General features: G+C 31.4%; 28 protein-coding genes and 1 pseudogene. 11 read left to right on the top strand and 18 right to left on the bottom strand.

All coding sequences use genetic code 11. The features are described 5' to 3' along the window. Positions 1 to 203: hypothetical protein (locus HN894_05345; protein MBT7142743.1), on the bottom strand; the 203-nt coding region annotated here is incomplete at its 3' end. 181 nt (positions 204 to 384) lie between these two features. Next, positions 385 to 3,381 carry a T9SS type A sorting domain-containing protein gene (locus tag HN894_05340; protein ID MBT7142742.1) on the bottom strand — a complete coding sequence of 999 codons (2,997 nt, stop codon included), beginning with the start codon at positions 3,379 to 3,381 and terminating at the stop codon, positions 385 to 387. Positions 3,382 to 4,350: 969 nt separating this feature from the next. Here HN894_05340 and HN894_05335 point away from each other — a divergent pair. Genes HN894_05335 through HN894_05325 form a run of 3 tightly spaced genes read left to right on the top strand, consistent with a single transcriptional unit; the run spans position 4,351 to position 12,555 of the window. Beyond that, positions 4,351 to 9,519 (top strand): T9SS type B sorting domain-containing protein, encoded by a 5,169-nt coding sequence (locus tag HN894_05335; GenBank protein MBT7142741.1) that lies wholly within the window; start codon positions 4,351 to 4,353, stop codon positions 9,517 to 9,519. A 2-nt stretch (positions 9,520 to 9,521) separates the two neighbouring features. Continuing rightward, positions 9,522 to 10,484 carry a type IX secretion system membrane protein PorP/SprF gene (locus HN894_05330; GenBank protein ID MBT7142740.1) on the top strand — a complete coding sequence of 321 codons (963 nt, stop codon included), beginning with the start codon at positions 9,522 to 9,524 and terminating at the stop codon, positions 10,482 to 10,484. Between the two features lie 52 nt (positions 10,485 to 10,536). Continuing rightward, positions 10,537 to 12,555 carry an OmpA family protein gene (locus tag HN894_05325; protein ID MBT7142739.1) on the top strand — a complete coding sequence of 673 codons (2,019 nt, stop codon included), beginning with the start codon at positions 10,537 to 10,539 and terminating at the stop codon, positions 12,553 to 12,555. A gap of 268 nt (positions 12,556 to 12,823) precedes the next feature. Here HN894_05325 and HN894_05320 read toward each other — a convergent pair whose 3' ends face one another. The 6 genes from HN894_05320 to HN894_05295 all read right to left on the bottom strand — a co-directional run bounded on the left by HN894_05320 (position 12,824) and on the right by HN894_05295 (position 19,756). Continuing rightward, complete coding sequence (locus tag HN894_05320; GenBank protein ID MBT7142738.1) at positions 12,824 to 14,260, bottom strand: T9SS type A sorting domain-containing protein; 1,437 nt, start codon at positions 14,258 to 14,260, stop codon at positions 12,824 to 12,826. 231 nt (positions 14,261 to 14,491) lie between these two features. Continuing rightward, entirely contained in the window at positions 14,492 to 15,994 is a 1,503-nt protein-coding gene (locus HN894_05315) for a PKD domain-containing protein (GenBank protein ID MBT7142737.1), read from the bottom strand. Positions 15,995 to 16,402: 408 nt separating this feature from the next. Then, positions 16,403 to 17,869, bottom strand: a complete 1,467-nt coding sequence (locus HN894_05310) for an aminotransferase class V-fold PLP-dependent enzyme (GenBank protein MBT7142736.1) — start codon at positions 17,867 to 17,869, stop codon at positions 16,403 to 16,405. Between the two features lie 93 nt (positions 17,870 to 17,962). After that, the gene (vanZ, locus tag HN894_05305; protein MBT7142735.1) at positions 17,963 to 18,376 is read right to left on the bottom strand and encodes a VanZ family protein; all 414 of its coding nucleotides are present in this window, start codon (positions 18,374 to 18,376) and stop codon (positions 17,963 to 17,965) included. Between the two features lie 93 nt (positions 18,377 to 18,469). Continuing rightward, positions 18,470 to 18,823: a VanZ family protein gene (gene vanZ / locus HN894_05300; protein ID MBT7142734.1), complete on the bottom strand. Its 354-nt coding sequence runs from the start codon at positions 18,821 to 18,823 to the stop codon at positions 18,470 to 18,472. A gap of 12 nt (positions 18,824 to 18,835) precedes the next feature. Continuing rightward, positions 18,836 to 19,756, bottom strand: coding sequence for a DUF58 domain-containing protein (locus HN894_05295; protein MBT7142733.1), 921 nt, complete (start codon positions 19,754 to 19,756; stop codon positions 18,836 to 18,838). 167 nt (positions 19,757 to 19,923) lie between these two features. Between HN894_05295 and HN894_05290 the strand changes: the two genes are divergently transcribed. The 4 genes from HN894_05290 (at position 19,924) to HN894_05275 (ending at position 25,553) form a co-directional block, all read left to right on the top strand. Next, a complete protein-coding gene (locus HN894_05290) occupies positions 19,924 to 20,769 on the top strand; it encodes a DUF3108 domain-containing protein (protein ID MBT7142732.1) in 846 nt (281 codons plus the stop codon). Positions 20,770 to 20,842: 73 nt separating this feature from the next. After that, on the top strand, positions 20,843 to 21,841 hold the full coding sequence (locus tag HN894_05285) for a hypothetical protein (GenBank protein ID MBT7142731.1): 999 nt from the start codon (positions 20,843 to 20,845) through the stop codon (positions 21,839 to 21,841). Between the two features lie 67 nt (positions 21,842 to 21,908). Next, a complete protein-coding gene (locus tag HN894_05280; protein MBT7142730.1) occupies positions 21,909 to 24,716 on the top strand; it encodes a response regulator in 2,808 nt (935 codons plus the stop codon). 69 nt (positions 24,717 to 24,785) lie between these two features. Beyond that, on the top strand, positions 24,786 to 25,553 hold the full coding sequence (locus HN894_05275) for a TIGR00266 family protein (GenBank protein ID MBT7142729.1): 768 nt from the start codon (positions 24,786 to 24,788) through the stop codon (positions 25,551 to 25,553). Positions 25,554 to 25,587: 34 nt separating this feature from the next. Here HN894_05275 and HN894_05270 read toward each other — a convergent pair whose 3' ends face one another. The 3 genes from HN894_05270 to HN894_05260 all read right to left on the bottom strand — a co-directional run bounded on the left by HN894_05270 (position 25,588) and on the right by HN894_05260 (position 28,703). Beyond that, on the bottom strand, positions 25,588 to 26,454 hold the full coding sequence (locus tag HN894_05270; GenBank protein MBT7142728.1) for a class I SAM-dependent methyltransferase: 867 nt from the start codon (positions 26,452 to 26,454) through the stop codon (positions 25,588 to 25,590). 222 nt (positions 26,455 to 26,676) lie between these two features. After that, entirely contained in the window at positions 26,677 to 27,774 is a 1,098-nt protein-coding gene (mqnE, locus tag HN894_05265; GenBank protein ID MBT7142727.1) for an aminofutalosine synthase MqnE, read from the bottom strand. 59 nt (positions 27,775 to 27,833) lie between these two features. After that, on the bottom strand, positions 27,834 to 28,703 hold the full coding sequence (locus tag HN894_05260) for a hypothetical protein (protein MBT7142726.1): 870 nt from the start codon (positions 28,701 to 28,703) through the stop codon (positions 27,834 to 27,836). A 273-nt stretch (positions 28,704 to 28,976) separates the two neighbouring features. Between HN894_05260 and HN894_05255 the strand changes: the two genes are divergently transcribed. Continuing rightward, on the top strand, positions 28,977 to 30,365 hold the full coding sequence (locus HN894_05255; GenBank protein MBT7142725.1) for a bifunctional UDP-3-O-[3-hydroxymyristoyl] N-acetylglucosamine deacetylase/3-hydroxyacyl-ACP dehydratase: 1,389 nt from the start codon (positions 28,977 to 28,979) through the stop codon (positions 30,363 to 30,365). A 14-nt stretch (positions 30,366 to 30,379) separates the two neighbouring features. Beyond that, on the top strand, positions 30,380 to 31,162 hold the full coding sequence (gene lpxA / locus HN894_05250; GenBank protein ID MBT7142724.1) for an acyl-ACP--UDP-N-acetylglucosamine O-acyltransferase: 783 nt from the start codon (positions 30,380 to 30,382) through the stop codon (positions 31,160 to 31,162). Between the two features lie 89 nt (positions 31,163 to 31,251). On the opposite strand, the gene HN894_05245 is transcribed toward lpxA, so the two are convergent. The 4 genes and pseudogenes from HN894_05245 to HN894_05230 all read right to left on the bottom strand — a co-directional run bounded on the left by HN894_05245 (position 31,252) and on the right by HN894_05230 (position 36,254). Continuing rightward, the gene (locus HN894_05245; protein ID MBT7142723.1) at positions 31,252 to 33,231 is read right to left on the bottom strand and encodes a response regulator; all 1,980 of its coding nucleotides are present in this window, start codon (positions 33,229 to 33,231) and stop codon (positions 31,252 to 31,254) included. Between the two features lie 45 nt (positions 33,232 to 33,276). Continuing rightward, positions 33,277 to 33,705, bottom strand: a complete 429-nt coding sequence (locus HN894_05240; GenBank protein MBT7142722.1) for a response regulator — start codon at positions 33,703 to 33,705, stop codon at positions 33,277 to 33,279. Between the two features lie 6 nt (positions 33,706 to 33,711). Further along, positions 33,712 to 34,959, bottom strand: coding sequence for a PAS domain-containing protein (locus HN894_05235; protein ID MBT7142721.1), 1,248 nt, complete (start codon positions 34,957 to 34,959; stop codon positions 33,712 to 33,714). Between the two features lie 153 nt (positions 34,960 to 35,112). Beyond that, positions 35,113 to 36,254 (bottom strand): annotated as a pseudogene (locus tag HN894_05230) (hypothetical protein). Positions 36,255 to 36,380: 126 nt separating this feature from the next. Between HN894_05230 and hemW the strand changes: the two are divergent. Continuing rightward, positions 36,381 to 37,514 (top strand): radical SAM family heme chaperone HemW, encoded by a 1,134-nt coding sequence (gene hemW, locus HN894_05225; protein MBT7142720.1) that lies wholly within the window; start codon positions 36,381 to 36,383, stop codon positions 37,512 to 37,514. Positions 37,515 to 37,527: 13 nt separating this feature from the next. Here the strand turns inward: hemW and HN894_05220 are convergent, their stop codons facing one another. The 3 genes from HN894_05220 to HN894_05210 form a co-directional block, all read right to left on the bottom strand. Continuing rightward, positions 37,528 to 39,255: a tetratricopeptide repeat protein gene (locus HN894_05220; protein MBT7142719.1), complete on the bottom strand. Its 1,728-nt coding sequence runs from the start codon at positions 39,253 to 39,255 to the stop codon at positions 37,528 to 37,530. Positions 39,256 to 39,410: 155 nt separating this feature from the next. After that, positions 39,411 to 41,123, bottom strand: a complete 1,713-nt coding sequence (locus tag HN894_05215; protein MBT7142718.1) for a tetratricopeptide repeat protein — start codon at positions 41,121 to 41,123, stop codon at positions 39,411 to 39,413. 230 nt (positions 41,124 to 41,353) lie between these two features. After that, positions 41,354 to 43,780 (bottom strand): YfhO family protein, encoded by a 2,427-nt coding sequence (locus tag HN894_05210; GenBank protein ID MBT7142717.1) that lies wholly within the window; start codon positions 43,778 to 43,780, stop codon positions 41,354 to 41,356. Positions 43,781 to 43,981: 201 nt separating this feature from the next. On the opposite strand from HN894_05210, the gene HN894_05205 reads away from it, so the two are divergent. Beyond that, a complete protein-coding gene (locus HN894_05205) occupies positions 43,982 to 45,244 on the top strand; it encodes a hypothetical protein (GenBank protein MBT7142716.1) in 1,263 nt (420 codons plus the stop codon). Positions 45,245 to 45,363: the final 119 nt, after the last annotated feature.

Genomic DNA, 45,363 nt, shown 5'->3' with positions numbered 1-45,363 from the left:
ACTTGTATAGTATCAATCATAATAGGCTGATTAAACGGACTTGCGTATAACATATAACAATTTCCATTATTGTCATTTTCAATTGCATATACTGACTCTTGAGCATTAGTTCCAGCAGATAGAATCCATTCGCATTCTACTTCTTGTGAAAAAACATGGATATTTATAGTAAAGATGTGTATTATTAAAATAAAGATTTTCATAATTATATTTATTTTAAACAAAATTAGTGTTTTATATATATTTCCAAATTATTAATATGTGAGTCATCGGATGACTTATACAATTTTACAAATAGTCATCCGATGACTTGGAGGTTTTTGATAATACTTCCATACAAGAATTATGCACGGTAAAACCGTATGGAAATATAACAAAATATAGTTACATTAGTATGATCTTTTTGGTAGCATTAAAACTTTCTGATGAAAGTTTAACAAAATATGTACCTTTAGAAAGTGAACTAATTTGGTAGTTATAAGAATGATATCCTTTTGTCAATTCCTTCGAAATTATATTATCTACCTTTGAACCAAACATATCGAATAAATCTACTTTTATAGATTCTTTAGTTGGGAGGTAAAAATTAACAGTAAAACTATCTTTGCAAGGATTTGGGAAAATTTTACAAAAAACAATTGATTCAGGAACTATTTCCTGCATTTTTCCAGCAATGCTAATACCATCATCTTCATATTTTTCACTACCTTCAATCCACTCAGCAACTTCAAATTCTCTCTCTATACCGGAAAACGAATTATAAACTCTAATAGTAAATTCTTCATTTTCCAAAAGTCCTTCCTTAATGTTTGTGCTTTTGTCATCGCCATGAACTAAGAATACCATATTATTATTTTCGTAAACTGCAGCACCACAAAGCATACCCTGTGAGTCGAAAACTCCAATCTCGTCTCCATTTTCTGGCATATTATCCCATGAATCTAGCATTAAGCCCAAGCCCATAGTATTATATGTTTTATAATAATCAGTATAATATGCAACTTCTGATTTTTCCATTGGCAAACTATGAGATTTTGTTCCTGAGGGATAATTCAAAGTAATATTTTGAGAACTTAACAAATGACAATAATATCCCTCACCTGGTTTCATCCACTCTATTGTATTTAGTATCCCTGGAAAATAAATGAATACATCATCGTCTTTTACATACATTATATCACTAACAACATCGCTTAACATATTTTCGATTTCTGCCTCATTATACTTTAAATAGCCAAAATAATCTTTAGTTGATTCCAATGTAATATCGTGATAGTATGGCACTTTAGCACCATATAATGTAAGTGTTTGATTAAGGTTGTTCATACTTATTTTAAAACCTTCACCTATTTGAATATCATTTATATCATTCTCTATTTCGGGTTTATAATATTTTATATCAGGTACTCCATTGTCATATCGTTGAACTTCATTTACATAAGGCTCAATGTCTTTTAAAACATATTCAATTTCAGGACATAATGGATCTATATAAGTTGAAATCAAATCCCATGTTTTTTCAAGTTCAATTTCCTGACAGGCAGACTTTAATTTCACAAGTGTTGAACTACTATTCGCACTGTAATCAATAACACTGTTATTATCATCAATTGGCCAAGCTGAATATTCAACATTTTCATCTGCATCATGAATTACCCATGTCATAGTTTCTCCATTAACAAAACCATCATCTTCTCCTGCAATAGATTCTCCATAGGCAATTACAGTTGCACCGTTTGTAAGGTCCCAAGTAGCATATCCTCCACAAGCCATATTCCCTTCACTATCGGAATAGAAAACTCCAATAACATCTCCTTGTTCAATATCTGTTTGCTGATTTGTACTCAAATCTACTTTTGAAATACTGGATGTTGGTCCTATAACAATTGTATGTGGTGCACCTGTAGTTTGATACTCCCATCGTAATATTTTAGACTCTAACGCTCCTTTATCTGTACCATAACAACTTGGTCTGAAATTATTGTTATAATCAAAATCTAATCCAATATTATAGGCATTATCAATACAAGGCGAGTAAATTGATAGATTATAGTTAGAATTAACATGGTCAACGAAAACAACAGTTGAGATTGTAGTGGTATGATAATTATCAAAAATTGTCCAATCGCCTTGTCCACTGATATCAATTGCATCATTTGAAGAATCATAAACAATAATATTATTATATATTTTTTTTCCTGAAAACCATGAATGTTCTACGAATATTCCATCTTCCTCAGGATTTACGATTGTGTTATTGTATATTCTATAACCTCTATCATCTGTGTAGATAGGTGTAGATTGTAACCAGTTGATATATATTCCATGACCATTGTCTGTATTTGGGACACTACCTGCATCTTTTATTATATTGTTGAAGATATCTATATAATAGGCACCCTTTGAACCAATACCTTCTCCGGTGCCATTTTCAATCCAGTTGTTATAAAACGAAGCCTGATAAGTACCACCTCCAATCCAAATACCTGCATTATTCCCACCGTCTTTTAGCCCATAGTTTTTTATTATATTATCATGAACAAATATCCCAAGACTATCATTAGATATTTTTATACCTGTTGCTCCAGTATTCTCAATAGTATTTGAATAGACTTGTATATTTTTTAGTTCAGGCCAGAATATTTTATAATCTGTCCCTCCACAAGTTAATATTTCATACTCATATGGTGATGAATATCCGATATACATTCCTTCCTTACCCATATTATAGATTTTATTGTTTCTAATAATAACATTTTCAATAAAATATCCTTCTGTAAATGTATTAGTAGTCAAATCTATATAATTTCCCCATCGAACAAACATATTTTGAGAATTACATTGCACATTATTCACATGATAATAAGGATGTGGGTCATTAATATATATACCAACATTATCATTATCTCCATCTAATGCGGCATCCGGATCATTATAGATCTCAATATTTTCAATTATATAATTGAAACACCTTCCATCAAATGTTATTCCATTAGCGTAAGTAGTCCCATTATCTCTAATTGCATATAGTTTTATACCATATGGATCTGAAGTTGTAGTGCTACTTGTTAAAACAAAATTTGTACAATTGATAAATCGTATGCAAAAATTATATCCACCATCTGGTTCTCCATCAATAACTACAGGAATATTATTTTTATTAATAATAATGGTATAACCATCACTATTACTATTTGAGCCAATAATATTAGAAAAGCTAAGATTATCTCTTTTGCCATTGGCATCTCCTTCAATATAAATTATGTCCCGATAGTTGTTATTGGCATCATAACTTCCCTGTGTTGATGAACATGTAGCTACCTGAGCAATATGACTATTAGCTAGTATTATTAATAAACTAAGAATTAAATATTTTTTCATTTTGTTAAATTTAATAGTTTTAAAATTATCCAAAAATTTCAGAAACTTTTGGAAATAAATAGTGCATAAACTGCATACGTATTAGTTTTGGCTTAAAAACTTAAAGTCAAACTTACATGACCTAAAAAACAAAATACTGCCATGTGTTGCATATAAACTAATGTTGGTTTATAGTTTTGAATGGTTATACAACAGAAACTGCCAGTGTTTTTTTCAATAGTATTTTGTCATGCTCAAAAAGAAATTTATTTAACTATTTATTTTTTTGGTAGATTTCATCAAATAAACTTACTAACTCTATTTGAGCTCAATTCACAAATTTATTTTTCTTCAAAACAAATATGTTTATTACTCGTGAAAAAATATCTTTCAATTTTTTCTTGAAAAGTATATTAAGTTTTTTCGGAAATACTTTTTCTTCTATTAGGAAGAATTTATTAATAGCGTATATTGAAGGATATAAAACTCTTAATAAATCAAGCTTCCCTATTAATTGAAAATATGGATGGGGGGGGGTAACACCCTGTATAACAAGTTGTTAAGCATGTGCATTTTCCTTTATTAAGCTTAAAAAATAAATTATTTGCAATATTTCTTATCATTTATTTGACATAAAAATTGAATTGCTACAAATCTAAAAAAAATATTCAATTTTAATCATATCTTCTGCAAATTTTTATAAATTTTATTTTTCCTATAAAGCTACAGGTGTATTTTGCAATTGCTAATTGTGTCAATTGACAACAAAAAAATAGTCTATTATTTTTCATCATCTTAAAAATAATTTAGCCTAAAAAAAAATTAGAAATATTAACATACAAAAGCAACAAAAAGCATAAGAAAACTTGTCTTCAAATTCGATAAAAAACTTCAATGTAGTTTTTATTATGCTTGGTAAAATAAATTAAAACATTTATCAGATAAGCTCGTTGAAGACAATATTTTTACAACAAATTTTGATTTTATTGAATGATTAAGTTTTACAATATATTGCTTCTAATAAGTTTATTTATTAATACACAGGCAAATCATACTGATGTTTTTTTCAAGAATAAGCTGCAAGCCGTTGAATTATTGTTAGTTACCGACACAATATCACATGTTTCGTGCAATGGTTTCGCCGATGGTTTTATAGAAATATCCGTATCGGGAGGCACTAATCCATATAGTTTCCTATGGTCGAATGGCGACACATCAGAAAATATTTATAATCTTTCTGGCGGAATATATTCAGTTACTATTACTGACATTCTTGGAGATTCGACAGTAAACAGTTATACAATAAACGAAGCTCCACTTTTGCAAGTAAATATTTTTGCAAATGATAATATTGTTTGCTTTGGCGAAACAACCAAACTATTCACAAATGTTAGCGGTGGGATCGCTACTTCAGGCTATAATTATTTGTGGTCAGATAGTTCAACTTTTGGTTTCAACTTCGACGTGTTGGCAGGAGTATATTATGTTTCCGTAACTGACGACAATGATTGTCTCGCTACAGATTCAATTCAAATTATTGAGACAAGTTCAGCATTAATGCTTAGTGCAAATATTGAGAATGTTACTTGTATTGGCGACTCAGATGGAGAAATAGATCTTACTGTAAATGGTGCTAATATTTCATTTCCAACTATATTTTTTTGGTCGAATGGTTCAACCAATGAAGATATTTATGGACTCTCGGGAGGTTTTTACACTGTAACAGTTACAAATTTTGTATGCGAAACTATTCAAACTTTTGAGATCATTGAAGCCGATTCTTCAATTTCTAATACATTCTTAGTGAGCGATGCAATTTGCTTTGGAGAAAATTCAGCTTCTCTTGATTTGACAGTTTCGGGAGGAGTTTCGCCTTTTACTTATTCATGGACCTATGGGCACACAAGCGAAGATTTATCAAATATTAATGCAGGAAATTATCACATAACAATTTCTGACAACAATAATTGCCAGAAAACTGATAGTATTGTTGTAGGACAATCTCCCGAACTTAATGTAGTAATTACCGGAGTTTTTCAGATTTGCTATGGCTCAAGTGCCGGAACTGCTCATGCTTTAGTGAGTGGTGGAATATCGCCATATTCATATCTTTGGTGGGACAATACAAGTTCTGCTACTCATAGTGGACTTTCGGCCGGATATTACAATTTAACAGTTACCGATGCTAATGGTTGTCAGGATTTTGAAACTGCACCAATTTTAGAGTCAAATGGAAACATAAATATTCAGGCAAATATTACAAATGCTGCTTGCTACGCAACTGCTACAGGCGAAATTGATATAACTGCCACAAATGGATATTTGCTTTATCACTACAATTGGTCGAATGGAGAAAGCATTGCTAATATTTCAAATCTGTCTATTGGAACCTATAGTATAACTGTAACAGATTCGCTCAATTGTCAAGCAACAGATTCATTTGAAATTATTCAACCGGATTCAATTGAATATGCAATGACATCTCAAAATTTAAATTGTAGCGGAATAAATACAGGCGAGGCAGGAATTCTGATTACCGGAGGAAGTTCACCATACTCTTTTTTATGGTCAAACGGACAAATAAATCCAGCTATTAGTAATTTATATTCAGGCACATACATTATTACAGTTAGTGATAATAATAATTGCAGCATTATAGATAGTATATTTCTTAGCGAGCCTTTAGAAGAACTATCTGTTACAATTAATGGCATTTTTAATACATGTTTTAGTGGCGATAGTAGTGGTACTGCACACGCAATAGTTTCAGGTGGAACACTACCGTATTCATACAATTGGAGTACAGGAGATACTTTATTTTCAATATCGAATTTGCCTTCAGGAAATTATAGTGTTACAGTAATTGATGGTAATAATTGTACAAACACTGAGTCATTTCCTATTATGGAGCCTGGTTCTATATTGCAGGTAAATTTAGATGCAATAAATGTTGATTGCTATTCAAACCAAAGCGGTTCAATAAGTGCAACAATTTCCGGAGGATATCCTGTTGCTATGTATAGTTATTTATGGTCTTCCGGTCAAACAAGCGATAATATAAATTCGCTGCCCATAGGAAATTATTCAGTAACAGTAACTGATAATTTTGGATGTATCAGTGAAGATAGTATAGAAATTTTCCAACCCGATTCATTATTTGCCAATTATGTTGTTGATAATATTTCTTGTTTTGGTTTTTCCGATGGAAATATAAACCTTACTGCAAGCGGTGGAATTTCACCATATTCATATTTATGGTCTAATAGTTTTACTGATGAAGATTTGATCAATCTTTCAAGCGGAACATATTTTGTAAGCATTTATGATGCAAATTCCTGCGAAAGCACTTATTCAATAACTATTACTCAACCAGATTCAGCATTATTGTCATTTCTTCAAGGAACAAATGTAAATTGTTTTAATGATTCCACAGGGAGCATTGATTTACAAATATTGGGAGGAACTCCATCATATTCAACATCTTGGTCGAACGGAGAAACTGCCGAAGATATTTCCTTACTGCCGGCAGGGAATTATTATGTAACTATCACCGATTCCGGCAATTGTTCTATCTCAGACAGCTTAACTATTGAACAACCCAATTCAGAAATTGCAATTCTATACAATCAACAAAATGTAAGTTGCTACGGATTATCAGATGGCTCATTGAATATTTCTGTTTCCGGAGGGACTTCGCCATACTCCTACATTTGGTCGAATGGCGTAAGCATCGAGGATTTATCAAATTTGATAGCAGGGATTTACACCTTGACAGTTTCAGATATAAATAACTGTTCGTACAGCGAGAGTATTTCAATTACTCAACCAAGTGCTCTCGGTTTATCTTTTAATACTTCAAATGTTAGTTGTTTTGGCATAAACAATGGAGCAATTGATTTGTCAGTTTCCGGTGGAACACAAGCATTTTCGTATATATGGTCGAATAGCGAAACCGATGAAGATATCCAAAATCTTTATGCCGGGACATATCTAATAAGTGTAGAAGATGTTAATGGCTGCGTAATTCTCGATAGTATAGAAATTTTTGAACCCGACTCAATAGAATTTAATTTTAATATTGCAGATGCATTATGCTATAATGATTCGAACGGAACAATAAAAGCTGAAATCTCTGGCGGAAATGCTCCATATACATTTATTTGGTCTAACGGAAATAGTTCAGATTCGATCTATAATTTGACAGCAAATACATATTTTGTTACCGTTTCAGACAATAATCTTTGTGAAAATATAGATAGCGTTTCCATCAGTGAACCGGATTCAATTATTATAAATGCTTATATCCCAAACTTAATCTGCTATGGAACTTCAAATGCAGAAATATTTATTGCAATCACAGGTGGGATTTCTCCATATTTATATAATTGGTCGAATGGATCCACCGTTAATCAAATATCAAATTTAAATCCGGGAGATTATTTCATCACAATTAACGACCAGAATAATTGCACAAAAAGTGATAGTTTTTTGATTCCTCAACCAGATTCGGTAATTGTAACTTCCAATATTACTAATGTCAGTTGCAATTCTTTGTCGGATGGTTCTATTGCTCTGCAAATCACAGGTGGAACAATTCCATATTCATTTTTATGGTCGAACGGAGATACTCTTGCAACAGTTGAATTTTTGTCAGCCTCGAACTATCAAGTTACCATCACAGATTTTAATAACTGCGAAACCATAGAAAATTTTATTATTACTGAACCTGATATCCTCATTTTAGACTATTTAGAAACCAACACAGTTTGTTTTGGCACTTCTAATGGAAGCATTGATGTGAGCACCTTCGGAGGAACCACGCCTTTCAGTTTTATTTGGTCAAACGGCGAAACAAGCGAAGATTTGTCAAATATTCCTGCCGGATTCTATTATTTGACAGTTACTGACACACTTTTTTGCGTAAATTCAATTTCAGTTGAAATTATGCAAAACCAACAAATTGATGCAAATTTTAACATTAGTGTTTATAATGGCTATGAAATTTCTTGTTTCAACGACAGTAATGGATATATCAATATTTCAAATATTATTAATGGAGAAGGTCCTATATCCCTCCTTTGGTCGAACGATTCTACAACTCAAAATATTATCGACTTAACTGCCGGAACTTATGTTGTTACAATTACAGATTCCTTGAACTGCTCAGAACAGTTTGAAATTTTGCTAAACCAACCAAGCGAACTAAATGTTTCCATTACTGATATTGTAAATGTTTCATGTTATGGAAACCATGATGCCTCCATTTCTATCAATGTTAGTGGCGGACTTCCTCAGTACCAATTCCAATGGAATACCGGTTCGTCGGACGAATCTTTGGATAATTTAGGAATAGGAGATTATTACCTTGTTGTTTACGATTTAAATAGTTGTAAAGATAGTACCGAAATAATCACAATTTCTCAGCCTAATCCTTTACTTTTGAATTTAGAAGTTTTTCAAAAAATAAGTTGTTTTGATTATGAAGATGGAATAATTGTTAGCAATATTTCAGGCGGAAACGAACCATACAATTTTTTATGGAGCAATGGGCAAATAGAATCAAACATATCAAATATTGCTACAGGCGAATTTTCACTTGAAATTATAGATAGCAACAATTGCGAAACAAATGCAAGTATATTCTTAGATCAGCCTGCTGAAATAATTATAAATGCCGAGATTCAAAATGCAAGTTGTGTAGATAATTACGATGCTTACATTGCTTTATCTGTAGATTCAGGATTTGCTCCATATTCTTACCAATGGTCAATTGGAGAGCAAACAGACTCAATTTTCGATTTAATATCCGGATTTTATGAAGTTACCGTATCGGACTTAAATAATTGCAGCAAAACCAACGAATTTGAAATCATTTATGAAAATGAAAATTGTCTTTCAATTCCAAGTGTTTTTACACCAAATGCCGATGGCTATCACGACGAATGGGAAATTACAAACATTCATCTTTATCAGAATGCAGTTGTTGAAATATACAACAGATGGTCTAAACTGATTTTTAAATCTGTTGGCAACTATGACAATAACAAATGGGACGGAAAATATGAAGGCAAAAATCTACCAATAGACGCATATTTCTATATAATTGATTTAAAAAATGGAACAGCCATCATTAAAGGAGATGTTTCAATTATAAGATAATAATGAAGAAACTAATTTTAATAATAATTCTAACAATAAATGTTGCAGCAGCAAAAGCGCAGCAACTGCCGCTTTATAACCAATATAAGCTAAATAGTTTTCTTATAAATCCTGCTGTGGCCGGAAGTCAGAATTATACTCCTTTGCGTATTATCTCGCATATGAATCTATTGGGTTTCGACAATGCTCCGCAAACAAATATAATTAGCTTTCATTCAAGAATTTCAAGAGTCGGAAAATTTGACCATACAGGCGAATCATTAAACAGATTTCCTGTGTTGCGAAATGGCAGATTTGGAATAGGATCATATTTGTACAGCGACAAAAGTGGACCGTTTTCTCGTGCCGGGATTAATTTTTCAATGGCATATCATTTAACATTGAACGATAAAAAAAATCATAATCTTTCAATAGGAATTTCCGGGAATATATATCAATTCAAAATTGGAAATCTAACTGAGAATGAAGACTATTCAGGATTTGACCCAACATTGACCACAAGTAGCGATGCTCAGTTTTTTGCCGATTTAAATGCAGGCATATTATTTTATTCTCACAAATACTATTTTGGAATAAGCTCGGCTCAAATTCTTGAAAATTCATATAAATATGAAAGCAATTCCGATGACAATAAAATGGTTAGGCATTATTTTATTAATGGTGCTTATGAGTTCGATTTGTCCAAAAATTTCAGCATAGAGCCAAATTCCACAGCAAAAGCTATTATAAACTCACCGGTAGTTTACGATTTTGGAGTGAATTTCTATTTTAAAAAGAATTTTTGGTTAGGTGGCTCATGGAGCAATTCTGAATCTTTCTTTGCAAAAACAGGTTTTCGATATAAAAATTTTATTGCAGCATATTCCTTTGGATATTCGTTGAGCAATATTGTAAGTTATTCGAGCGGAATACACGAAATATTAATAGGTTTTAATTTTAATGAAAAAAAGAGATTTCTAAATTAGTATTTCTTCAGAAACTCATTATTATTGAAATGACTAACAAGAAAATGTCAGTATGAAAATTATAATAACATTCATCGCAAGTATATTATTCGTAGGTCTTTCGTTTGCCCAAAACAACAAAAGCACCAGACTAAAAATCAATCACTCGATTTATAATGAATATTGTCCAACAATAAGTTTCGATGGAAAAACAATGATTTACGAAACCGATAGAACCGGGCAATGGCGACTAATGAAATCTAACCAAAGTTCTGATTCTATTTGGAAAATAAAACTTAACATCCCAGACCTAAATGAACTTGCGAAACGCCCCAATTTTGTTGGAGGCTCGTTTCTTTCATACGATGGGAACTTTATATTTTTTACTTCAGATATTGAAGGAACAAAAGGAAATATGGATATTTGGATTTCAGAAAAAAAAGGCTCCGTTTGGGCAGAGGCAAAAAACATAGGAAATCCCATTAATACTTCATCGTATGAAGGTTTTCCATCTGTATCAGCCGATGGTAGGTTTTTATATTTTATGCGAGGAAAAGAAGTGAAGTTAGGACGAAAAAAAACTATAAAATATCAACTATTTGTCTCCGAAAGGCAAGAAGACAGAACATGGGGCGAGCCGATTTTGTTGCCCGAAAATATCAATAAAGGTATTGTTGAATGCCCAAGAATTATGGTCGATGGCATAAGTCTGATATTTTCTGCGATTCGCCAGGAAGGAAAAGGCGGCTTCGACCTTTACAAAACTACTTTGCAGGAAAACAAAAGCTGGACTGAACCGGAAAACCTCGATTTTGTAAATTCTCCATACAATGAGAAATTGGCAAGCATCCCATTTTCAGGAGATATTTTATACTATACTTGCAACGAGTTCAGTTCTGACGACATTTATTCCATTAATATTCCTGAAGAACACCAACTTGGAAAATTTGTTTTAATGCGGGGTAAAATTCAAAACGAAAAAGACAAAGAATTCTTAGAAGCAAATATTACAATAAAAAAATCGAAATCCGATAGAATCATTTCTCAATTGTACAGCACTATAGATGGCGATTATGTTTGTATTTTGAAAGAAAAAGACAAGTACGAAATTGAGCTCGAAGCTGAAGGATTTTTTGAAAAAAATGATATTATTGAAATAAAACCTATAAAAAAATTTACTGTTGTTGATAAAAATATTGAATTATCTCCAAGCACAGTTCCTTTCAATGGAATTATTTCTGATATTGAATCGGAAGAAACTATCAAAGCGAAAATTGCAATTAAAAATATTGAAACAAACGAAATTCTTGAGCTTCAATCCGGCGATGATGGAAAATTTGAAACCCAGCTCGAAATCGGTTTAAAATATCAATTTATGGTTTCTTCCGAAGGCTTCGAAAATTCCATACCTGAAACAATTGATTTGGTTAAAAGAATAAAATATCAAGACATTGAAAAAAACATTGCATTGACTCCAAGAATTTTTACTCTTATTGGGAATGTTGTTGATATAGAAACAAAAAAGCCGATAAAAGCAAAAATTACTATCAGCGATTTGAATGTGAATAAAACTTATGAAAAAATTTGCAAATCTGACGGCAGCTATTCTATAGAAATCAGAAAAGTACATATTCTTGATTTTTCGGCATCGACAATAGGATATATGTTTTATTCGGAATTGTTGATTCCTGAACATAATTTTTTGTCCGACACTATTGTGAAAAATGCCGAATTATCGCCACTAAAAAAAGATGTTAAGGCTGTTTTGAATAATATTTTGTTCGACTTTAATTCATATGTTTTGCAGGCAGTAAGCTATCGCGAATTAAACAGAGTTGCAGATCTAATGAAAAATAATCCACGAATAAAAGTCGAAATTTCTGCACACACAGATAGCAAAGGCTCGAACGAATATAATGATAAACTTTCGCAGCAAAGAGCCAATTCGGTTGTGAATTATTTGATAAACTACGGAATATCAAAAAATCGCTTTATAGCAATTGGGCATGGCGAGCTAAAACCAATTTCTCCGAACGACACCGAAAAAAACAGAGCAAAAAATAGAAGAGTTGAATTTAAAATTGTTGATTAGTTTTTATATGATCAGCAAAAACATTTTTCGTGCCTTCCTGTTCTGCGAATTACAACGCTCATAATTCAAAATCATTGCTCGTAAACGATTGATAATCATATGCTGTCATTTGAAGTGATGACGGCATGCGCAGAATAAGAAACAAAAAAAAGGCTGTTTCATAAAAAACTAAACAGCCCTAAAAATCACTAACCAACTGAATCAATTGAAATGAACTATGATTTGGATAAAACTGATTATTAAGAAATTAAGTTCTAAAAAATTAGTTTTAAAAAACTGTAACTTTTCTAGTTTCAGGAATTATATCGCCAGCATATTTAACAGAAATTAAATATATCCCCTTTTTACACTGAGGCAAACTATAAAATATTGAATTTGAGTTGCATTTTTGTTTTTCAATTAGGCTGCCATAAATATTATATACACTAATTTCTTCAATTAGCTTTGAACTTTCAACCATAACATTTTCGGAGCAAGGATTTGGATAAATATTCAATTTACTTTCGAAAAGTATTTCATAGGTCTCCGAAGAAGAAGTTCCGCTGATAATTATATCATCAATTTTCGCAACACCAAATTCATCAACGATAGTGTTATTTGTTGAAGAATCTGATGTCATAATCCATCTGACATATATCAAGCTTGATCCGGGATTGTCAAATAATTCAGGAAGTTCAAGATTTTCTGCAACACCGGTAGTCCAATTGCCAGCTACCGTAACATTTCCATTCGGAACAATAATCCAGTCTTCATGGCTTAGTCGAGCCTGAATTTTCCATTCGCGTGGACCAGGTTCGTTGCCACCACTTCTCTGTTTAGAAGACACTTTTATATTGGTAAAACCTTCTGCCTTAAATTTAACACACCAATATTTCGACCATGCTCCATCGTTCCATCCAACTGTTGTAGCTGCATTGTCAGTTGCTCCATTAGTTAGATAGATTACCCTTTCTACAGAATTTGTATCTTCAGCAGATAAATAATTATTGCTATTTTCTGAAATTCCCAAATTTGCATTTAATGAAATGTCTATGCTGTCAGAAGCAAAGGTCCAACCAGCAATAGTATCTCCTTCAATACCAATTGATGTCGCAAGAACACCTGTAACAATTATGTTATCAATTTTTGCATTTGCTAAAGTATCAACATCGTGTCCTTCAATATTTTCGTTTGAAGTCATTATCCATCTAATATGTATCGAAGAAGAAGTTTCGTTGGTTTCACTTGGCAAATCCAGTTTAGAAACAACACCTGTAGTCCAATCATTTGCAACTATTATATCACCTCCTGGAATGTCAGTCCATGTTCCATTTTCTCCAATTTTGTATTGAAGTTTAAAATCTTCAGGTCCGGCAGGATTGTTTGCAGCTCTTTGTTGAGATGATACTCGAATTTCAGAATATTCCTGAGCCTTAATCTTTATAGCCCAATATTTTGCATTCGCTCCATTGTCCCTGCCATTTGCGGTAGCGGCAAAATCTCCAGAGCCTTCAACTCCGTTCGTGTATGTTAGTTCTCTTTGGGCAGATGTTGTATCTTCAGCCGATAAATACTTTTCTCCAAGATTTTGTTCAGTACCAATATTTGCATATTTATCATCTTCTAGGCCGGTAGGAAAAGTCCATGCTGCAATTGTGTCTCTTTGCGCAAAAGAAAAAATTACAAAACCCAAGATTAAGCTTAATGATAGTCCAATTTTTCTCATCTTTTTTATTTTATGAATGTATTATCATCAGATATATTTAAAATAATATGTTTTTTATCCAATTGAATTTCATTCAAATCATTTTCGTTATGCAACCGCAAACATATCGCTTACTATTTTGTTAGGTTCTCTATGCAACAGGCAATTTTTATAAATGATATATTTCGAATGAAATTTCTATTTTTATGCTGTTTTCGTAGACAAGCTAAAATAGCTGCAATAAATTAATTTTTACTTTTTCAATGATTTAATAGGTACTAATTCTATTCTTGATTTACCTCCTTTAGTATTGACAACTTCATTTTTGGAATTTAGCCATGTAACAGACAATTCGAATTCAAAATAACCAACTCCTCCAGTAGTCATCAATATAGTAGAAGGATAATCTGTATATATTGATGGTTCAAAATAAAATCCTCCCATCCATATTTCATCTGGGGAATCAATATCAAAAAATATTATTGTATAAGTAGGATTTATATCTGTTAGTGTATATGGCAATCCATATGTATAAGTTAAAGGTAAATCGGTGTAAATAATATCCCAATAAATACCTCCTGAAAAGAGAGTAGTTACTTGATTTTCATCCAATATTTTCCACTTGATATCCGGACCATCTGAAACATCCCAAAAATCACCATAATCATCCGTAATTGGATAATCCATTAACAAAAGTTGATTAATTTGGAGTTTAGTTGGAGCATCTTCAATACCAACATTTTGAAAACTAGAGCTAGTTCCTCCTGTTCCGGTGGCAGTGAGGATTACAGTAAAAACACCCCCCGTATTATAAGTATGAGATGGATTTTCTGATGTTGATGTTCCACCATCGCCAAAATCCCAACTGTATGAGTGTGAATTTTGAGACAAATTAGTAAAAGAAACACTGCAAGGAGCATAAGCACCTGCACCTGTAAATGAAAAATCTGCATTAGGTCCAATAGGATTAGCAATATTTATATTTTTCGAAATAGAATGTGTTCCGCCTGCTCCGGTGGCAGTGAGATTTACTGTAAAAACACCACCTGAATTAAATGTATGTACTGGATTCATTGAAGTTGAAGACTCCCCATTACCAAAATCCCAATTGTAGGAGGTGGCATTCTGAGAGGTGTTAGTAAAAAAGACAGTGCTGGGAGCAGGATCTGTTCCTCCAGAATATGTGAAATCTGCAATTGGCTCCGGAATATCTATTATATTGACGGTTTTCAAAATAGAACTCGTTCCTCCATTACCGGTAGCTGTCAATTCTACTGTATATGTGCCACCTATTGTATATAAATGTTGAGGGTTTTCGTCGCTTGAAGTATTGCCATCACCAAAATCCCAAATATAACTTGTTGCATTTGTTGAAGAGTTTATAAACGTTACAGTACATGGAGCATTTTCTCCTGCTCCTGTAAAAGAAAAACCTGCAACAGGCTCCAAATCCATAATTACAATAGTTGCTGTTGCTTCATCAGAATTCTTTCCATTTTTAGAATTTGCAATCAAACTAACGGAATAAGTGTTAGCCGAATCATAAACATGAGTTGGATTTTTTTCCGAAGAGGTATTTCCATCACCAAAATCCCATTCATAACTACTGCCATCTACTGAAGTATTTGAGAAACTAATAGTCTCGCCTACCAAAGCTGTAGTACTCGAAGCAGTAAATGATGCCACTGGTTCTTTTTGGCAAGAACTAAAACAAACTAAAATTGAAACGAGCACTAAAAATAAATTCTTTTTCATCCTTATTATTTTTTATTTGCTTTGTCCCAAAAGCAGTGTAAATATTCTCACTAAAAAGTAGGGGACTAAAACAATTACTTAATCGAAATACTGCAAACTATTGAAACAAATTCTCAAGTAAAAATAATTGTAAACCACTTTTTTTCTATTTATAAAAGATAATGTTATAATTTTTCTGAGCTCCTAACCCTTAATTAGTACATTCATTTCCTTTAATTTTATTATGAAAATAAAATTCTAAAAAACAAAAATATCAAAACTTATTTAGATACCAAAAACTATTTTCAAGAATAATTTTTTTTTCATTAATCACAATAAAAAAGGAATGAAAATTCAACATTTTCTAATTGACACTACCTAGATTGATGAAAGATTTAATGCGAGAATAAATAAAATTTCACAAAAAACTTAATCTAACTTAAACCACTCAGAAATATTTTTCTGCTCTATAGGAGAGTTATGTACAAATTCATTTTTGTGAGGGATATAAGTGTAGTCTTTTTTCCAATCTTTAATGCGTTCGCTAATCTGTTTTATGGCATCTGCAATGAAATAAAGCTCTTCGTTTTTCATGGTTTGATGCAATGAAAGCCTTACCCAGCCAGGTTTGTCAGAAAGGTCGCCCAAATTTATTTTGTCGGTTATTTCTTTTGAATGCTCGTAGCTTACGTCAAGTAAAAAATGTCCATAAGTTCCTGCACAAGCACAGCCTCCTCTAACTTGAATTCCAAATCTGTCGCTAAGAATTTTTACCAACAGATTGTAATGAATATTTTCAAAATAAAATGAAATAACCCCAAGCCGATTTTCAATATTATCGGCAAGAATTTTCATTCCCTTGATATTTTTAAATTCGCGAAAAGCTATTTCAACAAGTTCTTTTTCGCGTTTCTCAATATTCTCGGTTCCCATTTGGGTTTTTAATTCAATTGCCAAAGCTGTTCGAAATGCTTGCAAAAAGCCTGGCGTACCACCATCTTCTCTCATTTCAATATTGTCAAGATATTTATATTTCCCCCATGGATTTGTCCAATCGACAGTTCCACCGCCCGGATTATCGGGAACGCTACAATCGTACATTGCCGAATCGAATATCAAAACACCTGAGGAGCCAGGTCCACCAAGAAATTTATGTGGCGAAAAAAATATTGCATCCAATTTTTCCATAGGGTCTTTAGGGTGCATATTCATATCTACATAAGGAGCAGAAGCAGCAAAATCGACAAAACACAATCCATTATATTGGTGCATAAGTTTTGCCATTTTGTGATATGGAGTTACAATTCCTGTTACATTTGAACAAGCTGTAAATGAGCCTATTTTAAAAGATCTATCCTTATATTTTTTTAGTTGTTCTTCCAAGTCGTTCAAATCTACAAGCAAATCTTTCGTTGGTTTTATTTGAACAACATCAGCAAGTGTTTCTAACCAGGATGTATGATTTGAATGATGTTCCATATGTGTTATGAAAACAACAGGTTTTTCTCTTTTAGCCATACATTTTTCAGTATTGACATGTTTGCATGCTTTTAATCCAAGTATCCTTTGAAGTTTATTTACTACCGCAGTCATCCCGAAACCTGCCGTAATAATTACATCTTCTTCGCTCGCATTGACATGTTTCTTAATATATTTGTGAGCATAGTGATATGCTTGAGTCATTTTTGTTCCGGTTTCGGAAGTCTCGGTGTGTGTATTTGCTACAAAAGGACCAAAAGTTTCAAGTAGCTTATCTTCAATGGGTTTATAAAGTCTGCCGCTTGCAATCCAATCGGCGTATAGAATTTTTTTATTACCGTATTCCGAGTTGAAATATGTATTGTTTCCTACTACATTGCTACCAAACTTACTAAAATATTCTTCTAAATTTCTCATTTCTTATAATATTTCTCCACTGTAAAATTAGATTTTTTTACTCAAACAATCGTATATATGACTTCATTGCCAAACACTTTTGGCAAAATTTTACTATTCAATTTTTGAAATTCTATAAATAAAGTTTCTAAAAACAAAGAACAAAAATACAAATAAAATAATTCCAATATTGTTTGAGTAAAAATCAAGAATATTTCCAGTTCTGTCGATAATGGAAATATATTCTTGAACTATTTCGATTAATATTCCAATAGTAAACGAAAAAATAATGGAAAACAGTAGCGAGTAATTTTTCAGAAAAAGATACTTGTTTTGCTTTTTAAAATCGTACCAAAACAAAAAACTGAAAATAAAAAACGCTATTGCATGTTCAATTTTATCTAAGAATATTTGAAAATTATAGATACGTTCAATATCAAATTTTTCGAGTTTGCTATTCGGAATTATGCTTAAAATAGCTATGAAAACAAAATAACTTATAGATTTCCAAAAGGTTTTTAATATCATTTTTTGAATTTCTTTTATGTTTTGCTGAACGGAATTGGCTTTTTATTAAATAAAAAAGTAAGCGAATAGAGAATAAAAATTACTAATAATATCTCAAAATCGCCTATAAAAAATTACTCCAACTATAGCACCAACACTATTCGCAATTGCATCGGCAAAACTACCAGACCTATGAACAAAAACAAATTCCTGCAGTATTTCCAGAATTGCTCCATAGGAGACAGCAAAAATCAAAGCATAAGTTAATGGGAAATTATGGAGTTTTGAATATTTGAATTGCCCTTCGAAATATGCAATCAGCAAAATTGAATATATCAAATACATGCCAAAATGAATGAGTTTGTCAGCATTCCAAAAAATAGGTTCTTTCACCACATTTCCCGGAATTGCACTCAAAATAAATATAATAATAGTAGCAAAAACTACTTTCCAAAACGGTTTTACCATGGTTTCAAATAACTAATAGAGTTTGCTACGTTTGATAAGATATGGCAACAAAACTTCCTTAAAATCCTGATTTATATCGGCATTTATCAAATCAATTTTGTACTGTCCGCAGCGCAATTTAATTTCGTTGAAATGCTTGTTTATGTTGCTAATATATTCGCCACGAACATCGTTCGGATTAAACTTTACTTCATCTCCGGTTTCGAGATCAATGAATTTATAAGGACGATTTTTGAAATCGAATTCAAGTTCTCGCTTTTTATCAAAAACATGAAATAAAATTACTTCGTGCTTATTGTAGCGTAAATGTTGTAAAGCAGGAAATATTTCTTCAAAATTCTCATTTTCGAACATATCGCTAAATAATATCACCAAGGACCTCTGATGAATACTTTCCGCAATTTGATGAAGGATTGTAGAGGTTTTTGTTTGCTTTTTTTCCTTAACTGATTTTTCTTGAAGAAGTTTCGACAATTCGCTATAAAGCAATTTTGAATGAATTACAGAAAGTTTTGCATCGGTATGCAACTCAATTTTGTCGGAGAACAATGTCAGCCCAACAGCATCGCGTTGTTTTCTAAGCAAATAAATCAATGCTGCTGCACTGTATGCTGAAAAGGAAAGTTTGTTTAAAACGCCTGCATCAAACGGAAAATTCATTGAAGATGAGGTATCAACAATCAAATGGCTTCTTAGGTTTGTTTCCTCCTCGTATCGTTTAACAAATAATTTTTCGGTTCGTGCAAAAAGCTTCCAATCAATGTGTTTCGTCGATTCGCCTTGATTATATAAACGATGTTCGGCAAATTCGACAGAAAATCCGTGAAAAGGGCTTCTGTGCAAACCAGTAATGAAGCCTTCAACCACTTGTTTGGCAATAAATTCAAGATTGTCGAATTCCTGAAACTTTTGTATGTCAATTATGTTTTTCAAATTTTACGAATTATAAAAATAGCAAAAGTATAAAATTTAGGATTTTTGAATTATTAAATATTTGAAAATGTACAATCAAATATTTTGGAGTATTGTATGCTTAATAATTATAAATTACTCTACTTTTGCTAAAGATAAAACTGCAATATATTATTTGGATTTAAAGCATGAGTCAAAAAAGTAACTACATTTCATTTCAGAATTTTTCACATATTTTCATTCTTTTATTTTTATTTATCTTAACTAATAAATATGCTTACACACAACAAACATACAAAGAGTTTTCTTTTAAATATGGCGAAAATATTTTTTACGAGGTATATTACAATTTAGGATTTATATATGTAAAAGCCGGAAATGTAGAATTCTCAGTTGATTCCTTAAACTATGACAATCAAAAAATTTATTGTTTCAATAATACAGGAAGAAGTTTGCCCGAATACGATTGGTTTTTTAAAGTAAGAGACAGATACCAATCTTTTGCATATACCAATTCTTTGTTACCAATAAAATTTTATAGAGAAAACAACGAAGGCGACTTTCATTTAAAAAATCAATATACTTTCGATTACAATAAGAATATAATAATTACAGAAACTGAAAATTCCGAAAAAGCTTTTTCGAGAGATACTATACCGATTACTCATGAAATTTTCGATCTGCTTTCTGCAACCTATTATATTAGAAACTTAGATTTTACCGAATTCAAAACAAATGATAGTATTTTTGTTTCAATTTTCATTGATAATGAAATTCATGATTTGAATATTCGATTTCAAGGAATCGAAATCATAACAGACCGCAACAAAAACAACTACGAATGTTTAAAGTTTTCAACACTATTGCTTGAAGGAACAATTTTTAATGCGAACGAAAATCTCACAGTTTGGGTGAGCAACGACAAAAATAAAGTTCCAATATTAATTGAAGCAAAAATAATTGTTGGATCGATAAAAGTTTTTCTCACGGAATATTCAGGACTTAAATATCCATTTTCATCAGCAATAAAGTGAGTTTTATTTTGGAAAATTGTCATTTAATAAATAATTTATACTTTTATTTGTTCTTTTTTTCAATTAGAAAATCGTGAATTTTAGAAAATTATTTCTTCCGACATTATTAATTTCTATTGTAATATCTTGTGATACAGACAAAAACAATTGTCCTGAGAATCAAGAAATTCTTTCTAAGACAATTGAAACTATTAGTAACGATTTTCAAAGGATTTCTATAGATATTGAAAAAGCCGCTGTATTTGCAGGAAATCTTTATTCGAGCCAAAATAAAATTACATCAATTGATACAAATATTTTTACGCTAAGTTCGGAAGGAACTATTTATAAAAATATTGATGATGGAGCTTCAGCAATTTTTGTTACCGGACATGTACCAGTAAACCAAACCATTTTTAAGAATATTAATATTAGCGAGCCATTAGACTCTCTTTTCAAAGTTATTATTTCAAAGCACAACCAAATAGTGCAATTATTTTATTATGACAAAAATTCAATCTTAAGATTATATCCATTTTTCGATACACAATTTCAATTCAAAGCGAAATTAGACATCACACAATTCGGTTTCTATTCTCGGGCTAATGAGAAAAATAATCCAAAGAAAAAGGTAATTTTCATAAATGAACCATATGCAGATCCGGCAGGCCGTGGATTTCTAATTTCGGTAGTTGCTCCGGTTTACGACAAAGAAAAATTTATGGGTGTACTTGGAGCAAATATCACTATCAATACAATTGTGGAGGAATACTTTGATGAAAACACTCAAAAAGTATTGGTGTTAAATGATTCCGGAACAATAATTACTGCAAGCAACTATGTTTACAATGTTATTTCGATTCCGCTTCCTGAGAAATACCAATATTACAAAAACGTATCAAATCATAATTATTTAAGAAAAATAAATTCGTTATCGAAGCATAAAAACGTAGAATTTAGAAATTTCATTAAACAAATAATTAGAAAAGAGAACGAGCAAATCGAAATCGAAATCAAAGAATATAATTTTTGTTTAAATCCAATTGAAATTGAAAAGCTTGGCTGGATAATTATTGAATTTAACAAAATTTAGTTCAGTTTCAATTATGTTTTTACTTACTTTGGCAAAACAATCTATTGATTGAGTTTTATTGTAATAAATGAGAAAGATATATATATTATTAGTACTTGTTTTTGGGATACTGTTTATTGTAAATATATATTATTACAAAAAAACTTATTATCAGCAAGTTGCGATACATATTAATATATTGAAAAAAGAAGTACAACTTTGTGCTCACGAGATAAAAAACACATCATTAGACCTTGATGAAGAGATAAACTATTTTATTATCTCCGAAGACATTGTAAATTTATTTAAGAAAAAAGAATTAGCAAAGCAGGAAATTAAACGAATTTCTCAATTTTATCAAAAATATCGCTACTTCATAAGCGAAATAATCATAGAAATTCAAAACAGCAAGTTCAATTATTCTATAGATAAAAACAATTTTCAAACAAAAGAATTCGAAGTTCTACAAGATAACAAATTGCTTGAAGGGACAAGCAATATAAAAATGTATAAAAATAAGTCTATCCTGATATACCCCATCAAACAAAACGAAAAAACTATAGCAAATATAATTTTAATTGTAGATCCATACAGCTATATAAGCCATGTGTTCGAAAAGCATCATTTTGGAAATTCGTTGTGGCAATGGCTAATAAATTCAGATGGAAAAATTATAAATTATAATTATAATTCAGACACACTAATAGTTACCGAAAAACAAACTATTTCTCATGCTATTTATAATAATGAAGAAGGTTATCTCACAAATTATGTAGAAGGGAAAAATGGCTTGGAAGAAATTATTTCTGTGTATTATCCCATAAAAATTTTAAATCAAAACCTTGGAATTGTTTTTTCAAAAAATACCGAAGAGATTTATTCAACTCAAATGGATAGGACTTTCTATCTTTCAGGTTTGACATTTACAATAATAACAATGGTTGCTATTATTTTTCTGTATTTTATCAGAAGACAGAAAAAAGAAGGCAAAAAGCTTAAAGAATCAGAACTTTCTCTAAAAAAAATACTTGAATACTTGCCAATTGGAATGGTGATTTCCGACACGGGAAACAAGATATTTCAACTTAACCGGACTGCAATCGATTTGTTTGAAGTAGATGATGAAGATGTTCTAATTGGAGAAACCATAAACACAGATTTTTTTAAAAAATATAATTTTAAAAGAGACTTCTCAGAAAAAAAATCGGAAAAATATTTACATGTTTTCAACAATGGTACAGAAGGAGCCATTCTAAAAAAACGAATCCCTGTATTTCTGAATGGAAAAAATGTTCTTATTGAAGCATTTATTGATGTTACCCCAATTGAGCAAGCACGGAAAATAGAAGTATCTGCCAATAGAGCAAAATCTGAGTTTCTTGCAAATATGAGCCACGAAATAAGGACACCTCTAAATGGAATAATTGGCATGACAGAAATGTTCATGAAAGCAAATCTGAATAGTGAACAAGGCGAGCACATAAACATAATAAAAACTTCAGCGGACATCCTGCTTTCAATAATAAACGACATCCTCGATTTCTCCAAAATAGAAGCCGGGAAAATGATTCTTGAAGATATGCCTTTCAGCCTTAAAAAGGAGATAAAAGCAATTACAGATTCGTTTACCGTGAAAGCAAAAGAAAGTAAAATTTCGCTTGAAACAAAAATTTCGCCGGACATTCCGGGAATGATTATTGGAGATTCATTAAGATTAGGACAGATTTTAACTAATCTAATAGGCAATGCTCTAAAATTTACACATGTAGGTAAAGTTGTAGTTTCTGTCGAGAGACATAGTGAAAAAGATGGTGTAGTGGAACTACTTTATAAAGTTGAAGATACAGGAATAGGAATACCAAAGCATAAAATTAATAAAATATTTTCGTCGTTCACACAAGCCGATACTTCAACTACCAGAAATTATGGTGGCACAGGTTTAGGAACCACAATATCTAAACAATTAGTTGAACTAATGAAAGGAAAAATCTGGATTGAAAGTCCATCATCAATTTATACAGATGATACATATCCGGGCTCGAAGTTTTGTTTTATTGTTCCAAGTGTTAGCTACGAAAAAGTTTTAAAAGACCTTGACTATGAAAAAATTACCAGTCTAAATCAAATAAAGGCATTGATTATTGGTAAAGACCCTCAAAACGAAATTGAGCCTCTATTAAACAATATGAGCATAAGTTTCGATAGTGCATTTTCTGCTATAGAAGCGATTGGAATTATTAGAATTTCTTTAGCAGAAATAAATCCCTACAAAATTGTTTTTATAGAAAACTCTGTAGAATTCGACGGTATAGAAATTGCAAAAATATTGCACGAAGAAAACCTAACTATTCGTTTCATATGCGTAGTTTTGAGTTCTAATCATAAAATCGGCAACCATCTTAAATGCGTAGATTATGAGATAGACAAATATTTTATTTCTCCATATGAAAGCCAGGAAATTCAGCAAATTTTCAAAGATACTTTCCCAAATTTACAAGCTACATCGCAACTGTCCGAATCACCTGTTTCAAAAAAAGACCTGTCAATTCTTGTTGCAGAAGACAATTTAATAAACCAGAAAGTAGCGTATTCTATATTCAAAAAACTTGGTTACAAAATAGAAATTGCAAACAATGGAGTAGAAGCTCTGGATATGGTTGCAAAAAATCGGTACGACATAATTTTTATGGATATCATGATGCCCGAAAAAGACGGAATAGAAGCTACTATAGATTTGAGAAAAAATGGCTTTATATCACCAATTGTTGCAATGACAGCCGATGCTTCGGAAACAAACAAAAACCATGCTATCTCAATAGGAATGGACGATTATATAACTAAACCTGTAAAAACTTCCGCTCTACAAAGCGTATTGTTTAAGTACTTCAAAAATTAGAATTCTAAATTAAAAACCCAAATTTTGAATTTCTGAAGTTGTAATTCAAAAAACTTTAAATAAAAAAATATGAAATCGCACGAAATAGACTATAAAATATTTGGAAACGAAATTCAACTTGTAGAAATAGAATTAGATCCAGATGAAACAGTAATTGCCGAAGCCGGAACTATGGTTTATATGGAAGAAGGTATCGAATATGAAACAAAAATGGGCGATGGATCAAATCCAAATCAAGGTTTTTTTGGCAAACTAATTTCTATGGGTTCTCGTGTTTTAACCGGCGAGTCGATGTTTATGACGCATTTTACGCATAGAGGAGTCGGGAAAAAACATGTTGCTTTTGGACCACCTTATCCAGGAACAATTGTACCCATAGATCTCGCAAAAACCAACGGATCGCTTATAGTGCAAAAAGATGGATTTTTGTGTGCAGCTTTAGGAACAAAATTCTCAATAATTTTTAATAAAAAATTAGGTGCAGGATTGGTGGGAGGCGAAGGTTTTATACTTCAAAAACTAAAAGGCGATGGAATGGCTTTTGTTCATGCCGGAGGAACAGTCATAGAAAAACAATTGAACAACGAAACCCTCAGAATAGATACAGGTTGTATAGTTGCATTTGAAGAAAGTGTGGACTACAGTGTAGAATCGGCAGGCAGCTTGAAGTCGATGGTTTTCGGTGGCGAAGGCATGTTTTTAACCACCCTTAGCGGAACAGGGAAAGTATTGCTACAATCTATGCCTTTCAGGAAACTAATACAAGCAATTTCTCCATACGGAAAAAATACCGAAAAAGGAAGCCGCTCTATAATGGGTAATTTTATGGAAGACTAAGTTTTGCAGCTTCAAGAAAACTACAATCTTGAGACTATCTTTTCTTGATTCGCATAAATAAATTAATACCTAAAGGTTCTGATTCAAGATTTATTTGTTTGTTCGGAACATTTGCATTTTCAGCAATTTTTATCAATTCTTCTTCCGAGCGATAGTTTAAAAACCAGTCGCCCATAATTTCCATGTAGTTTTTAGAAGGATTATTTTGAGAAAAATTCCCTACTATTAATTCACAATCTTTTCTCACAAATTCAAAATACTTTTTTATTAAAAAAGTAAAATGTCTGTCACCAAAATAATCGAAAAGTCCGGCACTCCATATAAGACAATATTTTTTTTCTGGCTTCAATCGTAGAACATTTCTATTAAGAAAGTTTAATTGAGATTGATATTTTATGTTTTTAATTTTAGCATAATCAATTGCTTTTGGGTCTAAATCGAGCAAATCGAAATACATTTTGCTCTGCGGATTTCTATCGAAAAACTCTGCAACATCTGTGGCAGGACCGCTTCCTAAAATCAAAACAGCTTTGTCGGTGATATTTTCGTTGTTTTCAATATCTTCAAGCACTTTTATAAAAAATTCCTTTCTATTTCTAACTGCCTGAGTTGCACTATGATTATGGAAAAACAAATCCCATTTTTTGCAATTTTCGCCTTGATTTATCCAATACGAATAAATTTTTTCAATCATAAAAAAATCACCGGAATATCCGAAAGGTTTATTAAAACCAAATCCATGCATGGTGTCAATATTCAAACTAGGTTTTATCTGTTCTCGGAAACTTTCTATTTCTTCCTTGCCAATACTATTTAATATATTATTTAATTGAGAGTATTCATGTTTTTCAGGTCCTCCGTTTAAGACCAGTTGCGAAACAAATTCTTTATTGTAATCCATTTTATATTCTTTAATCTATCTCATTAAAATTGCAAATTAATATCTCAAATTTTAATTTTAGGACCTTCTAATTTTATATCTATTTTATATTCAACCACATACAAAAACAATTTTTTTTGAATATAAACATAATTTTAAAAGCATAACAAAAATTTATGCCCTACAAATATTTTTGTTTTCTATGATTAACAAAATGCGAAGTTTTGCATTCTAAATAGTGACTCAATACTTCTTAATTATTTGATAGTTCGAGTCTCTCTCTACAGGTTTTCTCCTTGCGTCTTTTATCAATTCAATCAATTCGTTTGAAGACAAACCCGGATTTTTGTCTTTTGCTCCTGCCATCGAATATATTTTTGTTGAATCATCAATTGTTCCATCCAAATCGTTCACTCCAAAAGAAAGCGATAATTGGGCAATTTCAGTTCCAATCATAGGCCAGTAGGCTTTTATGTTTGGAATATTATCAAGAAATATTCTCGATACAGCATAGTTTCGTAGATCTTCAAGCGTATTTACTTCTTTAATATAAGACAATTTGTTGTTCTCCTTTTTGAATTTTAATGGAATAAACGCATTAAATCCATTTGTTCGGTCTTGAAGTTCTCTAAGTAAATTTAAGTGGTGGACTCTATGACTATAGTTTTCGATATGTCCGTAGAGCATTGTTGCGTTCGATGAAATTCCTATTTTATGTGCATTTTCATGAATAGTTAGCCACTGCTGAGAACTTGCTTTTTCGTCGCAAATTTCGGTTCTGATATTTTCATCGAATATTTCGGCTCCTCCTCCGGGAATTGAATCGAGACCATGATTTCTGAGATATGTAAGCCCTTCGCTCAACGAATAGTTTGCTTTGCTTATCATATATTCTAATTCTATTGCAGAGAATGCTTTTATATGAATTTTTGGAAGTATCTCTTTTATTTTTTTAATGAGATTTGCATAATAAAATAAATCATATTGCGGATGTACACCTCCAACAATGTGAACTTCACTAACATTTTTGCCAATATATTTCTTAGCAGTGTTGAGCATTTCATAGACAGAATAATCCCAACTCCCATCTTCACCCTTACGGCGGCGATAGGAGCAAAACTTGCAATTATAAACGCAGATATTTGTAGGTTCTATATGAAAATTTCTATTAAAAAAAGTATTGCTGCCATGCTTTTTCTCACGAATATGATTTGCCAATATTCCTAAAAAACCTATTTCGGCTTTCTCAAAAAGAATCATTGCTTCGTTTTGATCTATTCTTTTATTACTAATAACTTTATCGTATATTTTTTCAAATCCCGAAGGAATTACAATTTTCATTTATATATTTTCTTAAATTAGTATTAATATTATTATATATTTTGGCTGAAATATATTTATTAATCTGATATTTTTTGGCGATAAACCCAAATAAAATCAATTTCGTCGAGCTTGCTTTTCCTGTTGGCTTGTAATTTGCCAATAGAATTGTAGTATCGTTGAGTACTTATCCAATTACTTAAAACTTTATATTCTATGTATTTATCCTTAGCATTTTGCCTTCTTGGAACTTTAAAATGCCCAAATTTATTTTTGAAATCAATAAGTTGATTGTAGCGCTTTTCCCACAAAACATTTTTATTTTCGAACCAATAGAATCCTATTGAATTTAATTTTTCGATCTTAATATTATCTAACAAACCTTTGTGAAAGTACAATTTTTGTATGTTGCACCATGCTGAAAGTTCTTTGTGCTCACTGCTAATTTGTGGCACTCTACAATGTCCGTAGGTATTCTTAAATTCTAAAATTAGCTTGAAACTTTTTTCCCATTTATAGTCAGCGGTGTTCCAAATGAAGTTTATTTTGTCTAACTGATTTTTTCTCTTTTCAGACAATTGATTTTTATTATTTCTTTGCTGATAGCACCAACTGTTTAGTTTTGTGTATTCACCTGTTTTTGGAATTTCTAAATGTCCGTTTTTTTCATAAAATTCGTAAAGAATATTAAATTTTTCTTCCCACAACTTATCAGAAATGCTCCATATAAACCCAATTTCATTCAATTTCTGAATTCTATCATTACTTAGCATGTTCCTCGAAAAAAAATACCTTTGAGTTTTTACCCACTTTGCCATTGTCGAGTAATTTGTATTGCTTAAAATGGGATTTGCATGACCAAACTCTCCTTTAAAATTCAAGAGTTCATTATACATTTTCCACCATTTTATATCTTGAAGCGATTCTTTCTTTGATTGTATAACTGTCATTTGTTTGCCTAATTTTTACTCCTTAATTTGATAAATGTTTTGTACAATTAATAATTTGTGGTTACGAAAACTAAATTTAATAATTTTGATTTGATAAACTCTAAACATCTAACACTTATAAATCTATCATTCAATATCTTATAACCATATTCTAATGCAGTCAAATATATGAAATAATTATTCAGTTTTTAAAAACAAATATCATATTTCAACTCTTAAAATTATTTTTATATCTTGCCATTTTTTTGATAAATTGTTCAGACTTAAATAAATATGAAAGAAAATCAGAAGACTTTACAGCAAGAAATTGCTATAAATGGAAAAGGATTGCATACAGGTTTAAATGTAAAATTAACTATAAAACCTGCTCCTGAAAATCATGGCATAAAATTTAGAAGACTTGATATAGAGAATCAACCTATTGTAAAAGCTCTTGTAGAAAATGTTGTTGACACTTCGCGTGGAACTGCAATTGAAGAAAATGGAGCTCGAATTTATACAGTTGAGCATATTTTATCAGCATTATATTCGAAAGGAATCGACAATGCTGTAATTGAACTAAATGCACAAGAGGTTCCTATATTAGATGGAAGTGCAAAAATCTATATTGATAAAATAAATGAAACCGGAATTATAGAGCAAAAAGCCGAAAAACAATATTTCGTTCTAAAAGAAAAAATTAGATATTTCGATGAAAAAAATAATATAGAAATTTTAGCATTACCTGAAGACGAGCTTAGAGTAAATGTACTAATTTCGCACGATTCGGAGGTTCTTTCAAATCAATTTGCATCATTAAATTCCCTTTCAGATTACGACAAAGAAATTGCTGAATGCAGAACTTTTGTATTTCTAAAAGATTTAGAACCTCTACTAAAACAAAATTTAATAAAAGGCGGCGACCTAAACAATGCCATAGTAATTATCGGGAAAGAGATTTCGCAAGAAGAGCTAAATAAGCTTGCCGATCTATTCAATCAACCACATGTAAAAGTTAAGCCACAAGGTATTTTAAACAATGTTGATTTATCTTTTGAAAATGAACCTGCCCGACATAAGCTTTTAGATTTGTTAGGAGATATTGCTTTAGTTGGAATGCCGATAAAAGCCAGAATTATTGCCACTCGCCCAGGTCATTACTCAAATGTTGAATTCGCCAAACTCATTAGACAAAAAATAAAAAGGACTAAAAGTTCTGCTCCAGATGTTGACATTAATGCTAAACCTCTTTTCGATATAGAAGGAATTAAAAGACTACTTCCACATCGTCCGCCATTTCTTCTGATTGATAAAGTTCTTGAAGCAGATGATGAATCTGTAATAGCAATTAAAAATGTTACGATGAATGAACAATTTTTTGTCGGTCATTTTCCAAATATGCCTGTTATGCCGGGAGTCTTAATTGTTGAAGCGATGGCACAAGCCGGTGGAATTTTGGTTTTGAAAGGAGTTCCCGATCCTGAAAATTATTCAACTTTGTTTATGAAATTGGACAACATAAAATTCCGAAATCCTGTTGTTCCGGGCGACACATTAGTTTTCAAAATGGAATTAATTACTCCTATTAGGAGAGGAATTGCTAACATGAGTGGACAAGCATTCGTTGGCGACAAACTTGTAACTGAAGGAGAATTTATGGCTCAAATATCTAAAACTAAATAAAAAGATAAAATACAATGAATCAACCTTTTTCATACGTACATCCACAAGCAGAAATTGCAAGAAATGTTGTAATAGAACCATTTGTAACCATTGCTAAAAATGTAGTTATAGGCGAAGGGACCTGGATTGGATCAAATGTTTCAATTATGGAAGGAGCCAGAATTGGAAAAAATTGTCGGATTTTTCCAGGAGCTGTAATTTCTGCAATCCCTCAAGACCTGAAATTTGAAGGTGAAGAAACAACCGCAGAAATTGGAGATAACACTACGATTCGCGAATGTGTAACAATAAACAGAGGTACTAGATCGAAGTATAAAACTACTGTTGGAAAAAATTGTCTCCTAATGGCATATGTTCATATTGCTCACGACTGCACAATTGGCGACAACGTGATTATGGGCAATGCCTCGCAATTTGCTGGCGAAATTATTGTTGGCGATTGGGCAATATTTAGTGGGCTGGTAGCAGTTCACCAGTTTGTGAATGTAGGATCTCACGTAATGATTTCCGGCGGATCATTAGTTAGAAAAGATGTTCCTCCATTTGTAAAAGCAGGACGAGAACCACTTTCTTATGCAGGAATCAATTCAATAGGATTGAGACGGAGAGGATTTTCAAACGAAAAAATTAATGAGATACAAGAAGTTTATAGGTTTTTATTTTTAAGAAAATTAAATAACTTTCAGGCTCTTGAACGAATTGAAGCAGAAATGCAAGCAACAAAAGAAAGAGATGAAATTCTTCTTTTCATTAGAAATGCAAAAAGAGGAATTATGAGAGGCTATTTTCCGGAATAACAAATATTTCACTACCAATATTAAACTACAATATCTGTCGTAGGTTTATTCTTGAAGTTTTCCTATCTCGTGATTTTCAAAATTACGGGTTATTTTCCTTGCGTGTATTTAGAAATTTTATGATTAAGATCTAATCTTTCAAATGGTTTACTCACAAAATCACTCATTCCTTTATCAAAGACTTTACTTTTTGTCTCCGGAAAAGCGTCTGCTGTTAGAGCAATAATTGGAATATCTTTATATTCAAGAAATTTTTGATCTGTTTTTATTGCTTTTGCTGTCTCGAAACCATCCATTACGGGCATTTGCAAATCCATAAGAATTATATCAAAAGACGATTTTAGTAATTCTTCAAGGCCTAACTGACCATTGTCTGCAATCACCATATTACAATTCCATTGTCTAAGGATTTGAGAAATTACTTTCTGATTAAAGATATTATCTTCCATAACTAAAATATTGATTCCGGCAAGGTCTTTTTCAATAATTTTTGTTGGAATTTTCATCTTCTGCCCTTTACCTTTTTCGAATCTTAAATCTAAGATAAATTCTGAACCTTCTCCTAATTCGCTTTCAACTCTAATAGAGCCATTCATTAGATCAACTAATTGTTTTGTAATGGTCAGACCAAGACCAGTTCCTCCAAAAAAGCGAGTGATATTTGTATCGGCTTGGGTGAAACTTTCAAAAATACTGTTTTGTTTTTCTTTCGAAATTCCAATACCTGTATCTTTTACTACTATTTGTAGATCTACTTTATCGTCTGTCAGCTTAACTAAATTTGCTATTATTTTAATATGCCCTTTATCGGTGAATTTTATTGAATTTCCGGCAAGATTAATTATTATTTGATTTAGTCTGAATGGGTCTCCTAATAAGAAATTTGGTATTTTTGGGTCAATTACTACATCAAATTCTAAACCTTTTTCTTCAGATTTATATGCTAATGTTTTTTGAATATGATTTAGTTGATAAGTAAAATTAAAATTGATTGTTTCTAATATTAATTTTCCTGCTTCAATTTTAGAAAAATCAAGAATATCATTAATAATAACTAATAAATTATCGGCTGATTGTTTGATTGACTGCAAGTTGTCTTCAACAATACTATTATTTTCCTCAGAGAGCAACAAATCTGTTAATCCAATAATAGCATTCATTGGGGTTCTGATTTCATGGCTCATGTTCGATAGAAATTCCGATTTTATTTTTGCAGCTTGTTCGGCTTGTTGTTTCGCACTAATGAGTTCGGTCTCAACTTTTTTCAAATTGTTGATGTTGCTAGTAGAGCCAAGTATTTGAGAAACTCTTTTGTCTTCGTTTCGTTTAAAAATGGTATCTCTACTTAAAAACCAAACCCAATTGCCTTCAGAATTCTTCATCCTGAATTCCAATTCAAATATACTATTGTCTTCTTTTTCCGATAACTCTTTATAGTGTTTTTTTACTTTTGGAATATCTTCCGGATGAATTGTATTTTCCTGAATATTAACTTTATTTGCATTAATATGCTCATCGGAGTATCCAAGGTCTTTGTAAATACTTCTATTTAGAAATAGATATTTAGAGCTTTGAATGTCTAAAACATAAATTATGTTTGGCGAAGAATTGGTAACAACCTGAATAAATTGTTTGTGATTTTCTAAAGATTTCTCAATTTCTCGTTTTTCTTCTGCAATTTTATTAAAATTAATCATAGAAGAAACTGTTCTTCCAATTTTTGAGGGATTGACATCATATTTTGGAAAATAGTCGAATGCACCGGCTTTCATCATTTCGACTGCAACTTTTTCGTCTCCTTGCGAAGTTAGAACCGCAATTGGTTTTTCAATTCCTAATTCCCTAATTTTAATCAATAAAGATAATCCGTCCATTCCAGGCAATTGATAATCGAGAAAAATGCAATCGTAATCATCTTTGTTTGTTAGCAAATTGATAGCTTCGTTTGCATATGTACATACTTCTATGCTATAATCAATTTTTGCTTTCCTTAATGATCTTTCGAATGATCTTACGTCAATATCATCGTCCTCTACAAGTAATATTTTTATTTTCTCTTTTTCTTCCATTCAGGTTAATCGCTAAAATAGGTTTTCAACAGGCTATTTTTCTTATTATGGATAGACATTAAGTCTCCAATAATTGTTCAATACAGAAACTGCATTTATGAAATTTGCCATTGATAGTGGTTTAAGTATATAGCCTGCTACATTCAGGTTATATGCTTCAACTTTGTCTTTATCATCATTCGAAGTGGTCATTACAAATACAGAAATATTTCTTAAATTTTCATCGTTTCGCAAGATTTTCAGAAATTCTAATCCTCCCATTTTTGGCATATTAAGGTCTAACAAAATTATTCTTGGTAGTGGTACTATTTTTTGGTTTGGGTTTTGCCCTCGAAGTAGTTCAAGTGCTTCTACACCATTTTCAGCAACAAACAGAGGATTTTCAATCTTGTTTTTCTTAAAGGCTCGCTTCACGTTCATTATGTCAACCTTGTCATCCTCAACAAGTAATACATTAATTAAGGTTTCTGTCATTATTGATTAATTTAAATTGTTATACTCAATGGGCCATGTAAAATTGAATTTGCTTCCTTTGCCTAATTCTGATTCAACCCATATTTTTCCATTTTTTTCTTCTATTAATTTTTTCACAATTGCAAGCCCAACTCCTGTACTCTCAAACTTATCTCGAGCCTGTAAGGTTGCAAAAATAGCAAATATTTTTTCGTGATACTCTTTTGCAATTCCAGGACCGTTGTCTGCAACGCAAAATTTGTAAAATTTGTCTTCAGTTCCAAAGTTTATGCTGATTTCTACAATTTCCTTGTCATTATACTTTATTGCATTACTGACGAGATTGCTAAGGATTTGATCTATAGCTACCCTTTCAGTATATATCTCCGGCAAATTTTTTGCATAATGATATTTTACATTTGAACTGTCTTCAGTAGAGCAGGTAATATCTGCAACAAGTTTATTCAAATCAACCATCGAATTATTACTTTTTACTCTTCCGGCGCGTGAGTATTCTAATATTCCATTTATCAGATTTTCCATTCGATTGACTCTGCCTCTTAGTAGTTGCAAGTTTTCTCTGGTATCAAAGTCTATAACTTCAATTATATCTTCTTCTATCCACTCTGACAAATTATTGATAGCTCTTAATGGTGCTTTTAAATCGTGCGAAACTACATAAGCAAATTGGTCTAACTCTTTATTTATTTTTTCTAAATTTGTAGCATATTCTCGAATCTCTATTTCTGCATTTTTTATTGTAGTAATATCTATTTTGAATGAAATGAACTGATATGGCCTACCTTGTTCATTAATTAGAGGAACAATAGTCGTATCAACCCAATAATATTCTTTGTTTTTGGTGATATCACATACCTCTCCTTTCCATATATGACCACTTGTGATAGTTGAAAATAGGTCATCGTAGAATTCTGCAGCATGGTAATCTGAATTTAAAGAACGATAGTCTTTACCAATTAACTCTTCACGGCAATAACCAGATGAGTTTAGAAAGTTATCATTCATAAATGTAATTTTGCCACGATAATCAGTAATTACGATCATTGTGGTTGTACTCATCGCATACTTAAAATCAGAAAGCTCTTTGAAAGATTCGTTAGAACTTATTTCTAATGTTCGCTCTAAACGTCCATAATCGGTATCATAGCTATTATATGCGCTATCAATGGCATCTAAAAATACTTTCATATCGCCATTGCATGATTCAATGTTTGGCAAATACCTTTTTATTTGCCTTTTTAATAATCTGTGCATCAATTAAATCAGTATAAATAATTCAATATTTTGTTCAAATACTATGCTGGTAATAAAATGCTTAGCTTTTTCATTTCGATAAAGGAACAATAATCCCTGTAAAATAAAAGCTAAGCATTTTCAAATTTCTATCAATTCAGCAAAAACAGAAAATTATACCTCTTGGAAGGTTGTAATTGTCATTGTTTGATTGTGTAGTTCACATTTTGCCCCTTCAAGGAAAGGAGCTATTTCTCCATAAGAATAAAATCCTGTAAGTTTTGCTTGCTCTCCAACAACATCTTGCACTGCTTCAACTTCTTCTTCAACCATTTGATTTAATACCAATTTCCTGCCTACACAGCTTATTAGAATTGCTAATTCAGGTAAATTTCCTGATAGTGGATTGACACTTACTTTGGCTGCATCTTCGGCTCCGGTAATTAGTCTATCTATATTAGCTTTCATAAGTTTGATATATGAACCTTCAGGAATATCTCCAGCAAATGTCAAACTTTGTTTCTCTTCATCTACAGCAAGAATTGTACGCACAACGGGCTCGGCATCAGCTTCTGTTCGCATACTTAATGGGAATAGGAGACCAGAAGCAGGAAGATCTTTTGCCTGATCGCCAAGAAATGATTTATATATGCTCAGAGCTGGTGTATTGTCTATTTCGTACAAAACATTTGCCTCCGATTTTGTAACAGATCTTTCAACTCCAAAACTATCCCAACCTCCAAGTGAACCGTAACCGATTTTAATATCTTCACCATAAAATCCTATAGCTGCAATAATATCTCCTTTTACTTTGCCAGAATTTGTAACGATATAGGTTTGAGCAAAATTGGCTCCATCGCCTGCCAATCCGCCCGTTACGTTTACACCTGCTGGTAGATTCAACCTGAAACCTTTGACAAGCTCAGTACCATTTACATTCAAACCCTCGGAGAGGACAAATACATGTTTCAATCCTTCTTTTTCAAAGGCTTCTGATATATGCTTGCCTGCTTCCTGACTGTTTTCAAAATCCTTTATATCAGCAGCTTGATAAGCAATTTTTGTTTTCTCGAATTTAACCCCAGTGGTTGTAAAAGTGTTATCGCTAACAGTAATTCCGCATATTTCTCCACTTGTAGAACATCCGGTTAATATAGAATCTGGATATTCTTCTTTTAACATATTAACTAATACCGTATTAGTAAGCATATTGCCACTTGCAAATACTAAAATTAAATCCGGAACAAATGAGAATTTTTGCCACTATAATCTTCTGCATTGGCTTTTTCTTGGTAAATAAACTGTTCTGCTTTCATAATATATAATTTTTAATTTCATAATTAACAAAAATAGACAAAAATATGGTCTTAGTAACTATTTGTTCTAAAAATATGATATAATGTAAAAATATTAATAAAATTGTATTATTAAATTTTTAGAGTTTGGCAAGCATATATATACATATACCTTTTTGTAGAAAAAAATGTTTCTATTGCGACTTTTATTCAAAAGTTTCTGAAAAAGAAAAAGATGAATTAATTGAGGCTTTTCTTAAGGAAATTGAGTTACAGAAAAAATATTTGGCTTCTGATAGTGTAAATACAATATATTTTGGAGGTGGAACTCCTTCGGTTCTAAGCAGTTCGAAAATTGGAAAAATACTGGATCATGCTTTCAGGTTTTTTAATATTTCTGAAAATCCGGAAATTACTTTTGAAGCAAATCCAGAAGATCTAAATTTAGATTATTTGCAGGAATTAAGAAAAATAGGAATTAACAGATTAAGCATTGGTATTCAATCTTTCTCGAACGATGATTTGAAAATTATGAATAGAAGGCACGATGCACGTTCTGCTATAAAGTCAGTTGAAAATAGTCAAACTACCGGATTCGATAATATTAGCATCGACCTAATTTATTCCTTGCCACAAATGAACTTGAATAAATGGGGGAAAAATCTTCAAAAAGCTTTCGATTTAAATATTCAGCATATTTCAGCATATCAGTTAACCTACGAAAAAGGCACAGTGTTCAGTAATTATTTAAGAAAAGGAATCGTAAAAGAACTTAACGACAAACAATGTTTTGAACAATTCTCAACTTTGATTGAAAAAACCAAACAAAATGATTTTATCCAATATGAAATATCGAATTTCGCAAAAAAGGGCTACGAGTCGAAACACAATTCAAATTATTGGCTTAAAGGAAAATATCTTGGAATTGGACCATCGGCACACTCATTTAATATTGAGTCGAGACAATGGAATATTTCAAATACTTCATCTTATATAAAATCTATTACTGAAGGAAAAGTTCCTTTTGAAATTGAAACATTAGATTTTTTTACAAAATATAATGAATATTTGATGACAAACTTGCGAACAAATAAGGGAATTGAATTAAGCTTTTTGCAAAGAAATTTTGGCAAGAAACTCTATCATGATTTTTTCGCAAAGGCAAAGAAATTCAAGGAAAATAAATATTTTGTTTGGAATAAGGGCAATTGCTTTTTAACACCAGAAGGTCAATTTGTTTCAGACTATATTCTTTCAGAACTTTTTTGGACCGACAAATAACACTTAGTTTAGATTAATTCTGAACCAAAGTATTTGTTCGCAGGTAGTTTCTTTTTATGATTTCCAAAACCATGTATTTTTGATTTTTGGCAATTTTTAGGTCAGGTTGAATTGCAAGTGCTATGTTATAGTCTTGAATTGCAGAATTATAGTACCCTTTTTTAGTCTTTAACATTGCTCGTTGTAAATATAACATTGAAGATTCAGGCTCAATTTTTATTGCTTTGTTAAAATCGTTTAATGCTTTTTTGTACATATCAGATTTTTCATATGCAATCCCTCTGAATGCATAAGCCTTAGCACAATCTGAATTATCATAAATAATTTTTGAATAGTCATGAATAGCTAAATCCCACATTTTCAATTTCCTATATGTTTCTGCTCTATTGTAATATATTTTGTAGAAGTCGGGTTTTATTATAACAGCACTGCTAAAATCGTAAATTGCTCCTTCATAATCGCCGTAATCTGCTTTAGCCAATCCTCTTTTGGAATATGGCCACGACCTGTCAGGATATTTTTCAATTATCGAATCCCATATTGAAATACTATTTTCCCAAACAAAAATATGTTGGGAACTAATCCAAATATTAATAATCATAAATGCAATTAGTAAGGAAAATACAGGGATTTTCAAATTCGGAATTTTTTTTATCAAAAATATGAAGAAAACGGAAATAAGAATAAAAATTCCGATTGAAGAAACATAAGCATATCTGTCGGCCATGATGAAACCAACAGATGTGATTTGCGAAATCCTAAGGGCAATAAAAATATTTATGCCAAAAAAAATTGCACCAAATGCCAATCGTCTGCTTTTTTTCGATAGAATAATTAAGGTAATTATTATTAATATTGACAAAAAACTAAGAAGATAAAATATAGAAGGATAAGAGCTTTCTATTTCTGAAGGATAAGGATGATAAGCTGAAAGTCCGTAAGGGATAAACATTTTTATGAAGTAATGAAAAAATACATATCCTGTTGATAATAATTTGCCAAAAAGTGAAAAGTCTGCTGCTTTCGATAGATTATTGAATCCGAAACTGCCCACTATACTGAAGAATATTGCAAAAATCAGAAATGGGATTTTTTCGATAATTACTTTTTTGCTGAATATTTTTCGTTTCAAAAAGAAGTCGATTGCAACAATCGTAGGAGCTAATGCCACAGCGAGACCTTTCGAGAAAAGTGAAAATAAAAACAAAACAAGAGAAAAAACATAAAATCTTATCTGTGAGGACTTGACATATTTTATATACATGATTAATGACAACAAAAAATACATTGCATAAAGAAGGTCTTTTCTTTCCGAAATCCAGGCTACAGACTCGATGTGCATTGAATGAACAGCAAATAAAAATGATGTGATAATGGAAATTCGTTTATCACTGAAGAGAAGTTGAATAAAAAAAAATACTAAACAAATGTTTATCAAATGTATCACAAGATTGTGAATATGAAAAACTCTTGGGTTCAAACCATCGATAGCATAATCGAAAGCCCATGACATCAAAACAAAAGGTTGATAAATATTATCGTAATAATCAGCGAAAGACAATTTCAGATTCCTGAAAGAGATTTCTTGAATTAGTTCATTATTTACGATTAATCTATCGTCGTCGTAATTTAAAATTTCGAATTGAAATGTCGGAAAATAAAGTATGAAGGTAAATATTAAAATTGTTGCCAACCAAAACCAATTATTATTTATGATTTTCTTAAGCTTATAACTATCCATAATCATACATTTTGGATTAAGACCACAACTAGTTTGTTATTGTTGCAATCCGAATTATTTGTTGATTTGTAAAAAATTAACGAAAATTGTTCTCTCAGAAAAAGTCAAACATTATTTTTACGGCTTGATTATCAGCCGCATAAGCAAATACATTATTAAAAAAAGGACTTTTCTCTATATTTCCTCAACACCATCTCTCGCTGTCTTTTCGCTATCTTCATCTTAGGTTTAATTTCGAGTGCTATGTCATAATCTTGAATAGCAGCTTGATAGTCTCCTGTTTTGTAAAAAAAATATGCTCGTTGTACATATAGCTTTGGATGGTTAGGATCTATCTCAATAGCTGTATTAAAATCAATTAATGCTTTATTGTAATTAGATGTTTTTTCATATACTTTACCTCTGAGTGAATACGCTTTGCTACTATTTACATCAGAATCAATGATTTTTGAATAGTCTTGAATTGCCATTTTCCACTTTTTAAGTTTTTCATAAGCATCAGCTCTGCAATAATATGCCTTTTCGTAATTGGGATTAATATTTACTGCTTCACTAAAATCCTGAATAGAACCTTTAAAATCACCATTATCGACCTTTGCCATTCCCCTCTTGTTATAAAATCGCGATCTGTCAGGATATTGTTCTACAATTGAATCCCAAATGGAAATACTATCTTGCCAGACAAATATATGTTGTGAACTGATGGCAGTATGAAAAAACATATAGGCAAACAGTATTGCTAATACCGGAATTTTGAATCTCGAAAATCTTTTTAGTAAATGAATAAAAAATGTAGCCACTATAATAAAAATGCCAATAGAAGAAATATAAGTATATCTGTCAGCCATAATAAAACCAAGATTGGTTATCTGCGACAATTTTAAAGCTAATAAAATGTTAACGATAAAAAATAGTGCACCAAATGCCAGCTTTCTGCTTTTTCTTGCTAATAGAAATAAAGCTACTATTGCTAAAACTGACAAAATTGTAAGAATAATAAACTTAATTGAATAATAACCTCCAATTTCTTCCGGATAAGGATGAAATGCTGACAGTTTGTATGGGAAAATCACTTTTGTGAAATAATTAAAAAATACGAATCCTGTTGACAAAATTTTGCCTACAATTGATATATCCGAAGGTTTATTGTGAATAAAAAATCCAATACTGCCAATTATTGCAAAAATTGTTGCGAGAATCAGAAATGGAATTTTTTCTAAAATTACTTTCTTACTCAATATTTTTCGTCTGTAAAAGAAATCGATTGCAAAAATCGTTGGTGCCAGAGCAATTGCCAAACCTTTTGAGAAGAGTGAAAATAAAAACAAAACAATAGATAAAGCATAAAACTTTAACTGTGAGGTTTTAATATATTTAATATACATAATTAACGACAACAAAAAATACATAGAATAAACCAAATCTTTTCTTTCAGAAATCCAGGCTACCGACTCAATATGCAGTGCCTGAATTGCAAACAAAAATGCTGTGATTATGGAAATTCGTTTATCGTTAAATAAAAGTTGAATAAAGAAAAATACTAAACTAATGTTAATCAAGTGTAAAACAAGATTATGAATATGGAAAACAGATGGATTTAATCCATCAATGGCATAATCGAAAGCCCATGACATCAATACAAACGGTTGATAAATGTTGTCGTAATAATCAGCAAAATATAATTGCAAACTATAAAAAGAAAAATCTTTAATCAACTTGTTTTTAATTATTAATCTTTCGTCGTCGTAGTTAAGCAATTCAAATTGAAAGGTAGGGAAGTAAACAACAATGGTTATCAGCAAAATTGTTGCTAACCAAACCCATTTGTTGTTTAAGTTAATTGGGGTTTTTAAGATTGGGTTTTTCATATTTGCGGGTTTTGAGTAAAGACTAAAATATGTTAGCCCTTGTTGCAACAAACAACTAATATTTTTTCATTAAAATTTTCCTGAATTATTATTGAGGACTTCTAAAAATAGTAAATTTCAAGGTGCAAGAAATTTCAAAACCGCAGTTTACTACTGTAAATGAGGATTTTGAAATTTTGAAGCAACGAATAAATTTGCATTTTCAGAAGTCCCCTATTTTGCTATACGGATTAATTTAGCTTTAAAGAAGTTTTATAAAAACCTTGAAATATGCCAATGAGTAATAAAAGTATTAATATTCCGGAAGAAAATAAAGAAATTGTTTCACCTACAAAAAACGATTTCGGCTCAAATTTCATTTCAATCAAATGATTCCCTGGTGGGATTACTATTGCTCTGAGCAAATAATTTGCCCTGACAATTTTTGCTTCTTCCCCGTCAATATACGCATTCCAGCCTTTATCGTAATATATTTCTGAAAAGACTGCCAAATGTTTTCGCTCCGAACGACTTTCATATTGTAAAAAATTGGGCATGTATTCCGTTAAATTAATAAACTCTTTGCCTGAAATTGTAGAAGAAATTCCTGAAATGTAGTCTTCAAATATTTCATTTACAATTGCAGTGGTTTTTGGATTAAAACTATCAAGGAATTCAAATTCTTCAATTGGATTTTTGGCAAATTCGACAAAATTTACAAACCAAACATTTCCGAGCGCCGATTTATTTTTTCGAGCTAAATATCTGTTACCCTTTCTAAGAATAAAATATTTTGTATTTAGCATATCGAAAACATTTTTGCTTTTCTTTTTCAAATGATATTTGACAATGTCATTGTATCGACTTAGCATGGCACCATGATAACCTCCAATTGATTTATGAAAAAACGATGTAGAAGCCTCGTTAAAAGTCGCAACAGTTTTATTGTAAACTCTAAAATTTGGGTCTTCATCCATCAAAATAGTTTCATCGGCGATAGTTTTTTCAAAGGGTTCAACTACATTTTTTTCGTCTGTAAAATTTTCATTATTCAAAAATCGCCTGTTCACTGTCCACAAATCAAATAAAAAAAGAAAAGTCAGAATTATGATAATTACAGATTTTTTTATTTTTCCATTTAAAAACAAATAAGTTGAAAGTGCTGCAACTAAAATCAATATCAGCGAGCGCAACAAATCATTTGATAATAATTTTGCTCTGTCGAGTTTTATTGTTTCCAAAAAATCGTAATCATAAAATTTCAGAATTTGTCTTTTGTCATGAATACTTGAAAAGTCAAAAATATAGTTAGAGAACAGCAATAAAAATATTATGAAACCGGCAATTATTGCTGACGTAATTGTCAAATATCTGATATTTTTCAATTTGAATGCAGAATTTGTAATTAACTGGTTTATTGTCAGTAAACTAAAAACCGGAATCAAAAACTGAGGAATAATCAAAATTGTAGTTACAGCCCTGAATTTTTCATAATAAGGAATATAATCAATAAAGAAATCTGTCAAAATCATAAGGTTTTTGCCCCATGCCAGCAAAACTGAAAGCAAAATTAAAAGCAAAATCCAATATTTAAACTTATGCTTCAGGATAAAAATTCCTAACAGGAAAAAGAAAAAAATGCTTATTCCAAAATAGTTTGGTCCGCCGGTGTATGGCTGATTGCCCCAATATAACGGAATTTTGTTTTGCTTATCGCCAATTTCTATTTCGTTTTCAGAAACATACAAATTCGTATTTATACAATTCTCCAGATTTTCTTCCGACGAATTTCCGGTTAAACCGGGTATAATTGTATTGACCGTTTCTAAAAGCCCATAGCTCCATGCAGTTATATGCGATTTTTCCAAGCCAGTCGAACTAACATTTTTGTATTGCAAAACTGAGCCATTTCTAATGGTTTCTTTCGAATATTCAAAGCTGGTCCATAGTAAAGAAATGTTTGTAGCTATTGCAAATATTGATGCCACAAGAATTATAACTGATGCTTTTGCAAATGCACGAATTTCATTGTTTTTTAATGCAAAAATCAGCTTTGACAACAGAAAGAAAAAGACAATAAAACCCAGATAATAAGTTATCTGCAAATGATTAGCACCAATTTCTAAGGCAAAAAATATTGAAAACAGAATGCCTCCCCAAAAATACTTTTTGTTAAAAATGAGAACTAAGGCTGAAAAAACTAATGGAATATATGAAATTGCATTAGCTTTAGAATTGTGCCCAAGATCAATTATAATAAAAAAATAAGAGGAAAAAGCAAAAGCAATAGCACCACCAATGCTCAGCCATTTATCAACCCTCAAAACAAGAAGCAGAATATAAAAACCCAGAAAATTCAAGAAAAGCAAATTTGCCGGATGTGGTAAGCCTAATTTCAAAAAGCTATCAATCTTTTTTATAAGGTTCGAACTATATTTTACAGAAATTTGAAACGCCGGCATTCCTCCAAACATTGCATTTGTCCACAATGCTTCTTCTCCGGTTTCGTTACGAAAATCAACAATCTCTTTCGACATTCCCCGAAAACTAACTATATCGTCTTGCTTAATTTTTTTGCCAGTTAATAAAGGATTGAAATAAATAATTGATAATGAAAGAAAAATAGCTATTGCCACAACTTGCGGAATATATTGTTTGAGTTTCAATTTTTCTATCATAATTTTAATGACTTCTATTTTAATTTGATTGTTGCACCTTGTATTTTTTATAATATGAAATTGCCAATTCAAAAAAACATTAAGCAAAATACTAAATTGAAATCGGATGTTTTGGACTCGAAAAACAATGACATTTGTCATGCTTAAAATAAGCTATAAGTAATATCTTGCATCATTTGAAATTAATTAAAACTAAGAATTATGAGAAAATTATTACTAACTTTTTTGGCATTATCAATGCTGTTTATTTCAAATGCTCAGGAAGAAAGCAAATTTGGGATTAAACTTTCCGGTTTCATTAGAAACGATGCAATATTCAACAGTCGAGCTGCTTTTTCGGCAAGAGGAGAAAGTGCTCTTTATTTAACACCTTTGGCAGAAAATATCGACTCTCTTGGAAATGACCTGAATGCTGATCCAAATTTTACTATTTCGTCATTAGTTACGAGAATAAGAGGGAAAATTACAGGACCAGACGCATTTGGTGCTAAAACTTCTGGACTTATTGAAGTTGACTTTTACGGAGTTTCTGGTGCAAGCTACTATTCCATAAGAATGCGACATGCGCTACTAAAATTAGATTGGGGAACAACTCAACTTTGGGCTGGTCAGTACTGGCACCCTTTGTGGATAGCAGATTGTTACGCATCAACTGTTTCCTTTGGTGCAGGGCTTCCATACAATCCTCTTTCGAGAAATCCACAAATCAGATTCATTAAACAATTTGGTGATATGCAGTTCATGGCTGCTATTTTGTCGCAAGGAACTTTCAAAAATAAAGGAAATGTTTCTATGCAAAAAGCTGTAATTCCTGAAGCTCATGCACAAATTCAATATAAGAAATCAAATGGAAGCAATTTGTTTGTTTTGGGAGGAGCTATCAATGCAAAAACTCTGGTTATTGAGGATGGATTTTTTCACGAAGCCGGGGAAAACACTGTTAGCAGCATCTCTGCTTTAGGATACTGCAAAATTAAAACAAGCCCATTCACGCTGAAACTTTGGGCAAAATACGGACAAAACAACGACAATATGGTTATGATGGGCGGTTATGCCATGGTTAATAGAGAATACACTACTGAAAACATTTTGTACAATAATTTCGAATATGTTCCTATAGCAACATTAACCGGTTGGGTCGATTTCCATACCAATGGAAAGAAAATGCAGTATGGATTATTTGGCGGATATTCTCAAAACCTGGGAGCTGCCGAGGCAATAGTTGCAGGTAGTCAGGTAGGACGCTGGTTCGATGTTGATTATATGTATCGTCTTGCACCAAGAGTTGTTTTCCTTTCGGGAAAAACAAAAATTGGACTTGAATTAGAACACACTTCTGTGAACTATGGCAAACTTGATATTGACAAACCTTTACAAGAAATGTATGCCGATGACGGAACAGTAAACTATTCAGAAGCGGTTTCTAATTTGAAATTTATACTTTCATTAGTATATAGTTTCTAATTGAAACAATAAATAGTTTTAGTGAACCAAATATTTGGAATTGTTTTTTTTGAAAAGAGCTTGACCTAAAACTTAAAAATCTACCAAACAAAAAAATCCCTGAAATTCAGGGATTTTTT

The sequence above is a fragment of the Bacteroidota bacterium genome (assembly GCA_018692315.1).
Lineage (GTDB): Bacteria > Bacteroidota > Bacteroidia > Bacteroidales > JABHKC01 > JABHKC01.
Note: the sequence above shows the minus strand (reverse complement) of the source record. Positions and strands in the feature narration are given on the sequence as shown.

Bases quoted from the DNA above. Each gene is read 5' to 3' on its own strand.
- vanZ (MBT7142734.1), bottom strand. From the start codon at position 18,823: ATGGTAAAACCGTTTTGGAAAGTAGTTTTTGCTACTATTATTATATTT.
- HN894_05255 (MBT7142725.1), top strand. From the start codon at position 28,977: ATGAAAGAAAATCAGAAGACTTTACAGCAAGAAATTGCTATAAATGGA.
- HN894_05320 (MBT7142738.1), bottom strand. From the start codon at position 14,260: ATGAGAAAAATTGGACTATCATTAAGCTTAATCTTGGGTTTTGTAATT.
- HN894_05280 (MBT7142730.1), top strand. From the start codon at position 21,909: ATGAGAAAGATATATATATTATTAGTACTTGTTTTTGGGATACTGTTT.
- HN894_05215 (MBT7142718.1), bottom strand. From the start codon at position 41,123: ATGAAAAACCCAATCTTAAAAACCCCAATTAACTTAAACAACAAATGG.
- HN894_05260 (MBT7142726.1), bottom strand. From the start codon at position 28,703: ATGACAGTTATACAATCAAAGAAAGAATCGCTTCAAGATATAAAATGG.
- HN894_05325 (MBT7142739.1), top strand. From the start codon at position 10,537: ATGAAAATTATAATAACATTCATCGCAAGTATATTATTCGTAGGTCTT.
- HN894_05270 (MBT7142728.1), bottom strand. From the start codon at position 26,454: ATGGATTACAATAAAGAATTTGTTTCGCAACTGGTCTTAAACGGAGGA.
- HN894_05245 (MBT7142723.1), bottom strand. From the start codon at position 33,231: ATGGAAGAAAAAGAGAAAATAAAAATATTACTTGTAGAGGACGATGAT.
- mqnE (MBT7142727.1), bottom strand. From the start codon at position 27,774: ATGAAAATTGTAATTCCTTCGGGATTTGAAAAAATATACGATAAAGTT.
- HN894_05205 (MBT7142716.1), top strand. From the start codon at position 43,982: ATGAGAAAATTATTACTAACTTTTTTGGCATTATCAATGCTGTTTATT.
- HN894_05275 (MBT7142729.1), top strand. From the start codon at position 24,786: ATGAAATCGCACGAAATAGACTATAAAATATTTGGAAACGAAATTCAA.
- HN894_05340 (MBT7142742.1), bottom strand. From the start codon at position 3,381: ATGAAAAAATATTTAATTCTTAGTTTATTAATAATACTAGCTAATAGT.
- HN894_05240 (MBT7142722.1), bottom strand. From the start codon at position 33,705: ATGACAGAAACCTTAATTAATGTATTACTTGTTGAGGATGACAAGGTT.
- HN894_05335 (MBT7142741.1), top strand. From the start codon at position 4,351: ATGATTAAGTTTTACAATATATTGCTTCTAATAAGTTTATTTATTAAT.
- HN894_05290 (MBT7142732.1), top strand. From the start codon at position 19,924: ATGAGTCAAAAAAGTAACTACATTTCATTTCAGAATTTTTCACATATT.
- HN894_05310 (MBT7142736.1), bottom strand. From the start codon at position 17,869: ATGAGAAATTTAGAAGAATATTTTAGTAAGTTTGGTAGCAATGTAGTA.
- HN894_05235 (MBT7142721.1), bottom strand. From the start codon at position 34,959: ATGCACAGATTATTAAAAAGGCAAATAAAAAGGTATTTGCCAAACATT.
- HN894_05330 (MBT7142740.1), top strand. From the start codon at position 9,522: ATGAAGAAACTAATTTTAATAATAATTCTAACAATAAATGTTGCAGCA.
- lpxA (MBT7142724.1), top strand. From the start codon at position 30,380: ATGAATCAACCTTTTTCATACGTACATCCACAAGCAGAAATTGCAAGA.
- HN894_05210 (MBT7142717.1), bottom strand. From the start codon at position 43,780: ATGATAGAAAAATTGAAACTCAAACAATATATTCCGCAAGTTGTGGCA.
- vanZ (MBT7142735.1), bottom strand. From the start codon at position 18,376: ATGATATTAAAAACCTTTTGGAAATCTATAAGTTATTTTGTTTTCATA.
- HN894_05315 (MBT7142737.1), bottom strand. From the start codon at position 15,994: ATGAAAAAGAATTTATTTTTAGTGCTCGTTTCAATTTTAGTTTGTTTT.
- HN894_05220 (MBT7142719.1), bottom strand. From the start codon at position 39,255: ATGGATAGTTATAAGCTTAAGAAAATCATAAATAATAATTGGTTTTGG.